Below are 57,671 nucleotides of genomic sequence, written 5' to 3' on the forward strand. Positions count from 1 at the left end.
TGTACGGGCAGCCGGAATACGCCCAGCGGACGCGGGAGCTGAAAGAACGGCTGCGCGGCCTGCGGACTCAATACCGGGATACGACGGGCCCTCCGGTTAATGTAAATAAAGGATCGTTGACAGAATAAGTCTGTGATTCTATAAAGGGCACCGAAAGTCCCTCGATTTCGATCTCACCGATTCTTGAACCGGATTTACTAGCAGGCGTTCGAGGAACCGGGATATCCTGTCGAAAAATCATTACGGCTAATCTTTTTGTTCTGTCATTATTGTTCAGCGGTGTGCTAATAGTCTGTGGAGGAACAACAGCGATGCCTGTATAGGCAATGACGCAGGTAACTGACCCAAGAATTTGGGAATCCTTTCTATCAACCTGTGACAGGGTAAAATAGTGACACCGGTAAAACAGATAGCTGAAAACCTTGATAGTGGGATCGCTTTATCCAGCTGTGGAGCTGGAAAAGAACCTTTTAAAGTATGAATTCAGATTTTATATTCCGTTGATTTTTCAAACCCAGGGTCTTTTTCATTTTATTGAGTGCCTGGACGGGTTGAACAATCAGAGTTGACCGGAACTGCAGCGCCGGGGAATCCAAACACGGCGTAAAATAACATCAATTCGAAAACTGGTAAAAGGTTTTCGAGGCTCTTGCTTACAGGGAAAGGGAAGTACGAACATGAAAAAAGATTCAGATAGATGAAATCTACAGTAGACAGGCGGGATCGGATCCTCCAAAAGATCCGAAGTGAAGGTTCGGTACGCGTTGACGAACTGAGTGAGGAGTTTGAAGTGTCCAGCGTCACGATCCGGAATGACCTGGATTTTTTTGAGGAAAAGGGGCTTATTCACCGGACGTATGGGGGAGCGTTGTTGCTGAATAACGTTTATAACGATCCATCGATAGAGGAGAAGGAGAAGCTGAATATTGAAGAGAAACGCCGGATCGGGGAATACGCGGCGGGACTGATACAAGACAATGAATCGATCATCCTCGACTCCGGTTCCACTACCCGGGAGATCGCCCTCCGGATCAAAGGCAAACAGAACCTTACCGTCATGAGCAACGCCATCAATATTGCGATGGAGCTGATCGGTTCGGAGGATATGCAGGTAATGCTGACGGGGGGCGTTCTGCGGAACAAATCCTACTCGCTGGTGGGACCCGAAGCCGAGCGAACCATGCAGAACTATTACTTTGACAAGCTGTTTCTGGGGGCAGACGGACTGGACCTGGAGCACGGGCTTACCACTTCGAATCCCCTTGAAGCTCAATTAAATCGTATTATGGTGGAGCGCTCGAATACGGTAATCGCGGTTATGGATTCCACGAAGTTTGGCCGACACAGCTTTTCGTACATCTGCAATTTAGATCCTGTTGATACGGTTATTACCGATGTTAATATTTCGGAGGAGTTTGAGGACAAACTCAAAAAACAGGATCTGCTGGTAGTTAAAGTATAGCAGTTGCTCCAGGCAATGAACTGCTCTTACAATCGATACCACCGCAGGGCGTTTGATCGATAAATTTTTTCAAGAACCGGTTGGGGCAGTGCCAATCCATTAAACGGTTCTTCAATTTGAGAAGAACGGAGCTGTTGGTCCGTTGCCAGGAATTTCCAGTGCATCTCCCATCGGTCTTTCAGCTCACGGAGAATGGCCTCAGCATCCTGATCGGGGTCATCAATAATATCGGTCCCGTAGATGATGCGGTCCTGGTATTCCCGGAAAAAGCGAACGACCTGTTCGTGGTCACGGGCAGCGTGGTAGTAGAGATGTGAAAACCGTTCGGCCAGATCCACAGCCAAATTTGGGAAAGTGTCGAGCCGCCGGGCAACCTCATCAAGACTCCATTCCAGGCTGGCCAGGTGCAGGCCTACAAACCGGAGCTCGGGGTGCCGTTCCAGCAGGTGATCCCGAGATTCAATATGATCCCGGTAATCCGGGTAGTCGGGCTGCTTGTACATGTGATAGCGAGGGTGCCGGGAAAAGTAGTCGCGATCGCTTTTTACCGTCATCTCCTCAACCGGCAGCCAGCAGTTTTTGGGTTCGCCCTGGTGACCCAGTACCGGTATGTGTTGCTCCTCCAGAAATTCAAAAACCGGTACCAGTTCGGCGTCATCAGGCATAAGGAACGAACCATCAGGGCGTTGAATAGACATACCGATATTTTTCCAGAATTTGATTCCGCAGGCTCCCTCGCTCATTTTTTTTGTAATGCTGGAAATGGCCTGGTCTGCCCATTTCTTTTCAAATACCTCTTCTGTAGAAACCGTCGCGGCGTGCCAGAGGGCGGTTACAGAAGATGGACCGTACTTCAGGGCCAGTTGCCGCTGCTGCTCTATGGGGGGGAACTCGGGCACTTCGGTGTTGATGGTCAGCACCGAAAAATCGTACTCCCCGGCAAGTGCGAGCAGGTCTCCGCGGTCGGCGTTAAAGTGAATATGGGCGTCAATTTTTGGAAATGAACGGATCGACAGCATGAGGTGAGGGTTTATGCCTGGTTTAACATCTCAATTTTATTTTTTAACAGCTGCTCTACGTGAGCGATTGCCGGGGGAAAAACCTTGCGGAGATCGATCTCATCCGACTTTGGAAGCTCTTCCCGGAGCGTGCTCATAAAGCCGTTTTTTACTTCGGTGGCAAGGTTGATCTTGCGAATACCATTTTGCACAGCCTCCTGGATCTGCTTATCCGGGATGCCGGACCCCCCGTGAAGAACAAGGGCGGCAGGCGTCGCTTTATGTATGTTAGCCAGGAGATCGATATCCAGCTCGGGCTCCCTGTCATAAAATCCGTGGGCGGAGCCGATCGCCACAGCCAGGGCATCGATGCCGGTCGCCTCGACAAAGGTTTTCGCTTCCCCGGGCTGGGTGAAGGCGACCTCCTCTTTCGACTGTCCCAGCTTGGCGATATATCCCAGTTCCGCCTCTACATTGGCCCCGTACGGCCGGGCCATCTCCACCACCTGCCGGCTGAGCTTCCTGTTTTCTTCGATCGGCTGCTCGCTGGCATCGATCATGACAGAATCGTAGCCGGCATCCAGGGCGCGCTTGATCAGATCGATATCCTGGGCGTGGTCGAGATGCAGCCAGGCCTCCACGCCATATTGCTGTGTTGCGGCCCGCGCCAGGCTGGTGGTGACCTCCAGGCCCAGGTACTCGATGGTGCGTTTGGTCGTCTGCAGGATAATGGGCTGCTGCAGGCTCGCTGCAGCTCGAAGTATGGCCGACAACGTCTCAAAATTGTAAAAATTGACAGCCAACAGCGCTCTGTTCTTCTTGTCCAGTTCCTTGAATTTATCTTGTAATTTCATCGAATTTGGTTGTTGAAAATTTTTGGTTGGCAATGTGAAGTACCTCATCGATACTGGTAATGGCGGCAGTGCCTCCGGCCTGGGTCGTGGATACCGCTCCCGCCAGGTTGGCGAACGCCACCGACTGCTCGATGGAGTCTCCTTTCAAAAAGCGGTAGATGAAACCGGCATTAAAACTGTCTCCCGCCCCGACGGCATCTACGGGATCTTCATTAATATAAGCCGGGACGGTTTCGATGGTTCCCTCCTTCAAAAATGTTGCGCCACGAGTGCCCCGTTTGACGATTACAGCTGCGTTGGTAGCCGGGCGTAATTTTTCCAGCCCATCTTCAACCGAGGATGCCTTGGTATACTGCAGGAATTCCGCCTCGTTGGGAAGAAAAAAGTCGATCTGTTTCAAAAGTTGGGAAAGGTTGAGGTCCCATTTTTCATCGGGATCCCATTGGGGATCTATGGATACGGTCATGCCGCTGGATTTAGCCCGCTGAACAATATTAATCAAATCTCGCTTGATCCCCGGCTGCAAAAAAATGGAGGAGATATGCAGGTGGCGGGCTTCGCGAAAAGCTTCATCCGGGATATCGGCACCCGAAAACTGGGACATGGCCCCCGGATAGGTAACCATCGCGCGGGAGTTGTTGAACCGGATGATCGCCGTGAGCCCGGTTTTATGGCGATCTGAAATACGTATTCGATCTGTCTCGACCCCGAAATCTTGTAGCTGGGAGATCACCTGGGTGCCAAAACTATCACTCCCGACCAGCCCGCAAAAGCGGGTGGAGATACCGAGCCGCGCGATGTTGGCGGCAAAGATGGCGGAGGAGCTGCCGAGAGTGAGGTTCATATCCCCGGCGATTTTTTCCTTCTCCAGCTCCGGAAACGATTCGAGATCATCCAGGATAAGGTCCATGTTCAGTTCACCTGCGACCAACAGCTCAATACTTTGTCTCTTTGAAGTCATAATTCAAGAATATCTATCGTTACATCCGGCAAAATTTGGTTGACGTCTTCGGCTTTAAGCAGTCCCAGTTCGGGATGTATGCAGTTGGCGCTTCCGCATGCCGTGGCGTACCGGGCCCAGTAGCAAGGATCTTCTGTAGTCACCCATGCCCTGCACAGCCCGGCAACAAGACAGTCTCCCGCCCCGACGGTACTGGTGACGGTTGATTGGTCGAGGTCGTGGCGGGCGTGGTAGAGGTGGTCTTCCACGCAAAGGTATAATCCCTCGCTTCCGGCCGTAACGGCTGCAATGGTGCAATTTGCGGCGAGCCAGCGGACTATTTCTGCTGGATCTTCCTTTCCACTGAGTTCATGCCCTTCATGCTGATTGATGTGAACAGCTCTGGGCTGCTTCTTTAAAGCGTGGTCCAGTAGCGGCCCGGAGGCATCGACAAATACGGGAATGTCTGCCCTGTCTGAAATAGATGCCAGTTCGAGGTAAAGAGTATCGTCAAAACCGCGGGCGGCCGATCCGCTCAATACCACCGCTTCGGGAGATCGTTCTTCGATACAGTTCCGGAAATCGGCGGTAAACTGCTCTGTCTGCCCGGATGTCAGCTCGGGTCCCGCCCCGAGCAGCTCGGTTTCATCCCACGAGGTGGATGAGCGGTTGGTGATACAGATACGGGTCCAGCCGGGAACGCTGGGTCCGAGGGTGGGAACCTGGTTATTTCGGCACGATTCCTGTAGCCATCGGCCCGTCTCGCCGCCCCACACTCCCAGTACGGTTACCTCTTCACCCAGCTCGCGCAGCGCAAAAGCCACGTGGATCCCCTTGCCTCCGGGAAAAAAAGATTCTCCGGACGAGCGATTCGTCGTTCCGCGGTCGATTTCATTGAATGACCAAAAGGAATCTACCGAGGGATTGGCACAGACGGCAAGGATCATAACAGATCGGGTCGTTAATGAACGGCAGGTTCGCTGTATATTTTGACACCCTCCACCACCCGGGAGATAGTACCCTCGGGAGAGGGATTATCGGGATTGAGCGAAAGCTGAATAGACTTGTAAAACCCGATTATCTGGGATGGCAGTGTGCAGAGGATGGCCCAGAAATGATTGTCGATCTGGTTTTCATCCCCGGGCTGAATCATGAAATCGATCGCATTCAGATCGCCGAATCGCCGATCTGCCACCGCCGCGGTGGTTACATCAATATCGTGCCGCGCAATTTGCTGTACCAGGTCGCGTTCATACCTGCGCGTTTGCTCGTCGTTGGAAAGCAGGTAAACCAGCAGCGTTTTATCGTTGATAATAGCTTTGGGACCGTGCCTGAACCCGAGAAAGGAATCAAACTTGCCAACGACACGGCCATTGGTTAATTCCTGTACTTTCAGGTGAGATTCCCGCGCTATTCCCAGCAGGGGACCACTGCCCAAAAATACGATACGCGAGAAATCGGTTTCCGCGATATTGAAAAGCCGTTCGGAGAAGTCCCCGATAATTCGGTTTCCGGTGCGGGCAAGTGCCTGTATCTGGCGAGTAATTTCTTCGTCGGCGGCTTCGAACAGGGAGGGAATCAGCAGCGCCGCCAGCGCCATGCTCGTGAAGCTGTTCGTCATCGCCAGGCTCTGATCTTCGGCCCCCTCCGGCAGCAGAAATACAAAGCTGTTGTCCCGGCTTTTCATCTGCGCCAGCTCACCCTCGGGATTGCAGGTGATAAGTAAATGAAAGACTTGATCACACTTGCGATTTGCAATATCCACAACCGCCCTGCTTTCGGGACTGTTGCCCGAGCGACCGAATGAAATGAGCAGCAGCGGCTGAGAGGTGAGAATAAGCTCGTCAAAATCAGTAACCAGGTCGGTGGTGGGAACGGCCCGGGCGTTCCTTGAAAAGACCCGTTGCCAGGTCGAAGCGACCGAATCGCCGATAAAAGCAGAGGATCCAGCCCCCGTCAGTACGATATTCAGATCTTCATGGGCCAGAATACCGTCAAGGAAAGAAGCGATCTCTTTTTTTTGGGCCCGGAGATCGGTCCAGGTTTTTTTCCAGGTCTCCGGCTGACGAGCGATCTCGGCGGAGGTAAACCTGCCTGTTTCATCATCAAGTGGTGCCCTTTCAGGCAAAAATAGGTTACTCATGAAAAAGCTAATTCAGTTAGTCTAAAGTCTACATTGTTTGTTAATCACAGTATAAACCAAGTTCAACTAAATAACAAAACGAAAGATAAAATGTCCCATATCAAGGCCATATAAATAATTTGTTGCATTTTATTCAATAGATGTTAGATTTATGGAAGAAATCGAAATGTGAAAATTGTCTTTCCCTTTCATGTTGAAATAACAATCACAAAACGTGTTTGCCGTTTTGTTTCCTGAACAGATGGCAGCCGGGACTGAGTAAGGCTGTCCCGCTGAGAGAACCCTTTGTTGGGATGTTGACAGATCGTTTGGAGGAGTGATTTCCTGATTTGCCTTTCATTGGAAGCCTGATGCTAATATTTCCTTTGAATATGGCATAAAAGAGACCTATGATATGATCAGATGGAGAGTCCGGCTACGGGGCTCGCAGGGTAGCCGATTCGGGATGATGTACATCCCACGGAATCGTGGCCTAATATAACATTCGTTATCAAAACTAAAGATTATGCAGAAGACCATAACCAGCGGGGCAGAACGCCCCTCTACTTTTTCCTGGACAGTGCCGTTAATATTACTTTTTGTTTTTGTGAGCTGTACCGGCGATTCTGAAGGGGACGGGGAACTGGATACCCGGAAACCAAATATAGTCTTTATTATGGCCGATGACCTTGGGTATGGCGATCTCGGCTCGTACGGACAGCAGCAGATCAAGACGCCGTACCTGGACCAGCTGGCAGCAGAGGGTATGCGTTTCACCCAGCATTATTCTGGCAGCACCGTATGTGCTCCCTCGCGCTCAGTATTGATGACAGGATTGCACACCGGTCATACACCCATTCGGGGAAACCGCGAGCATAATCCGATTGGCCAGTTTCCGATTCCCGACAGCGCGGTTACCGTGGCGGAGCTGTTACAAAAAGCGGGCTACAAAACCGGTGCATTCGGCAAATGGGGACTGGGCTATCCGGGATCGGAAGGATCGCCCGGCAAGCAGGGGTTCGACTATTTTTACGGTTACAATGGGCAGCGCCGGGCCCATTTCTTTTATCCCGAGTTCCTCTTTCGGGAAGAAGCGGGCAAGGAACCGGTGCGCGTGCCCCTGAAAGGCAATGAAGTCAGGGATACCTCCCGGCCCGGCTTTGAGCATCCCGGCTCCGGACCGCCCGTCAAGCGGGGTACCTACAGCCAGGATGCGATCATGGAAGAGGCGCTCTCTTTTGTGGAGCGGCAGGCCGTGGAAGACCAGCCTTTTTTTGCGTACCTGCCCCTCAATATTCCCCATGCCTCCCTGACGTTGCCCGAGTCGGCCCTTGAGCCGTATCTTGACGAAGAGGGAAACAGCATATTTAAAGAGGAACCATTTGAAGGCGGACATTATGCGGCTCAGCCGATGCCTCGCGCCACCTACGCCGCCATGATAACGCTCCTGGATGATTATGTGGGGCGCCTCATCCGGAAATTGCGGGAACAGGACATTGCGGAGCAAACCCTTGTGATTTTTACCAGTGACAATGGTCCCCATTCCGAAGGAGGCCACGACCCCGCTTTTTTTGACAGCAATGGGCCGCTTCGAGGTATAAAACGGGATCTCTATGAAGGTGGAATCCGGGTCCCGATGATAGCGTGGTGGCCCGGACAGATTCAGGAAGGGGCGACCAGCGATCATATCTCTGCGTTTGAGGATTTTATGCCGACCTTTGCCGAACTGGCGGGCACACAGCCACCTTCCAGGACAGATGGCGTTTCAATGGTACCCACGTTACTGGATCAGCCCGGCCAAAAAGAACGGGCCTATTTATATTGGGAGTTCCCGGCACGGGGAGGGAAACAGGCGGTCAGAATGGGAAAATGGAAGGCCGTACGTCTGAATGTCAGCCGGGATCCCGAAAGTCCGATTGAGCTCTACAACCTGGAACGGGATCTGTCGGAAAAACACAACGTAGCGGAGCAGCATCCTGAAGTGATTGAAGAGATAAAACAAATTTTTGAAGAGGCCCGGACACCTTCTGAATACTTTACGCTATTTTGATGAAACATGAGGACTGCAGAATATCTCTGTAGTTACCGCTCTTTTGTCCTGCAGGTGAAGAACAGTGGTCTGACCAAACATGAAAAATTGTGGATTGTTGAATGGGACAGAGTGTATGTACCCGGCATGAAGTTTTTGAAGGGATACCCAAGCCAGGAAATTAACAACAACAGTAAGATTAAATTTTGATTGTCATGGAAAACAGAATCAACAGGAAAGATTTCTTGAAAACGTCGGCGGTGACAGGTCTGGGGTTGTCGATGGCCCCCTTTTCAATACTCAGGGGACAGGATGACCGGACGATATCACTGGGATTTATGGGGGTGGGTTCCCGTGGCACCAGTCACCTGCGAGGCATGTTGCAGCGGGACGATGTACAGGTCAACGCCATCCTGGATCCGAACGAGGAGAATCTAAACCGGGCGCTCAAGATGGTAGAGGAGGCCGGACAGGAGCGTCCTGATGGATATTCGAATAAAGAGGAGTATAACGACCTTTGCCAGCGAGACGACCTCGACGGAGTCATTATCGCTTCCCCGTGGGTGTATCATACCCGGCAGGCGGTAGCGGCCATGAAAAATGGGAAATATGCCGGGGTAGAAGTCCCGGCCGCCCTGACAATCGAAGACTGCTGGGAGCTGGTTCACACTTCGGAGCGAACCGGCATGCCCTGCATGATGCTGGAAAATGTGTGTTACCGCCGCGATGTGATGGCCGTGCTGAATATGGTGCGGGAGGGACTATTCGGAGAGATGATTCACGCCCGGTGTGGGTACCAGCACGATTTGACCCCTTTCATCTTTAATGAAGATCTGGAATTTGGGCCGGGAACCGGCAGCGTATCCAGCTGGAGGACCAAGCATTACACAAAACGTAATGGCGACCACTATCCCACCCACGGGATCGGCCCGGTGGCCCACTGGCTCGATATCAACCGCGGAAACCGGTTCGTGAAGCTAACCTCGCATGCAACCAAGTCGCGCGGACTGGAAAGCCACATAAAATATTACGGGGGAGAGGATCATCCGAATGCCGATGTGGAGTGGAAAACCGGTGATATTATCACAACGACCATTACTACGGCAGAGGGAGAGACCATTATCGTGACGCTGGATACCACGCTTCCGCGCCCCTATTCCCTTGGATTCAGGGCACAGGGTACGAACGGCTTGTGGGAGCTCGAACGCGATGCAGTACATATCCGGGGGCGGAGCGAAGCCCACAGATGGGAGGAATTCGATAAATACCAGGATGAGTTTGATGCCGACCTCTGGAAACGGCTGGAGCAGGAGGCGGAGGGTTCCGGACACGGCGGGATGGATTACTTTGTAAGAAATGCCTTCGTAGAATCAATAAAACGGCAGGCCTCCACCCCGCAGGATGTTTATGATGCGGCGGCCTGGAGTGTAATACTTCCGCTCTCCGAAAATTCTATCGCCGCAGGCGGATCTCCCGTTGAGTTTCCCGACTTTACCAGTGGACAGTGGATTAACAACAAACGAATATTCGATCCCAACGGGGAATATTAATATCAGATCGGGCTATCTGTGAAGTAGTTCAGGGAAGGACTCCGATCCCCCTTGTTAGTAAAAATAAAAATGTCAATGCCAGTGCCACATGCAGTTCATGTGGCCAGAATCGTCCTATAGCTTTTCAAAATGGTTGGAAATTGCTACCATCAAGCGGTATCAATATATAGGTATGATTAGTAAATATTGCGGATGTAATTTTTCAATTGAGTAGCTATAGTTTGCCATATGCTACAAACGAAGCAGGCTTGTTACAACCTGTTGGGGGAGATCCCGATACAGACATGTTCCAGAAAATAATCTCAAACAACCAATTGTCTCTATGAAGCGTAAAAAAAACGTAGAATCATTGAATCCGAATGCCGATTTTTCTTTTTACGATGAGCGGGAGAAGGTGACGTATCACGAGCAGATTCCCACCCAGATCTTTGGTGATGCCGGGGAAGCATCTAAAATGGTGGCCATGGAAATTGCCGATTTGATTCGCACTCGCAACGAAAATGACGAAACTACCGTGCTGGGACTGGCAACCGGGTCAACCCCGACACAGGTGTATGACGAACTGGTACGACTGCACCGGGAGGAGGGGTTGAGTTTTGCCAATGTTGTTACATTCAACCTCGACGAATACTATCCCATGCAGCCCAATTCTCTGCAGAGCTACGTGCGTTTTATGAATGAGCACCTGTTTAATCATATCGATATTCCGGAAGACCAGGTGCACATACCGGACGGAACGATTCCCGAAGACCAGATCACTTCATATTGCCAGCAATACGAAGAGGAGATTGTGGAAGCCGGTGGAATCGATATTCAGCTGCTGGGGATCGGGCGTACCGGTCATATTGGCTTCAATGAGCCGGGATCGCGGCCCGACTCCCGCACCCGCCTGATTACGCTTGACAAGATCACCCGGCGCGATGCCGCCAGCGACTTCTTCGGGGAGGAATATGTACCCCGCCGCGCGATCACCATGGGAATCGGTACCATCCTGGATGCAGACAGAATTTTTCTGATGGCCTGGGGAGAAGGAAAAGCTCCCATTATCCGGGAAGCGGTGGAAGGACCCGTCAAGGAAAGTGTGCCGGCTACATACCTGCAGAACCATGACAATACAACGGTGGTCCTCGACCGCGCCTCCAGTGCCGAACTGACGCGTTCGAAAACTCCCTGGCTGCTCGGGGTATGCGACTGGGACGACAAGCTGATGCGCCGCGCCGTGGTATGGTTGTGCCAGCAGGTGGATAAACCGGTGTTGAAACTGACCGATGAGGATTACAACGAGCACGGCATGGGCGACCTGATAACCCAGTACGGTCCGGCCTACAATATCAATCTGAAGGTGTTCAACGAGCTTCAGCACACCATAACTGGCTGGCCGGGAGGCAAGCCCAACGCCGACGATACCAACCGCCCGGAGCGAAAATCTCCCTTCCCCAAACGGGCGCTTATTTTCAGTCCCCACCCCGATGATGATGTCATCTCCATGGGCGGTACGCTGATTCGTCTGGCCGAGCACGGCCACGAGGTGCATGTCGCCTACCAGGTGTCCGGAAATATTGCGGTATTCGACGACGATGTGATCCGTTTTGCCGATTTTGTCTCGGAATACCAGGAGCTGTTCGGGATGGATCAGGAGCCGGCCGAGTCGATGCTCTCGGAGATCAGGAACTTCCTGAACAACAAGGAGCCGGGGCAGGTAGACTCCGAAGAGGTCCAGCAAATAAAGGGACTGATACGTCGGGGAGAGGCCAAGGCGGCCGCCCGCTACTGCGGAGTGCCCGAAGATCATCTCCACTTTTTGGATATGCCGTTCTATGAGACGGGTCGTGTAAAGAAAAAGCCGCTCTCCCAGGATGATGTTGATATCGTTGTGGAGCTGCTGAGGGAGGTAAAACCGAACCAGATCTATGCTGCGGGCGACCTTTCCGATCCGCATGGAACCCACCGGGTATGCCTGAAGGCGATATTCCAGGCGCTTGAGGCGTGCCGGGGGGATGACTGGATCGACGACTGCTACGTATGGCTGTACCGCGGAGCCTGGCAGGAGTGGGATATCAACGATATTGAGATGGCCGTACCGCTGAGTCCGCAAGAGCTGGCCAAAAAGCGAAAGGCTATTTTCAAACACCAGTCGCAAAAAGATCGCCCGCTGTTTCCCGGGGCCGATGAACGGGAGTTTTGGCAGCGTTCGGAGTCGCGAAACCGAAATACCGCCAAACTTTATGACCAGCTGGGACTGGCCGAGTATGAGGCGATAGAGGCTTTTGTGCGGTATCAGCTGTAGGCCAATTCGGTGGCAGAAGCCGGATTTATCCCAACTTCCGGCAGCTATTATTTCCGGGGAGCTGGCCTGCATTGCTCCCCGAAAATATAAAAAGCCCCATTGTAGAACCACTATTTTTTGGGAGGTGGGGTACTGATCTTATTCCCCTTTTAAACGGAAGCACAACTCCCAAAAGAGGAATTGAGGGTTTGCAAAACCCTCATAAAATCATTCCTGTCAGTAAAATCTTTGCAAAACGTCGGGTTTTATCGCTTTTTGAACAAAACAAACAAATCACAGTGTAAAGTAAAACGATCGAGATGAAAAAAGTGTCCTACTTTTGGGCTTTACTGATTATAATCGCGGGATGCAGCGAATCAAGTGATAACAGGCAGCAGGAGGATCTGCCCCGTATCGCTATTGCGGGCCTAGCCATTGAATCAAGCACCTTTTCTCCCGCCGTTACCCATGAAGAGGCGTTCCACGCCCGGAGAGGAGATGACGTGTTCTCCTTTTATCCCTTTTTGGCCCCCGACTCGCTGAATCGAAAACGCGCCCACTGGATTCCGACCCTCAGGGGACATGCACTGCCGGGGGGCATAGTGACGAGGGAAGCGTACGAGTCGCTGGTAACAGAGACGCTTGACAGGCTCAGGGAGAACGGCCCTTATGACGGGCTGTTCTTCGATATTCACGGGGCGATGAGTGTGGTTGGTCTCGATGACCCGGAGGGAGATTTTATCACCAGGGTCCGGGAAGTTGTAGGGGAGGAAACCATTATTTCAACCTCGATGGATCTGCATGGGAATGTCTCCAAACGGCTGGCCAGGAATACCGACCTTATTACCTGCTACAGGATGGCTCCGCATGAAGATGCGCTGGAGTCGAAAAAACGGGCGGTGGAAAATCTGCTGGAGAGGATCGAGAGTGGAAAAGGCAAGCCCGAATATAAAGCGTGGATTCCGGTGCCGATACTGCTGCCGGGTGAAAAAACAAGTACGAGAGTGGATCCCGCAAAAAGTTTATATGCGAAAGTCGCCCCGGCAGCCAACCAGGAAGGAGTAATCGATGCAGCTATCTGGGTGGGATACGCCTGGGCGGACGAACCTCGTAATCATGCCGCGGTCATGGTTACCGGGGATGACAGGGAAAAAGTGACAAGTACCGCTGAAGAACTCGCCACCAGTTTTTGGGAGGTGCGGGATGAATTTGAATTTATCGCTCCCACGGCATCCCTCCAGAAAAGCCTGGACAAGGCTATTGCCAGTGATAAGAGCCCCTTCTTCATCAGTGATATGGGAGATAATCCAACTGCCGGGGGCGCCGGGGATGTAACGTGGACGTTGAGAAGAATTTTGGAACGACCTGAGTTCAAGTCGGCAGACGGCCCTTCCCTGATATATGCCTCCTTACCGGGACCGAAATTGGTGGAGCAAGCCGTGCAGGTGGGCGTGGGGGGCGAAGTCAGCGCATATGCCGGGGCTCAGGTAGATGACCGGTTTTCTCCCCCGATACAACTTACCGGGACCGTAACGGCGATTGAACACGGCGACCGGGATGCTGAAACGGAAGTGGTGGTAAAAATTGGCAGCGTAAATGTGATCGTAACCAAGAAGCGGAAGCCGTATCATCATGAGGATGATTTTACGCGCCTCGGACTCAATCCCCGGGAAACCGATGTTGTGGTCGTCAAGATCGGGTACCTGGTTCCGGAGTTATACGAGATGCAGGAGGGTTGGATCATGGCATTGACACCCGGCGGGGTGGATCAGGACCTGGAACGGCTGAATTATGAGAGAATTCAAAGGCCGATGTTCCCACTGGACGAAGACATGGAGGATCCCAACCTGGAAGCTCGGTTGATACCTGCTTCGGATGAATTATAGACAGAATCAGGTTCAATCCGGCTACCGGCGGCTGTTGGTGTCATTTTTATTGCGTGTGGAACTCAATCAGCCGCTGCATGGGGCGCTGTATGAATTTCCCGGGCGTCAGGTCGTACGAGGTGAGAAGCCTTGAGATCATACCGCGGTAGGCATGCCCCAGGGACCCGATGAAGTGTATCTGATAATCTTCGGGCGATTCATATTTCAGAATAATACGCTCAATAAATTCCCTGAAGCCGGACTCCAGCATCGATTGTACATATGGATGTCCGCGATTCTCACCGAGAAATGAGCTAAAAGAGGCCACGTAACGACTGGATTGCTCGTTGTGATATATCCCTTCTACAATCAATTCCAGGTCCATTTCGTACTCCTGTTCAAGCGTTGTTTTGAGATCAGCGGGCAGCTCATCCCTGTAGTAGCGATTCAGCAGTTGCTGCCCGAAGAAACCGGCACTCCCTTCATCTCCCAGGATATAGCCGAGGGAGGGGATCTGCTGCACAATGCGGGTTCCGTCGTAACGGCAGGAATTCGATCCGGTCCCCAAAATGCTGACAATACCCGGTTGGTCGAAACAGCAGGCGCGTGCGGCTCCCAGAAGATCTTCATGAACCTCGGCCCGCACGCCCGGGAAAACCTGATTCAGGGCCTTCTCCATACCGGTAATTTTTTCCGGGGAATCGCAGCCGGATCCATAAAAGAGGATGCACTCGACCGCATGCTCCCTGAGACTGGGTCTTAAGCCGCTCCGAAGTACCGACTTGATGCTTTCCGTTGAATGGAAATAGGGATTCAGTCCCTCTGTCTTGTATCGCTGAACGGTTCCTCCCGCCAGGAGGGCCCAGTCCGTTTTTGTAGAACCACTATCTGCAATTAATACACTCATTGATTATTATTCATTTTTAATTCAAACCTGCATTCAAACAGCACGATTATGAGACTCAAATATAGAGGTACGGTTTTCTGTGTCGTACTTTTCGCATTTTTAATGACCGACAGTCACGCTCAATCGACCGAAAAAAAGCCGGATTTCGGAGCATACTACTACCACAAAAAGACGCTTTTTGAGCATCTTCCCAATGCGGAGAACGAGATTATATTTCTGGGAGACAGTATCACCGACGGAAACGAGTGGGCTGAGCTGTTCGGCAGCCCTAGGCTGAAAAATCGGGGAATCTCCGGCGATGTGACGGATGGCATCCTGTATCGTCTTTCGGAGGTTACTGAATCCAGTCCCGCCCAGGTGTTTATCATGATAGGCGTAAATGATCTGGCTCGCGGAATTCCGGTTGAAACGGTTATTTCCAACTATGAGAAAATTCTTGACCGAATTCGGCGTGAAACGCCCCGCACGGAAATCTATGTCCAAAGTATTTTGCCGGTAAATGACGAGTTTTCCCAGTTTTCTTCTCATACTGATAAAACCCCGCAAATTAAAGAGGCCAATAGCCGCCTGGCGGCGCTGGCCCGGGAAAAGGAAGCCATTTTTATCAACCTTTTTGATGATTTCAGCACAGGCGAAGACAAACTTAATCCCGATTATACCGAAGATGGCCTCCATTTAAATGGTCAGGGATATGTGGTTTGGAAATCGGTTGTTGATTCGCATCTGGATCTGTGATTTCGGATTACTCAATATTGCTTGGTCAGCGCTTCGAATGTATGCCAGCACTCGTACATCGCCCGGGGTACATGAAAACACCCTTTCCACTTGCTGCCCTTTAGCGTGGTATAGCGTTCGCCCCGGCGGTTCAGGTATCCGAACCATTCGCCCTGCTCTGCGTCGGAAAAACGGGACCAGCTGTACTCGTGGACTTGGTCATACCATTCCAGGCATTCTTCCCGACCGGTCAAAAGGTATCCCCTGGAAAGGGAAATAAGGGTTTCAAGATGAACCCACCACAGCTTCTGGGTCCACTCCAGTTGCAGGGGAGGGTGCCCCTCGGCGTCGAGAAAATAATAGATCCCGCCATATTTGTCATCCCATCCAAAATCGAGCAGCTGCAGCGTTCGGTCTGTAGCCCGTTCAATCAGCGACTGGTCCTTGCGGCGCCGGCCGATCTCCATGATAAACCACATCGCCTCGATGCCGTGTCCCGGGTTGACCAGGCGACCCTCGTAGCTGTCGGACCAGCTGCCGTCTTGCAGCACATGCTCGCGGATAATTTTTTTGTCCGAATCCCAGAATACCTCCATCACCTCGTGAATGCACCGGTCGAGTGTTTTTTCCACTTCCCCGGTGTCCAATGCTTCTTCCATCTCAAGGGTGAGCACACTCAGTATCATCGGCAGGGCAAATCCTTTGAGGGGACGGGTACCCGGGACCGATTTCTCATACTGCCCCTTGGGATTATCCTGCCTGCGGAGAATATTCTGGTAGGTTTGAACCGCAATTTCCCTGGCTTCTGTATCGCCCGAGGCCTTTCCGTAGGCCTGAAATCCCATCGCCGCAAAACAGTCCGAAAAAATATTGTAGGGTTGGATCAGGGGTTCTCCCCGGCGGGTGAGCGAGAAATACCAGTTCCCTTCGGTATCACGCCCGTGTTTTTTTAGAAACTCGTACCCGGTTCTGGCTATCTCCAGCCATCTTGGTCGCGATTCCACGCGGTTGTAGAGCATCGAAAATGTCCAGACCTGTCGTGCCTGCAGCCAGATGAATTTGTCGGTGTCGTAGACGGTTCCGTCCCGGTCGAGACAGCTGTAGTAGCCGCCATATTCTTCATCGATGGAATGATTTTCCCAGAAAGGGATCACGCTGTTTAGCAAGGTATCTTTGTAAAGCTGAGCTAATTCGGTAAATGTCTGTTTTGGCATAGTATTGATATCCGGATTTCAAATTTATCAGAGGGTATATCCAGCGAACTGGCCCGCATTTCTCACCAGGAAATTGGTTTTTCAGCAAGGCGATTTGTCCTACAACGCAGCTGAAAGGCGAATTTCGCAGCCCATTACAGACTGTAATGATGATTTGGCAATAAAAAACGGTATAAGTTATTGTCATCCATAAAGTTACATGATTTTGTCCAAAATACTCGTGAGAAATCCGGGCTAGGGAGATTTTGCCACCAGCGTGCGGTAGGTCAGGTTTTCCAGCTTTTTGCCGTGGTCGGGCAGAAACAAGCTGACAAGGTATCCTGTAATCACGCACACCGGTATCCCGATCAAGGGATAGATATAAAAATGGATCGGCGTGTGGAATTTAACAAAATAGAGGGCGATCAGGCTGATTGCAGCCCCGGTCAGCGCTCCGGTGCCGTGGGTGCGCTGCGTAAAAATGCCGAGGATGAAGATGCCGGCAAGAGCACTGCTGAGCAGCCCGATGATCTCCTGGAAAAAGAAATAGAGAGACTGAATCGGGAAACTGGCCAGCAGGCAGGCGATGAGCGTTCCCAGTGCGCCGACGGCAACAGTGACCCAGCGTGCCAGTCGAAGCCGGGTCGACTCGCGAGAGGCCGGCACAAAACGCTGGTAAAAATCGACGGTGGCCACCGTGGCGATGCTGTGCATGCTGCTGTCGAGGCTCGACATCGAGGCGGAAAAGATGCCGGCGATCAGCAACCCTGCAAATCCAACCGGCAGCTGTTGGCCGATAAAGAGCGGAAATACCTGGTCGTTCTGCATCCCGACGGAGAGAAATTCGGGATTAAGCTTGTAAAAGACGTAAAAGCAGGTGCCGAGCGCAAAGAAAAGAAAGCCGGTGGGAATGGAGATGATGCCGTTTGTCCAGATGCTGTCGGCTGCTGATTTTTCGTCTTCGGTGGTCAGATAGCGCTGGATGACCGCCTGGTCGGTGGTATAGGGACCAAACTGCAGGGCAAAGGAGCCCAGGAAGATCGACCAGGTAGCGAGGGCGGTAAAGCTGAAATCCAACTCCAGGAATTGAAGCTTTTCGTTCGCCACGGCGGTCGTGTATACCACATCTAGTCCCCCTACATAGTCGGTAATGAAGTAGAGGCTGTAAAGTATGCCGCTGATAAGAATGACCACCTGCAGCACGTCACTCCAAATGACCGCCTCAATGCCGCCGAGGGTCGTGTAGACGATAGCCAGCAGTCCCATCAGGACGATGGCGGCATAAATATTCATATCCAGGATGGCTGTGAGCGTCAATGCGGGCAGGAAGACGACGACACTCATTCTGCCGAGCTGAAACAGTATAAACGAGATGCTCCCGAAAAGGCGAACGCCCAGGTGGAACCGCTTTTCCAGGTATTCATAGGCCGAGGTCACATTCAGCCGTCGGAAAAAGGGCAGGTAGAAATAGATGACCACAGGGGCCATCAGGAAAATTGTAAAATAGGCGATAAATACGATCCAGTTGTCGGCAAATGAGAGGACCGGCGTCGAAATAAAGGTGATGGCGCTCAGCTGCGTGGCATAAATGCTGATGCCCGCAGCCCACCAGGGAATACGGTTGCCCGCCAGAAAATAGTCGTCGGTGGCGTTTTCTCGACGAGAAAAATAGATTCCCATGCCGACGAGAATAAGTCCATATAGTCCCAGCGCTGCGTAGTTTACCCATCCAAACGTCGGGGTTCGGGCCTCGATCTGCCCCCTCCATATGTTGGCGCTGCGGACCCCGGGGCGTATTTCACCGCTGGCAATGAGGATATCTTCATCCCATTGAACGGCCCGGGTGGTCACCGGTGCCGGGGTTGGCAGTTCTCCAATTTTATCATAGGTATCGGTAATGGTGTGGTAGGAAAGAATATCCCTGGAAAAGGGCTGCTCTTGCTGCAGGTTGGACAGGAGCTGCCGGTTTAGCTGATCCACTTGCTCTTGAAGGGCCCCTTTTTGAGAAGGGCGGCTGACCGTGGCCATCCGGTTATTGAGGCTGTCGATCCGGGCACTTATTTGCAGCCGTTCCACCAGGGCGTCTCCCGGGTCGCCCCCGAAAATGAGGATGTGGGCATCTCCCGTCGCTATGGCGGTTCCCCCCATGACGGAACGCCCGTTTCCATGAAGGTTGTGAGCTATCGGTTCCAGTGACTCCCACTCACTGGATTTAATATTATAGCGATAGGCGTCGCTGAGTACCTCCATGGAGCCGTCTGGATTGACATTGCGGCCGCTGAACAGGAAAAAATAGGGCGTATCTCCCTTGTGCTGGCCTGCAGCCACCGGGAGCACACGGGCCGCACCGGGCCACGCGGGGAGAAATTCCCAGTTGAGATCTTCGCCCTGTTGCGAGAGATCGAGCTGCCAGAAACTTTTCGAGGCCCCCGGTGATGCCAGTGAATGTTGCCCTCCCGCAACGTAGACTCGGTCATTGAGGCGTGTGGCTCCCATAAATGCCAGCGGGCGGGGCAGGGGAGGGAGCTCCCGGATTCCGATCGACTCTTCCCCGGGATTCCACTTTAGCCGGTATACGTTCCGTTTGACTTCCGTTCCATCAGTGCCTCCGATGAGCAGCAGGCTCTCCCCGTCGCGAATTGTTGCGCCATACGCGAGCGGGTGGGGTAGTTTCAGGTCGGGATCGGACAGCCAGCGATATCCGGAAGTGTCTTTTTGCAGGATGTAGATCTGATCGTGATATACCTTTGACCCGTTTTCCCATGGCGGAGCCCCGGGAAAATTTGCTCCTCCCGCCACAATAAGCGCATCCCCCGCACGGCCAACAAAAGCGCCGGCAACGCCCGCCGGGTTGGGCAGGTCAGGCAGCCGGTTCCAGTTTACAATATCCTTGGAAAGTGGTTCCGCCGGCGGGGACTGCGCCTGCAACAGAAGAGGAGAAAGCCAGAGCAACAGTAAAATAGAGAGCGCCCGCCCGATACTCCCCGTAAAATGGGTCCGGGAAAACTGCATTGCGGGAGAACGTGATAACTGAATTGGATGCAGGATAAACATATAACCAAAGTCTTAAAATTCAGGCACTCAAAAGTACCAGGATGTAACAATCGTATAGAGAATTCTTCTGTAAAACTTTGGCTTGGAAGGCTGATAACAGGTTAATAAAAGAATTGAAAAGCTCAAAAAAATATTTGCGTCTCCCCGTTTTTGCTGTGACGCCTTCGCTTCTATCGTAGCCAACCTAGTTATTATACTGCAAGATTGCTCTCTTTAGGGTGGTTTTAGGGAAAAATATCAATATAGAGGTAATGAGTTTGAATTTTTGAGTAGATATCACTCCAAATCTTAATCATCATGGGGTATGAAACAGGCTTGGAAGCTTAAATAAATAGAAATCACAACCAAACAACCTAAAATAAAACACAACTTATTACAATCTGATTAAATAAATGAGAAGGGATTCCGGAAAATAATCTCTAAATCGAAAATAAAGGAAGTTATGAAAACCAGGATACGTTCAGCACTCATGTTTTTGATGTGCCTCGCTTTTTCCATGCAGGTACATGACGCAACAGCCCAGGCTCAGCAGCATACCGTTACGGGTACGGTAGTAGAACAGGAGTCTGGAGAAACACTACCCGGTGTGAATGTAATTATAAAAGGAACTACCCAGGGTACGGCAACTGATGTGGACGGGATGTATGAGATTGAGGTAGCCGAAGACGACACGCTGGTGTTTAGTTCCGTGGGTTTCCAGTCTCAGGAGATCCCTGTTATGGGGCGATCTGTCATTGATGTGGCTATGGTCGCAAGTACAGGTCAATTGGACGAGGTAGTCGTCATTGGCTACGGCGAGCAGTCGCGGGCCACCCTGACCACCTCGGTAGCCAAGATGGATACTTCGGTCTTAGAAAACGTGCCGTTTACCAATGTGGCATCAGCGCTGCAGGGCAGCGTGTCGGGACTGCGCGTGCAGAACACCACCGGCCAGCCGGGTGCTGCGCCACAGGTTGTACTGCGCGGCGGAACCTCTATCAGCAATCCGGATGGAGCCACGCCTCTTTATATTGTTGACGGGGTTAAAAGAAATAATCTCAACGATCTGAATTCCAACAATATTGAAAGTATCCAGGTACTCAAGGATGCCGCCTCTACAGCTATCTACGGTGCCAGGGCTTCCAACGGGGTTATTATCGTGGAGACAAAGTCCGGACAGCGCGGGAAGACCCAGGTGAACTACCAGACGAGCGTGCAGATGTCGAGACTGGGCGACTTTTATGACCTTGGCAGCGCGCGCGAGTATATACGGTTTGCGCGGCTGGGAATGGCGGCCACCGGAGAGAAGCACCCGCAGTATACCAGTCGGTTGGATCTGCCAATCGGGTTTGGAATAGGCAACGACCTGACCAAAAATACGGCGTTTACGCCGCAGTACCTCACCCCCGAAAATGAGCACAAGCTGGACGAAGGCTGGCAAAGCATGCCGGATCCGCTGGATCCCTCAAAGACGATCATCTTTAACGATACCGACTGGCAGGACAAGCTTTTCAGAACGGGGCTGACCACCAATCACTATCTCTCCGCATCCGGGGGATCGGAAAACGCTACTTATCGAGTTGGCGTAGGCTTCCTGGACAGCGAAGGGGCGGCGATCGAAACCGGCTACCAGCGCCTGAGCCTGGATGCCAGCGGCGATGTGCAGGTCCGTGACAACCTGAATGTGCGCGGAAATGTCAATTTTACAAACTCAAGCGATGACCAGGTGTTCAATGTAAATCATATTTTCCAGCGGGCACTGGGTCTTCCTCCCACGGCCAAGTTCCGGTATGAAGACGGGACGTTGGCTCCCGGTCAAAACCGCACGATCGGGAACCCGGTGTATCATCTCAACCAGAGTCTCGCCGAAAACAACCTGAACCGGATAACGCTCGGGTTGAACGCCACCTGGGAAATTATTGACAACCTGACATTTGAACCTTCAGCTTCGCTGTACGCTGTCCAGGGAATCGACAACTCATTCCAGAAAGCCTACTACTTTTCTGCAAATCAGCTGATCGACTCCCGAAATGCCTCGGCCTCTCACAGCATGTACTGGCAGAAGGAAGTTGATGGCGTGTTCACCTATACCGACACATTTGCGGGAGGTCACAACTTTTCTGCGAAGGCCGGCTTTTCTTACTACGACCGAAAGAACTACAGCCTGTTTGCTGCGGGGCGTGGAGCCGCCACCGATAATATTCCCACGCTTAATGCCGCTTCCGAGGAAACCGCTGTTTCCAGCAGCACTTCCCACCAGGTGATCGCCGGATATTTCAGCAGGGTGAGCTACGACTACAAGCAGAAATACCTGTTGTCGGCCTCTGCCCGGTATGACGGCGCGTCAAACCTCGGCGACAACAATAAATGGGGATTTTTCCCGGGCATCTCGGTGGGATGGAATGTGCATGAAGAAAATTTCTGGTCCGAAATGCCGGATCTGCTGTCCTCTCTCAAGCTGCGGGGAAGCTACGGGGTCAACGGAAATATCAGCGGCCTGTCAGATTTCCACGCGCAGGGACAGTACAGCGTAGGTTCAGAATACAACGGGCAGCCGATGGTAGCCAGCACCCGACTACCCAATCAAAATCTCAAGTGGGAACGCTCCCGCACCGTTGATTTCGGATTTGACCTGGGTCTTGTCAACGACCGTGTCAGCGTGCTGTTTGACTATTATCGCAGGGTGACGGACGACCTGCTCCAGGACCTGCAACTTCCCCATTATACCGGGTTTCAAAGCATCTTGACCAACCTTGGATCGCTCGAAAACACGGGAGTTGAATTTGAAGTGCAGGCCGATATCATCCAGGAGCGGGCGGGCTTTAACTGGTCATTTGGAGCCAACGCCTCCTATAACCAGAACAAGATTCTGAAGCTTCCGGAAAATGACAACGAAAACAACCGCATCGGCGGAATTCTTGTCTACGATCCCGAGGTGGATGACTACGTCTACAAGGGCGGACTGCAGGAGGGAGGCCGCCTGGGCGATATGTACGCCTACAAGCAACTGGGTATATACGCCACGGATGAGGAGGCTGCCCAAGGTCCTACCGACATGCTGGTTGCCGGAACCGACAAAACGAAGTTCGGCGGCGATGTGAAATGGCTGGACAAAGATGGAAACGGGATTATTGACACCCGTGACCAGGTTTACGCCGGCAATATCTATCCCAACTGGACCGGGGGATTCAGCAATACCTTTACCTACAATAATCTTTCACTTCTTGTGCGCACCGATTTTGCGCTCGGTCACACAATCTACCATGAAAGCCTGGCCCGGTTTAACGGCCAGTTCCAGGGCGATATCAATATCTCAAAAGAGGTTGTGGAGAAATCGTGGCTGCCAGATCGCAGGGATACGGACGTACCCCGGTATTACTGGGCCGACCAGTTGGCACAAAACAACCTTTTCAGGGGAAATACCCGGTACTATGAGAAGGGGGATTACCTCTCACTGCGGGAAATAACGCTAAGCTATACCATCCCCAATGACTGGATCAGGGGATTGGGCCTGAAGAGGGTGCGGGCGTACGCTACGGGCAACAACCTGCACTACTTTACCTCTTACAAGGGTTTGCTCCCGGAAGAGGGCGGCCAGGACAGTGGTCGCTATCCCAACCCGCAGAGCTTCATTTTCGGTATCGACCTGAGCTTGTAGACTGGAATAGTGAGAAGGGTTAATTCAATGAATTTTAAAGAAATCAGGATAACACAATGAAAAAGCTAACAACCATAGTGCTTTTGGGAGTCGGTCTTTTAACGGCCGTCTCATGTACGGAAGACCTGCAACTTTCGCCCACCAGTACCATAACGGCAAATTCGTTTTGGGAAAATGAGCAGGATGTACAGGGTGGATTAAACAGCATGTATCAATGGTTCCGTCCCCAGGCAGCTTCCAATCTGTATATCTGGGGTGGAGCACGGAGCGAAGAGATGTCGTACGGACTTCAGGCCTCGGAAGGGCTGGAGCGCTATTTTGAGAACACGATAGACGCCAACTTTGCCGGCCCGGACTGGCTGCGGCTGTATACCACCATCTACACCGCCAACCTGGCGCTCCATGAGATTCCGGATATCGCCTTCACCAGCGAGGATGACAAAAACAGGGCGCTGGCGCGGGCTCACACGATGCGGGCCTATGTGTACTTTATGCTGGCGCGTACCTGGGGCAATGTGCCTTTGGTGACCGAGCCGATCGAAGGAATCCAGGGTGAGGGAAGTACCGGCAAACCGCAGGCCGACGTCAGTGAAATCTTTCAGCTGATCAAGCAGGACCTGGACGCCGCACTCGACCTGTTCCCGGATGACAGCTTTCCAACCTGTCGCTGCACCTGGTCGCGACCGGCCGCAAACGCCCTGAAAGGAAACGTGTACCTCTGGACGGCCAAGCGCATGGGCGGGGGAGAATCGGATCTTCAGACCGCACTTACCGCCCTGCAGGAAGTTCAGTCTGCCAATGTAGGTCTGCTGGATAATTTTGATGACATCTTCCGCTATGACAACAAGGGCAACCAGGAGATATTGATGGCTGTACACTTCGAGGACCTGGAGTCAGGCAGCATGTATAACAACCTCATGTATGTTCGAAATGACCAGATCCCGCAAAATGTGACCCAGGAATCCGACAGCCTGCTGGGACTGGGTGGCGGACTCAACCGCTGGGGACCTTCGGAGACACTCAGAAACCAGTTTACGGATGATGACAGTCGAAAAGATGCTTCGTTCGTGGAGGTGGAGGAAGTGGCCGGAAACGATACGACCCTCTATGCTACCGCTGTGCGAAAGTTCAGGGGATTTGTCAACGAAAGCGGTCGCAACTTCATGGATGATGTGATCTTGTACCGTTATGCCGACGTCCTGCTGATGATTGCAGAGGCCAAGAACGCCCTTGGGCAGGATCCTTCAACCGAAATCAACCAGGTACGCCAGCGTGCTTACGGCGACGATTATACTGACCACGTATTCACAAACGGGTCGCAGGAGGCCAACGACGAAGCCATTTTACAAGAGCGGCTGCGTGAACTCGCGTTTGAAGGCAAGCGCTGGTGGGATCTGGTGCGGTTTGGCAAAGCATTTGAACTGGTGCCTTCTCTGCAAAACAGGCAGGGACAGGATTACCTGCTGCTGTGGCCCATACCGCAAAGTACGCTCAGCCTGAATGGCGAACTCGAACAAAATCCCGGCTACACGCAAGAATAGTTTTGTTCCCTGAAAGGGATACTATCCCATATCCCCTTTCCCTGACCCGAAATCTGAGCCTTTCTCTCCCGCCAGCCTCTGGCAGGGGAGGGGCCGGATTCGGGAATTAACTAAAACCTGTTACCGGCAAAAAAGGATACCGATTCTTTTAAGCAAAGGGACAACCTCCCAAGCTCCCTCTTCCAGTGGAGATTTTTTGGGTAGGTTTATCAGCCAAAGTGGTAATGAACTATTGATGAACGTAAAAAAGTACTTCCCTGGAAGAAGGAGAAAAGGAGAAATGATCCGCTTATAATTTGGGACCGGTCCTTAACCGGTAAACGCATTAACGGTGATTTTTCGCTAATTTTGATGTTTGAAAGCTCATGTTGAATCAGGCGGGTTCTATAGGTTTATTAAGAAAGGTTTCGAAAAACCGCTGTCTTCAAAGATCTCCAAGACTGACAAGTCATCAAAAATTACTGTCTTTTTAAAAATAAATTTAACTGGACCGAAAAATGAGAATATCTGTATTTGGAAAGTACAAACGGTCGTGAAATGATGTGTCATATGAAACAAGGAATTACTTTTACCCTTTTACTACTCGTATTATTTGCAGGTTGTAGAAGCAACCAGGAGACAACAAGGCAGGATGAGATTCCTGCAATACAAATATCGACCAGCCAAACCGTTCGGCCGGTGCTGATCGGCAAGGAAGCCAACCCTGTGCTCAGGATAGCAGTGGATGTTCGTTCGGAAGGTCAGGTAGAGCAGTTTGAGATCTCCACCGGTGGCACTACGGATCTGGATGATATTGATGAAATTGCACTCTTTTACACGGGTGGGGACTCGGTTTTTAATACAAAAAATTCGCTGGATGTGGCCGAATCGGCCGGAAAAAATATTGCACTCAGGGCCGAGCAACAGCTGCCTCGTGGAGTCCACTACTTCTGGGTTTCCTATAAAGTCAATCCCGAAGCAGACCTGCTGCACAGGGTAGATGCCGGGTTGGACAGTGCGCTGCTGGCCGGAGGGCAGACTGTCAATCCCGTGAGCAGATCGGGGGAAGGAGCGTTAAGACTGGGATTTGCACTGCGAAAGCGCGGTCAAAACGGGGTGCATACCTACCGTATCCCCGGGCTGGTAACAACCAACAGTGGTACGCTCATTGCGGCCTATGATATCCGGTACGATAACTCCAGCGATCTGCAGGGCGATATCGATGTGGGCATAAGCAGGAGTTTTGACAAGGGACAAACCTGGCAGCCGATGCAGATTATTATGGATCGGGGAGAGTGGGGCGGTCGTCCGGAAGAGGAAAACGGCGTCGGCGACCCCTCGATTCTGGTTGACAGGGAAACCGGTACCATATGGGTAGCCGGGCTCTGGACACACGGAATGCCGGGACAGCGTGCCTGGGATGCTTCCGGCCCCGGGTTGAGCCCGGAAGCGACCGGTCAGTTCCTGCTGGTCAAAAGTGAAGATGACGGGGAGACCTGGTCGGAGCCGATCAATATTACGAGGCAGATAAAGAAGCCGGAATGGCAGCTGCTGCTCCAGGGTCCCGGCCGCGGTATCACGATGAGCGATGGAACGCTGGTATTTCCCGCCCAGTTCAGGGATGCGGACGGCATGCCCTACTCCACGATCATCTACAGTAAAGATCACGGGAAGACCTGGAATATCGGTACAGGAGCGAAATCCAATACCACCGAAGCACAGGTCGCTGAGCTGAGTGACGGCTCGCTGATGCTGAACATGCGCGATAATCGCGGGGGATCGCGGTCCGTATATACGACGGAGGATCTCGGCCGAACGTGGACCAGGCATCCCACGACCCGTTCTGCGCTGAAAGAGCCGGTCTGTATGGCCAGTCTTATCCATTTTCCGCACCTGGAGGGGGAATCCGGCAAGCACTGCCTCCTTTTTTCCAATCCCGACAGCAGGGAAGCCCGTGAAAATATGACTATTAAAATGAGCCGGGATGGTGGAATGAGCTGGCCTGAAAACAGACAGGTGTTGCTGAATGAAAACAGGGGCTTTGGGTACTCCTGCCTGACGGCCGTCGACGAACAGACCGTGGGAATATTGTACGAAGGGGTTCGCGAGCTCTATTTTCAAAAAGTCAGAATTTCAGAACTTTCAGATGGATGACAACGGGTGTGTCGCACACAGGTTCGAAGGCACGTTCGTAAAACGAAATTTTCAGAAACAGGGATTGTACAATGAAACGATTCGATTTTTTACAGTTAACCACGCTCCTCGCGGGAGCAGGTTACCTGCCGTTCCTCGGAAATGAGGTAAATAAGCGTCCTGGTATTGAGCAGCCAAGAGGATATAACATACCGCTTATTGACCTGGCCGGCGAAACCGACCGGCAGGTTATCGTTGACCGGGAGGAGGGGCAATATTTGGGCCACCCGACAACCGTATTGCTGGACGACCGGAAAACCATACTGGCGGTCTACCCGAAAGGTCACGGCAACGGGCCGATAGTGATGAAAAAAAGTATTGACGGCGGATTATCCTGGAGCGATCGCCTTTCCGTGCCGAAAAACTGGTCGACATCCAGGGAAGTGCCCACTATCTACCCGGTAGTTGATTCGGAGGGAAATAAGCGCCTGATTATGTTTTCAGGACTCTACCCCATAAGGATGGCAGTTTCTGGGGATGAGGGCGACATCTGGTCGCCACTCGAACCGATCGGTGATTTTGGCGGTATTGTTGCGATGTCAGATCTTATCCGGTTAAAAGATGGGTCACACATGGCTTTTTTCCATGATGACGGCCGTTTTATTGACGGGGAAGGCGAGCCGGGGCAGTTTTACGTATACAAGACACGTTCAATGGATGGAGGCCTGAGCTGGACGGACCCGGTAGTCGTCGCTACCCATCCGGAGGCTGATTTGTGCGAGCCGGGCCTGCTCCGCTCTCCAGACGGCAACCAGATTGCCATGCTCCTGCGGGAGAACAGCCGCCGGTTTAATTCATTTGTCATCTTTTCTGACGACGAGGGAACAACATGGAGCGATCCGGTGGAGCTTCCCGGCGCGTTGACCGGCGACCGTCACCAGGCGGTATATACCCATGACGGCCGTTTGTTCATCTCATTTCGGGATATGACGCACGTTTCGCCAACCAGAGGCGACTGGGTGGGATGGGTCGGCCGGTATGAGGACATCCTCAATCCCCGTCGCGAGGGACAGTACCGGGTGCGGCTTATGGATAATAAGCATGACTGGGACTGCGCATATCCTGCACTGGAACTTTTGCCGGACGGAACCATTGTGGCTACGACATATGGTCACTGGGAAAAGGAGAAAGAACCCTATATCGTGAGCGTACGCTTTAAAATGCACGAACTGGACAGTAAATTTCAACAGTTGGATTAAACTGGCTGTCTCACCAATACTTTTTATATCTGCTGGATCTTGATAGTACCGGTAAAGTAAACACAGGTACTGGTATTAAATTGACGGAACCTTTGCAAAACCTGCTATTTTATTGGAAGGTTAGTTGTACCGCCGACCGTATTGACTTTTTAAACGGGGTACAACTCCCTCAGAACGAGGCAAGGAGTTGAGGATTTTGCAAAGTCTTCTTGAAAACAGAATCTTAATCAAATAGACAAGAAATCATTTAAATGAAAACCGAGAAAATTAAAGGTTTGGTAGCAGCCCCCTTTACTCCCATGAATAGCAACGGGAGTATCAATGTGGACGTGATACCGGAACTGTTTGAGTTATATAAACACAATAATATAACAGGGGTATTTATCAACGGCTCTACGGGTGAAGGCCTTGAATTGACCGTTGATGAGAGAAAAGCACTTGCAGAGGCATGGGATAAAGTCGTCTCAAAAGATTTTAAGCTGTTGGTGCATGTAGGGCATTCGTCGCTTGAAGAGGCAAAGACACTGGCAAGACACGCCGCAAATTGCAGTTCAGTGGCTGGAATCTCCACAGTGGGTCCCTTTTATAGAAAACCGGATTCGGTAGAACGGCTGGTGGACTTTTGCAGGGAGGTGGCGGCAGCTGCGCCCCAAACGCCGTTTTATTACTATCACATCCCATCGCTGACCGGCGTGGACCTGCCGATGTATGAGTTCCTGGAGCGGGCAGCTGAAGAAATTCCCACCCTGGCGGGAATCAAATACAGCCACAACGATTTTGTTGACTACAGCCGTTGTCTTCAATACCAGGATGGCCGTTTTGACCTGATATTTGGCAGTGATGAACTGCTCAGTTGTGGCCTGATGTTGGGGGCCGAGGGATTTATTGGCAGTACCTATAATCTATTCCCGCTGCTGTACCACCAGATCTTTAAGGCTTTTAGTGCAGGTGATATTACAGAGGTGCGAAAGCTGCAGAACAGGTCGATGAATTATGTACGCATAATAGACCGATATGGATATGCCGCGGCAGCCAAGCGGCTGATGAAGCGTCTGGGTGTAAACTGCGGACCGGCGCGACTGCCTCTGCATACGCCTACCGAGCAGCAAATGGAGGAGCTTGAACAGGTGCTGCGGCGGCAGGATTTCTTTTCCTATGCCCTGCAAAAGGTAAACGCGTAATCTTCCCTATTTTAGATATTACCCGGTTTGTTTATGGTAAGGTATCTCAGCCTGTTTCTTTTATTCTTCCTCTTGCTCCCGGTATTCTCATCAGGACAATCCACAAACGGGGAGGATCCGCCCTTGATTCCCACCCCTCAAAGAATGGAGTGCAAAGCGAATGATAGCCGAATTACGGATTTTTGGGTCGATCCCGCAGCGGATTTTGCACCCCAGACAACGCATCTGAAAAAGTTGTTGGCAGCCAGGGGGCTGAGTGAAGTAGGCAACAGCTCAGGTGCAGATCTTTCGATATCTGTTCAACAGGGTGTTGTTGAGAATTCCCACGGCTTCAGGGGAGCATACAGCGTCGAGATAAGAGGCGAAAATCATATGCGGATTGTCGCCCCCGACCCGTCCGGGGCATTCTATGCATTTCAAACGGTTCGCCAGCTTATCCGCAACAAAGGTGATCGTTCGTTTCTGAGTCGCTGTGATATCCACGACTGGCCCGCGTTCAAAAAACGGGGCTATATGGTTGATGTGGGACGCAATTTTCAATCCGTGGAACAGCTCAAACAGCAAATCGATGTAATGGCAAATTACAAGATGAACATTCTGCACCTCCATCTCACCGACAATCCCGGCTGGAGGCTGGAGAGCAAGATATACCCGGAGCTGCAGTCGGCAAGAGCTACCAGCCGAAAACCCGGCAAATACTATTCGCAGCAGGATTTTATAGAGCTGGTGGAGTACAGCGCTGAACGGAACATTACGGTAGTACCCGAGCTGGATATTCCCGGACTACGGCTGAAATAAAACTCAACAAGGGGTGGAATAAAATTTCACTTAAAGTTCCCCACGGTGGAAACTCATGGGAATGGATGTTCACGTTTGTTCCCGTGAGTATTAAGAACGGAAGCATACGTGAAGTAAAAGAGCTTCGTTTTTCAGTACAGCCGGGGAAATAACCGTACCCTGTATTTCGAGTTTTTTAACTTTCCGCAATGCTGAAAGACTGCTGGTCTTCATTTCTCACGAAATAAAAATACGGGTTACGATGGAGGCAGGGAGGGGATGGAATCGATCACGCCGAAGTTTTCCAGCCCCATCCACACGAGAAACAGGACGTAAAGGATAATGAGCCAGAAGGATTCATGTCGGCTGAGGATCATGTCGGTTCTCAAAAAGCTGAACAGCACCAGGGTGGCAATAGTGAGAGCCCCCATCAGCGGGGCGGCTATGGAAAAGTTGAGCGTGGCAGCCCCTGCGATTAGAATCCCCATCGGGATGCAGACCAACAGGTCGAAAATATTGCTGCCCAGCATATTGGCCATCGATGTTATCGCGTCCCCTTTCCGCGCCTTGCGAACGCTCACAAACAGGTCGGGAATACTGGTACCGGCCGCCACCACCGATATCCCCCACAGGAAAGAGGGCGTTCCCAAAATTTCACCAAAACGGATCGCCGCCCGTACCAGCAGTTCAACTCCGCCCAAAATTACAAGCAGGCTGAGAAAAAGCCACCCCCACTGTTTGAGTGGATTGATCTCTTCAACTTCCCACGCTCGTTCATAATCCATCGTATCCTGGTACTGGATAAAGATGTAAAATCCGTACAGGATAACCGGAAAGAGGGCCAGGGTACGATTCATTTCCCCGAGAATGACGGAATCGCCGGTGGGAATGGGGAAATATATGGCCGCAAATGAAAAAGTGATCATCAGTACCGCCACTGATATGATGTAAAACTGCGCTTCTTTGTAGACCAGATCCCTGTTGGATTCAAGTGGATTTTGGGCGGCGAAACCGGAAAATGCGGGAATAATCAGGATGTTGAAGATCGCGGAACCGACGATCGCCGAGACCCCCAGCTCAAACTCCCCGTGGATCAGGGAGGAGAGAACAACCGTGGAGAGCTCGGGAAAGCTGGAACCGATCGCCACCACAACGGCTCCCTGTACAATGGCGGGAAGCTCATAATATTCCGACAATTTTTCCGCCGACTGCTCCAGCCAGTCACTTCCCTTCCATAAAATTGTCGTGGCAATAATCGATATAACGACCCAGAACAACAGGGAGAGGATCATGATGGTTGTACTGTTTGGGATTGGATTTAATTCAGCGTGTGGCGTACCGGGAATCCGCAATTTGGCCTGCTTCCGATATCTGTTTCTGAGCAGATGGCAATCTACGGCTAGTCGGGATTAAAGTACGTCACTTCAAAAAAATCATACACCATGCAAGAGCGTCATTATTATTTTGCCAAGGTATCAGTTCTTTTCGTTTTTTACCAAGATGTTTATACGTCGATGGATTTTACAACCGGTACCTGCGTATCTGCAGCCCCGAATTTATGCAAGAATTAAGTTAACGTCAGCCCGGTTTTCAGTGTTATGCTGTGCCTTTCAAGTCTTCGGTATTGGTGTTGCGCTAGTGACCGGGAGGAAGCGAAAAGAAAGATGATGAAGAAGCCCGGCCAAAAAAGTGACTATTCTTCAAATCGAGGTGTCCCTTTTGGCTTGACCCAAAAGGAACTAAAAAAGGCGATGAATGGGCCAAACGCTGCAGCCTGTGCAGGCGTGGATGTTGATGGTCCGTTGCGCCGGTTGCCCGCTATCAAAGCCATCACCGGCAGGGCATCCACAAACGCCTGCTTCGGCTTCCGCGCCCCAGTCAAGGCCGGGGAAAGCCGATCTATATTTTCTGTCCTGTCTCCTTGTCAGACAGAAATTCTTCCGCCCGGGGCATGATGCTACAAGTATGAAATAATATCAAAGATTTAATCTTCTTTTATGCTGTTCCAGGTATAATCCGGGTTAACAAGATTTTTCATAAAATAGTTGTGTAGGTCAACTATTGACCTTTATATTGGCCGATCTTGTAATTCTCACTAGTCCCGACTCTCATGGCACCAGACCAGATTTTATATTGTAACACAACCGGCTGCAGAACCGCTTACCTGGTAAAAGAGATACTGCGAACCCTGATCAGGCGGTTTGAAGAGGAAGAGATTGAATTGACAGTAGAGCAGTATTTCATATTAAATATTTTGGACAAGGAGGACGGGCTGATTCTTCAGGAAGTCGCAGAAATCGTTGACAGGGACAAATCAGCGGTACTCCGGCATATCGATGGACTTGAGTCAAACCACTTTATTACCCGTGTTACCGACTCCGGGGACAAGCGAAGGAAGTTGCTGCTCGTAACCAAACCCGGCCTGCAGGTCCTTGAACGGGCCCGCGCCATTGACCAGAAGTTGGACAAGGAGATGGCCGGCCAAATTAAAAATATGGAGATCGAAGCATTTGAAGAGGCTCTGTCAAGCATGTACCAATACCTGGTATCCAAAAATGATTGACAAGGTCAACGTTCAAACTATTTATCCAATAATAATCACTTCCACTTCACAAAAAATGAACTACAGATATAAAAAATTAATCAGGTCGATTTTTGCTCTTTTTGTAATCCCGATATTGGTTTCCTGTGGAAATTCCGGGCAGCCGGGACCGCAACAGGGCGGGGCGGTCGAGGGATACCCGGTGCTGGAGTTGGAGCCCCGATCCATTGAGCTCACCAGCAGCTATCCGGCCACGCTGGAGGGAAGGCAAACCGTTGAAATACGTCCCCGGGTGGCCGGGTATATAACTGAGATGCATGTGGATGAAGGGGACTGGGTAAACCAGGGTGAATTACTTTTCTCACTGAACAGCGAAGAGTATGAGCAGGAGGTCCGCTCGGCCACGGCAAACGTACAGGCGGCAGAAGCAAGCGTGCGAACCGCCGAAGACGAGGTTGAACGTCTCCGGAACCTGGTTGAAAAGGATATTGTCAGCAAGTACCAGCTGCAGTCTGCCCGGAACCAGCTCACCTCCAACCAGGCCGCGCTGGCGCAGGCGGAGGCCCGCTTGACAAACGCCCGTGTCAACCTGGAATATACCAGGGTAAAAAGTCCTGTCGACGGCATTATCGGAACCATCCCATACAGGATCGGGAGTCTGGTGAGCAGCAATATCAGTCGCCCGCTCACGGTCGTGTCGGATATTTCTGAAGTCTATGCCTATTTCTCCATGAGTGAGCGGGAACTGCTGGAGATGGCCCGTGAGGTCTCTGGCGATGAAGAGGGACGAACCATCCAGCAACAGGTACGGGAGATGCCGGATGTGAACCTGATATTGGCTGACAACTCCACATACGGGCACCAGGGCACCCTGAAGCTGGCCAGCGGGCTGATCGACAAGGAGACGGGCTCCGCTTCTTTCCGGGCTGCGTTTCCCAATCCGAGGGAAGTTCTCAGGAGCGGCGGATCAGCCAGCGTGCAGATCCCGTTCCTGCATGAGTCGGCGATTGTTATTCCCAAGAGGGCTACCTATGAAATTCAGAACAAACGTTTTGTCTTTGCGGTAACCGACAGCAATACGGTTGAAAGCACCCCGGTGTCGGTGCTCCCGATCTCTACCCCGCAGCTTTTTGTCGTGGATGAAGGGCTCTCCGCAGGGGATAAAATCGTATCCTCCGGAACCGGTCAACTAAGCGATGAAGCAGCCATTCAGCCCCGGCCCGTTAATGCTGACAGCCTGTATCAGTCACTTACAATTCGGGATCAGCAGTAAATCGGGGACGTTCCGGGAATTAGAATATTTTTAAGACGACAAGCCTATAACAATGATAAAACGCTTTATTGAACGACCGGTACTTTCTACGGTCATTTCCATTATTATCGTGATCCTCGGGTTTTTGGGATACAATGCGCTGCCGGTATCTCTTTATCCTGAAATCGCTCCGCCCACCATCCAGGTGACGGCTACCTATCCCGGTGCCAATGCGGAAACGGTACTCAACAGTGTGGTGGCTCCGCTTGAAGAACAGATAAACGGGGTTGAGGGGATGACCTACATGAGTTCAACCGCCAGCAACAACGGCCGGGCCCAGATACAGGTATTTTTTGATCTGGGGACCGACCCCGATATTGCGGCGGTAAACGTGCAGAACCGGGTGGCACAGGCTTCGAACATGCTACCTCAGGAGGTGACGCAGACCGGCGTTACTACCCAGAAACAGCAGACCAGCCGACTCCTCATATTCACCTTGTACAGCCCAGACGGAACCCACGACGGGACCTTCATCGAAAACTATGCACGCATCAACCTGATACCGAGGCTGCAGCGGGTCAATGGCGTTGGGACGGCGGATGCCTTCGGGGCCAACACCTATTCGATGCGCATCTGGATGAAGCCCGACGTAATGGCCTCGTACGACCTGGTACCCAATGATGTGATCAGGGCCCTCAATGAGCAGAGTTTTGTAGCCGCTCCCGGAGCTATTGGGGAAAACAGTGGCCAGGCGTTCCAGTATACCATGAAATACAAAGGCCGGTTTTCCACGGCAGAAGAGTATGAAGATATCATCATACGGGAGGGGGGGCAGAATGCCGAGATGCTCAGGCTGGGAGAGGTAGCTGACGTCGAGCTTGGGGCACAGACCTACAGCGTGCACAGTACCGCCAACGGAGGGCCCAGCGTGGGCATGTTTGTTTCCAAGACGGCAGGAGCCAATGCGCAGGAGGTTGTCGAAAATGTCAAGGCTGAAATTGAACAGGCCTCTGAATCTTTCCCGGAAGGGATGGAGTATACCACCGTTTTTGATGCAAACAGTTTCCTGACAGCCTCAATCAACAAGGTGTTTGTCACTTTTTTAGAGGCGTTCCTGCTCGTTTTTATCGTGGTATTTGTCTTCCTGCAGGACTGGCGATCAACGCTCATTCCGGCCATTGCCGTACCGGTTTCCATCATCGGTACCTTCTTTTTCCTGAACCTGTTTGGGTACAGCGTAAACCTGTTGACCCTGTTTGCGCTGGTGCTGGCCATCGGTATCGTGGTGGATGACGCCATAATTGTGGTTGAAATCATTCACGCAAAACTCGAGGAGGGAGCCGAATCGGGGATGAAGGCGGCCGTCGACGGAATGGATGAAATTGCCGGGGCTATCGTATCCATTACGCTGGTGATGTCGGCCATATTTGTGCCGGTTACATTTATCACCGGCTCTACCGGTGTGTTTTTCCAGCAGTTTGGAATCACGCTCGCCACGGCGATTATCATTTCCGCCGTCAACGCGCTGACACTGAGTCCGGCCTTGTGCGCGCTGGTACTCAAGCCGGAACACAAACATATCGGGGAGAACAAGACTTTTGTCGATCGTTTTGCCATCGCTTTTAACGCCGCTTTTGAGGCCGGGAAATACCGGTATAAGCAGGTTCTGGGCTTTTTTACGCGCAACTCATGGGCGGCGGTGGCCACCGTTGGAGGGGCGATCGCCCTTTTTGCCGTCCTGTTTCAGACTACGCCTACCGGGTTCGTGCCGGATGAAGACCAGGGAACGTTTTTTGCCAATGTCAGTCTGCCTCCGTCTTCTTCCCTGGAGCGCACACGGGAGGTCTTGGCAAGGGTCGACGATATCCTCGCTGATATGGAAGTGGTGGATTCGCGCCTGGCAATATCCGGATTCGGAATTATCAGCGGCTCCGGAAGCCAGTATGGATTTATTGTGGGGAAACTGAAGCACTGGGAGGAACGCGACCAGAGTGTGAATGACGTCATCACCGAACTCCAGCAGAGAACCTCGCATATCAATGAAGCGGATATCGCATTCTTTTCGCCCCCGGTTATCTCCGGGTTTGGGAATACGAGCGGCTTTACGGTTAATGTGCAGGATATGACAAGCGGTGAACTGGCAGAACTGGAACAGGCCACTCAAAAAGTGCAGGAGGCCCTGTTTCAACGCCCTGAAATACAGTATGCCAACTCCTATTTTCAAACAGATTATCCGCAATATATGGTCAATGTGGATGTCGCGAAGGCCCAGCGCGCGGGATTTACTGTACAATCAATTATGGATGTCATGCAGGCCTATTACGGGGGGCTGTATGTGTCCAACTTCACCCGTTTCGGAAAGCTCTACCGGGTATACGTGCAAGCGGAGCCCGAAGCCCGCGGATCCAGGGAAAGTCTTCAAAATATATCGGTTCGCAACGCGCAGGGCGCAATGGCCCCAATCAGCTCATTTGTAGACCTGGAGCGGGTTTATGGTCCCCAAAACGTGTCGCGGTTTAACCTTTTTACATCGGTAGAACTTACCGGGGCCACCAACCCGGGGTACAGTTCCGGGGATGCCATCAATGCCATTGAAGAGGTATTCGACGAGCAGATTTCCGGGGAGTACGGGTACGAGTTCTCCGGCCTGACGCGGGAAGAAAATCAGTCCAGCGGACAAGAACTGATTATTTTTGCACTCTGCCTCATATTCGTCTATTTCCTGCTCAGCGCCCAGTATGAAAGTTACCTTGTGCCCTGGGCGGTTATCCTGCCGCTACCGATCGGACTGGCGGGCTCATTTATCTTTGCCAATATTTTTGGGATCGCCAACAATATTTACCTGCAGATTTCCGCCATCATGTTGATGGGACTGCTGGCCAAAAATGCGATCCTTGTGGTTGAGTTTGCACTTCAGCGCCGCCGGAACCAGGGGATGAGCATCGTAAAAGCTGCCATTGACGGGGCCGAGGCGCGGCTGCGTCCCATTTTGATGACCTCTTTTGCCTTTATTGCAGGACTTTTACCACTGGCGCTGGCTACCGGCATCAATGCCAACGCCAACCAGTCGATCGGGATAGGTACGGCCGGCGGCATGTTCATCGGTACCTTCATCGGTCTGCTCGTTGTTCCGGTACTTTTTATCATATTTCAAAAGCTCCAGGAGAGAATTTCAGGTCCACCGGAGATCGTGCGTAAACGCCGAGAACAAATTATGAGCCCCTGATCATCATCAAAAACAGAGATTCAGCAATCACCATTATGTCTTTTAAGTCATTATTGAAATCTGTAGCGATCGTCAGTTTTGCTCTTTCACTGTCGTCCTGTATCGCAACAAAATCGTACGAAAAGCCCGAGCTGAAAACCCAGGCGCTGTATCCCTTTGAACAGGTGGAATTGGATAGTACTACGCTGGCCGATATGCCGTGGCAAGAGGTGTTTGAGGATCCACAGCTTCAAAACCTGATCGAGGAGGCTCTCCAAAATAACCTGCAGCTTCAGGAGGCCATCCAGCAGATACGGGTGGCTGAGGCTGACTTTTACCAAGGCCGAATGAATATGCTGCCAAGTCTCAGCGCCGGGGGAAGCGTATCCTACAATGAGCAATCCGACAACAGCTTGAACTTCGGGGGAAATGCGGGCAATGCCGCCATCCCCGCCAGCGAAATGTATTCTCTTTCGCTGAGTTCGAGCTGGGAGCTCGACGTGTGGGGCAAGTTGACCAGCGCAAAAAAAGCAAGTTTGTCGGCACTTCTGCAGACGGAAGCCACGCGCCGGGCGATACAAACGAGGCTTATCGCACAGGTTGCGAACGCTTATTACCGGCTCCTGGCACTGGATAAACAGCTTGAAATTACCCGTCAGACAATCAAATACCGCCGTCAGGATGTGCAAACCGTACGAAGCCTTAAGGAGGGCGGGGTCGTGACCGGCGTGTCCCTGCAGCAGAGTATCGCCAACCAGTATGCCGCAGAGGTGACAGTACCGGAGCTACAGCAGCTGATAACTGAACAGGAGCATACCCTGAGTATTTTACTGGGGCGCCCCCCGGGAAAGATTGAACGCAGCAACCTGGCCGCTCAGTCGCCGCTTGATTCGCTGGATGCGGGGTTTCCCGGCCAGCTACTCCGCAATCGCCCGGATATCATTGCGGCGGAGCACGCTTTTAGAAGTGCATTTGAATTGACCAACAGGGCACGCGCGCAGTTCTATCCCTCATTTCGGCTGACGGCCGAAGGCGGGTACCAAAGTCTGCAGACAGAAGATCTTTTTCAGCCGGGCTCAATGTTCTATAATCTTGCAGCCGGACTTACGCAGCCGCTGTTTAACAACGGGCGCAACAAAGCCGATCTTCAGCGTTCAAAGGCCCGCCAGGAGCAGGCCCTGCTTCAGTTGCGTAGTACCATACTAAATGCCGGAAGTGAAGTGTCGAGCACGATGAGCCAGTTCAGAAATGCGGAACGGAAACTTGCGTTGAACCGGCAACAACTGGAGGCTCTTGAAAATGCCGTGGACTACTCCCGGGAACTGTTACAGTATGGTGACGCCAACTATACGGAGGTACTCACGGCGCAGCAAAATTACCTGTCGGCCCAGCTTAGTCATGTCAATAACAAGCTTGAGCAGCTTACAGCCGGAGTCAGTCTATATCGCGCGCTGGGAGGGGGCTGGAATGCGGAGGATACGCTCCACCAGGAACAACCACACAACCCAAATAGGTAACAGCCCGGAGCATGCTGCCGGGTCAGGGTCAGCAAACAGGTAAGGTGAACATTTTTTTCTGTTTCGTCTGCCGGTCGTTATGGTTGATCCATGACGGGACTCAACTGGTCATAACCGCGGGATTTGTGAATTGTGAGCAATGCGGTAGGTTAACCACCTATCGTTCCCCATAGAAAAGCCGCACTTTGAACGGTGCGGCTTTTATTGCCTGGGACTTCTACAGAACCTGCTATATTGTTGGGAGGTAGTTGTACTACCGACCTCGGTGATCTTTTAACGGGAGTACAACTCCCTCAGAACGAGGAATTGAGGGGTTTGCAAAGCCCTCTGCCTGATGAGGACCCATACCGGTGACCGCGTGCCAATTTAACCCGGATTATTCACAGCCCGTTGCTACGGCATCCAAATTTGAGCTATAGATGATTTTCTATATGTCAAACAATATCAATGACTTACCTATATATTTTTAATATAATCGTGAATAATTCGGGTTAAGTTTGTCTTTCGGGCTGAGCTGCTGCCGGAGTAAGAACTATCTCCTTATCGCGATTTCAGGAATCAATTTCGCCATATTTTGAACGACGTGACCGGGATTTTTTTATTAGATAGTAGTATTGACTATTTTGGGAACCGCTAAATCACCGCTTGAATTCAGCAATCAATATATGGAAGATTGATACATAGATAATTTTATTGGCCCGCATGGGGAATGAAACATGGGTTCTCCTTTTTTCTGCGAGTAAATTTTCCATCTCAGGGTCATAACGGCTATATATTGATTCCACTGGTTACAGGAAGAAAAATTTGAGGCGGTTTCGTGCAGCTCAATTCCTTGTTTACAATTTTCGTGTCAGGTATCTGTTGCCTGGTTTTCTGGGGCTCCACTTCTGTTACAGCACACGCGCAGGTCCGCGCTGACAGCACGGTCATCCCGGTTGATACACTTCGGCAGGATACACTGGGCGTGCTGTATCCGCCGCCGGCCGTATCCTACCCCTATCCCGACAGAATTCCCAACCTGTTTTATATACAACTGCCCGAAGAGCAGATCACTGTCGAGCGGGATTCAGCCGGTAACTATGTAAGTCAGCGCAGGCTCTTCGATATCGAGACCGGCCTGCCTTATGTGATGGACCAGCAGGAGTACGCAGGCCGCAACAGGGCGTACAGCAAAACGCAAAACTGGCAGTCGCTGGTGCAGGAGTTTGAGTCGCAGCAGACATCCGAACGGGGACTCCTGGATTTCAGTGTGGATATCCCGGGGGGAGATGAATCGGCCTTCACTACTATTTTTGGGAAGCCGGAGGTGAACCTGAAAGTGAACGGTACTGCCAATATGAACCTTGGGGCTTCTATACAGCAGACGGAAAATCCCCATATCCCTGAAGATCAACAGACCCAGATCGACCCGACGTTTGATCAAAGCCTGAAGCTAAACATCCAGGGCACTATCGGGGACAAACTCTCCATCCAAACCGACTGGGACACCGAACGGGAGTTTGATTTTATGAACCGGCTGAACATCGTGTACCAGGGGTATGAAGATGAAATTATCCAGCGCCTGGAGATGGGGAATGTATCCATGGAGACCGGGAATACGCTGATCCGGGGCGGCAGCTCGCTTTTCGGGGTCAAGTCGGTAGCCCAGCTTGGAGCGCTGGAAGTCACGTCGGTACTTTCTCAGCAGGAGGGCCAGGGTAATACCCAGACGATCACCGGAGGGGCGCAGGAGCAGGAGATATCGATACGACCGGCCAATTACGAAGACGACACCCACTTTTTCCTCGATTTTTACACCCGCCAGCAATTTGAACAGAATATGTCGAATCCCCAGCAACTGGGGCAGGCGCTGCAGCTTTCGGAGGTGAAAGTATGGATGTTACGGGAATCCTCGCAGTCGTCGGAGGGAGAGCGCCAGGCGATAGCGATGGTGGACCTCGGGGTGGTGCAGAATGCGGATGGAACCTACGCGCCCCCCGACGACGAATCAGACCGCTTTGCGCAGGACTCGCTGGACCAGTACCGCGATCCGGCGGCAGGCGTATCGGCGGCAGATTTCGGGGTAGAGCCCACTGAATTTGTGGAGGGCTATTTTATCCCGTTGCAGGAGGGGTCCGACTATGAACTGAACCGCCCACTGGGGTTTATCTCTTTAAAACGCAATTTGGGATCACGACAGGCCCTGGCCATTTCGTTTAAATATCTCGATCCTGAGACGGGGCAGACCGTGTCGGTTGGGGATATCAGCCAGGGGGGAGGAAACCGTATTTTCCTGAAGCTGATTCGTCCCCAGAATGCGACAACAACAAATGCGGCGTGGGACCTGATGATGAAGAATATCTATTCGCTCGGGGTCAGCAATGTAACCCAGGACGGCTTGGAGGTAGACATCAGCTATACGGAGCAAAATCTACCGCAAAACACACTGCCCGAGCGGAACACTATTATGTTGCGCGACCTGGGACTCGATCGCGTGGATGCCCAGGGAGCGGTCAATCCCGATAACCAGATCGACTTCAGTACGGGTACGCTGGACCCGGTTTCCGGGAGTATTATTTTCCCCTACCTGGAGCCGTTCGGCTCCCGCATTGAAACGGTGCTCTCCCAAACATCGCTGGCTGAAAGTGAGATCGACCGGCTGGCATTTAGCGAGTTGTACACCGAGAAGAGGGTAAATGCCAGTCAAAATTCAAAAAATAACTTTTACAGGATCAGCGGGACCTCCAAAGGAAGCGTTTCCGACAGCTACTCCCTGGGATTTTCCCTGGTCGAGGGATCCGTCAATGTGTACGCCAACGGCCAGGAACTGCAGGAGGGAACCGACTACACCGTTGATTATTCGATCGGTAACATCACCATCCTGAATGAACGCTACCTGGCCAGGGGGCAGGAGATAAGAATTGAATATGAAAATAACCAGTTTACACAAATCGAGCGTAAGACGTTCACAGGCGTGCGTGCCGAATATGACATAAACAGCGACATTACGCTTGGAAGCACCTATTTCAGGCTGAAAGAACGGCCGCTGCAGGATAAAATTCGTATCGGGGATGCCCCTATCAACAACTCGGTGATCGGTTTTGACGCCAACGCCCGCTTCGACATGCCGTGGATGACCCGGGCCATCGACCGGGTGCCCCTGCTGCAGACCAGAACGGCCTCCAGCTTTTCACTGAGTGGAGAGTTTGCCCAGCTTCGGCCGGATGTGGTACAGACCAACGCGGTCAGTGACGCCATTGATGACAATGAGCTGTTCCAGGATGAAGAAAACGGGCTGGTGTTCGTGGATGATTTTGAAGGCACGGATATCAGCCTCAGCTTCATGCGTCCCTCGCGCTGGAACCTGGCGGCCGCACCTGCTGCGATACCGGGATACGCCCCCGATGACCCCTACTTTGGAGAGAATCCACCGGTGTCACCCAATGTGACGCTCAACGAAAAAATTGCCCGTTCGGACCTGCGTGCCCAGTTCGGATGGTATACGATTCCCCAAAATATTGAGGATATCCTGGGATCGGTGGAGCGCACCCCGGAATCGCAGCAGGTGCAGGTGACGGATGTTTTTCCCAACCGCGATGTCCTGAGCGAAGAAAACTTCATCAGTACGCTGGATGTGTACTACGACCCGACTGAGCGGGGGCCCTATAATTACAACAGCGATATAAAGAATGTGACCGAAAACGAACCGGAGCGAATGTGGGGGGGCATGACCACCACGCTACCCTCCGGCCAGGAAGATCTTACGCAAAACAATATCGAATTCCTGGAGTTCTGGGTACAGTCTCTGTTGCCCGGCGGGCGGGATCCAAACGCGCCCGATCTCGACGACTACGAAGGCACGATCTATATTGATATCGGCGTGGTCTCGGAAGATGTGGTTCCCAACTTCAAATCCAACAGCGAGGATGGACTGGCCAAACGGCCGGATGACCTGCAGGAGGATATTCTGGGAGGCCAGGCCCGTTCCTATATCCCGATACCGCAACCCGCCCCGGAAGGGCAGTTTTCCAATGAAAACAGGGAGCTGGAGGATGTTGGGCTGGACGGGGCTCCCAACACGCAGGGCATTCAACGAAAAAACGAGCAACAGCTGTTCAGCGGCTACCTGGAGGAGATGAGAGCCCTGTACGGGGCTAATTCCCCTGAATTCCAGCAGATTCGCCAGGATCCCTCAAACGACGATTACGTCTACTACGGGCAGGATGAGGTGGCAGACGAGCCGCTGCACGCCCGCTTTCACCGGATGTATGGTTATCATGAAGGCAATACCCCGCTCAACAGCGAGGATGACAAGCGTGCGGTCACCAATCGCCCGGATGCAGAGGGACTGATTACCCCCTCCATCGTGGAGCAGAATAACGCCTATTTTCAATATGAGATTCAGTGGAATCCGGCCGATTTTGACGAGCTGGAGGTCGGAAATCCGGAAAACTATATCGTGGACAAGGTGCCCGGCTCCAACCAGCAAAACCGTTGGTATCAGGTACGAATTCCCCTGAAAGATTATATCCGAAAAGTGGGAGATATAGAAAACTTTCAGAATATATCCTATATCCGAGTCTGGTTTTCAGGTTATGAGAAGCCGTTTACAGTGCGGTTTGCCACTTTTGAGCTGGTTGGTAGCCAGTGGAGGCCCGCCGACAACGTGGACCAGGAGGAAAATACACAGGGCGAGCTGCGAATTTCATCGGTCAATATCGAGGAAAACAGCCGTCGCCGTCCGGTCCCCTACCGGATCCCCAATGGGGCGATCCGGTCAAAAAACAGGAGTCAGCAGCGGCAGACGGTAGCCAACGAGCAGTCCATTGTGTTGCAAGCCGAGAATCTGGGACCCGAAGAGGTGAAGATGGTCAAACGGGTGTATCCCGGGGGACTCAACATGATAAACTATTCAAATCTTAGGATGTTTGTGCATGGGGAAGGGTATGAAAACCGGGAAGATGCCGAGCTTGTCATGCGTTTTGGAACGGACCTGGTGAACAACTATTACGAGTATCGACAGCCGATTACACCCACCGACGACTCATTTCCATTCTCGGAAAAGCCGCTCTCGGAACTGACCGACGCCGAGCGGGAACAGGAGGCGGAGGCGGTTTGGCTGAGTGATCAGAATAGCGTAAATATTGTGCTGCGCGCATTCAACGAGCTGAAGCAGATCCGGGATCAACAGGGAATAGACCCGACTACCGTTTTCGAACGCCCGGACTTGCTCCGGGATGCGCCGCCCGGGGCCGAGGTAGCTATCAAGGGGAATCCCTCGCTAGACAGGGTCGGGGAGATCGGGATGGGTATCCGCAACCCGTTCGATCCGGAAAATCCAGACAGGGGCACCCCCTCGCTGGATGCGGAAGTATGGCTGAATGAGCTGCGTGTATCCGGCTTCGACAACCGCAGGGGGTGGGCCGCCAACGCCAAGGCGGAGCTGCAGCTGGCAGATCTCGCCACCGTAAACGCCAACGTCAACCGGGAGACCGACGGTTTTGGATCGCTCAACTCCAGGCTCGGGCAGCGGCGCGTTTCTGATGTACTGGCGTACGATCTCAATTCCACCTTCAATCTACATAAATTTATTCCCGAGCGCTTTGGGTGGAGCATCCCGCTCACGCTTTCTACCCGCCGGTCCACAAGTACGCCCCGGTTTTTGCCCAACCAGGGTGATATTCGCCTGTCGGAGTTTGAGCAGGCGGTTGAAAACAGGAATGACATTGGTGACGAGCAAAAACAGTCGATTATCGACCAGAAAATTCGCGAGAGCCAGAGCGTGATGGAAAGCTATTCGTTTAATCTTTCAAATGTGACCAAGCGTGAATCAGCATCTAAGCTGGCCCAATATACGCTTGACAAGACCAATCTCAACTTTGTGTATAATACGACCGACCGGCGCAACCCAGAGTATCGCTTTCAGAACAACTGGAACTACAACGGTTCGATCCGGTATAACCTGAATTTCAGCCAGACAAAACTGGTTCAGCCGTTCGGTTTTCTTCAGGAGGTACCGCTGTTCCAGGCCCTTTCCGGGTTACGCCTGGGATACACGCCCTCTTCCATCAATGCTTCCGCGGGCATAGATCGCACTTATGATGAACGTAAACGCCGGGTGCTCGAGGGGCAACAGGAGATTCCGCTGCAGCAGAGTCACAATTTTTCCTATAACACCAATTTTGGATTGGGATATAACCTGACCCCTTCAATACGAACCTCGTTTCAGTCTCGAACCGTGTTTGACTTGTCATCCGCGGGAACGACCCCGCGCATCAGTAGCAATCCTGCTGACAGCAGTGTTTTTGACGTGAGACCTACCTTTGATGTTTTTGAGGACTTGGTTTTTGATACGCTAAAATCTCGCCGCAGCAACTATGAAGAGGCCTATACAGCGGCCTGGCAGCCGAGGCTGAATGCGATAAAGGCGTTGAGCTGGGTCAACTATTCGGCAAACTACAACGGGGGATACCAGTGGAGAAACAGCCCTCAGGGTTCGAACCTTGGATCGACACTGACCAACAACCTGAGCGTAACGCAAAACCTGGACCTGGATCTTCGCAGCCTGCTGGGTCGGATGGGATGGTTCCAGGCGCTACAGCAGCAGAATGGGCCTCCAAGGCAGCAGCAGCCGGATGCTGAAGACGGAGAGAATGAACTGCCGCTCGGGGTAATTCTTAAGAAAGGTGCACGGGCACTCCTGAGCTTCCAGTCCCTTGACATTTCGTTCAACAACACCAAGCGGTCTCAACAGGCCGGGTACAGCGGGGAGTCGCAAATTTACTACATGCTTAACAGCGACGGCGAGCGTTTTTCACCTCCCTTTTCATACAGGACCGGCTGGACCGACCGTATCGGGTCCGACCAGCTGGTAAGCAATCCCGGTGGCGGCCAGTCTATCCAGATTCCTTCAAACAAAAACTACACCGATGATATCACCGTAGGCACCCGTCTGACACCGTTCGAAAACTTTACCATCGATCTGACCTGGAGTACCAAGTGGGATGTGACCAGCACCCGAACGTTGACGTTGCAGCCCAACGAATCTTCCACCTCGGTTCGCAGCAGAAATGGAAATATCAATTCCAGCGTATGGGCGTTTGGAGAAGGGTACGGTGCATTGTTCCGGGAGCAGCTGGAGCGCGCCTTCGAGGATATCAACAACCAAAATAACATTATTGCCGACAGCACCGGGAACTCGGACGGCAGTACCGTATTGGGCAAGATTTCGCTGCAGGAGGATTTTCGGCGAGCTTACCTTGGCATGGGAACCGGCGCCGTTGGGGATCGCGGTTTTACCCCGTTTCCCAAGCCGGGCTGGCGCGTAGTGTGGTCCGGGTTTGAAAATATTATTCCGGTCGTGGGTGAGGCGATGTCAAGAGCCACGCTGAACCACAGCTACAGCGGGCAGTACCGGCTTGGATGGGCCCTCAATTCAGATGAAGGGGCGCTGCAGCCGCTCTCACTCGGAGCCTACTCTATCCGGGGATACCTTCCGGAATTTGAGCCGACCTCCATCACGGTGGAGAAGACGTTCAGTCCCCTGGTTGGATTCAATATCACATGGAATTCAAACCTTAGAACCAACCTGCAGTACGACTGGAGCAAAATTACCAGCCTGGCCCTCTCCAACACCACTGTTATCGAACGGTTCTCGAGAGGGTTTCAATTTTCATTCAGCTATACGGTGCGCAACTTTAAAATTCCGTTTCTCTCCCGGCTGGAAAATGCCGTTGACTTTACCCTGAACACCAGTTACCTGGAGGATACCGAGCAAAAGCTGGTACTGAACTCCGACCTGGACAATGCGCTGCAGGCCGACTATAACAATATTGTCAAAGACACCGACAGTTACGATTTCCAGCCGGGCCCCGTTACCGGGCAGTCCCGGATAAATGGTTCGGCGATTATCGGCTACCAATTTTCACAGACTATCCAGGCGAATTTCGAATACACATACAGCCGCCTGATTCCAAAATCAACCGGTGTTTATGCACGTACCGACCACGACATCCGGTTTAATGTTGTTGTGTCAATCCGGTCAAACTAAGAGCGATTTTGCCGCAAAGATTTATTTTTGCAGCGACTCTGTGAACTGCATCTTTAATGATTGGCAAGCAGAAACTGAACTTAACCCGATAAAGCGATAATGGAGGCTCGCCATTGAAATGATTGGCGGTGCTAATCGGTTATCACCATAGACAATGGAAAACATAAATTTCAGATCGTATTCAATGGACGAATTACAGCGAGAAGTATCGACACTTGGTGAGCTTAAAGAAAGTGGGTGGGAATCGGTTTCCGTAAAGGAGGAGATCCGGAGGAATCTCATTGCGAAGATAAAAGAGGGGGAGACGTTGTTTCCCGGCATCATCGGGTATGAGAAGTCGGTGATTCCCCAGATTCAGCACGCCCTCATGGCCAAGCACGATCTCATTTTGCTGGGACTTCGTGGGCAGGCAAAAACCAGGATTTTGCGGATGCTTGTCAACTTCCTGGATGAGTATATGCCGATCGTCAAGGGTTCAGAGATTAATGACGATCCGTTCAACCCGGTCTCCAAATATGCCCGTGAGCGTATTGAGGTGGAGGGTGATGCCACGCCGATCGCGTGGGTCCACCGCAGCAACCGGTACGGGGAGAAGCTGGCCACGCCCGACACTACGGTCGCTGACCTGATCGGGGATATCGACCCGATCAAAGCCGCGACCAAAAAGCTGACGCTGGCCGATGAGAATGTGATCAACTTCGGACTGATACCGAGAACCAACCGCGGTATTTTTGCCATTAACGAGCTTTCCGACCTGCAGCCGCGCATACAGGTGGCGCTGCTGAATATTATGCAGGAGCGGGATATCCAGATTCGGGGTTTTAACGTGCGCATTCCGCTGGATGTGGGGATGGTATTTTCCGCCAATCCGGAAGATTATACCAGCCGGGGCAACATCATTACCCCGTTGAAAGACCGTATTGATTCACAGGTTTTGACCCACTACCCGCGCGAACTGGAAACCGGCATGAAAATCACCGAGCAGGAAGCGTGGCGATCGCGCAACGGCAATGTAGCGGTACAAATTCCCGAAATTATCAAGGAGATACTCGAACAGGTCGCCTTCGAAGCGCGTGAATCCGAATATATCGACCAGAAAAGCGGTGTTTCCACGCGGATGACGATTACGGCGATGGAGCAGTTGGTTTCATCGGCCGAGCGGAGAGCCCTCATAAACGGGGAGACTCAGACTCAGGCCCGCATCACCGACCTGTACCATATTGTACCGGCACTGACCGGCAAGATGGAGCTTGTCTACGAGGGAGAACAGGAGGGGGCGATCAACGTTGCCAAGCATATTATCGGCAAGGCGATCAAGAAGACGTTTGCCCGTCATTTCCCCGACCCGCAGCAACAGAAGAAAAAGGATGAGGATGAAAAGAATGTGTATAAGCAGATCCTGGACTGGTTTGCTTCCGGCAACGAGCTGGAGCTGGCGGACGACCTGAGAGCGGAAAAATATGAGGAAGCATTGAAAGGGGTCGACGGGCTGCCGGAATTTATCAGTAAATATGGCGGAAAGGCGCCGGGCAACGACTCATTTGTGCTGATGGATTTGACGATAGAGGCTCTGCATCAAAATTCCATGCTGGGCAAAGAGGATCTCGATGATCACCGTTCCTATTCCGATATGCTGGGCAGTATGCTGGGATCGATGGGGGACTTTGATGATTTCGAGGATTTCGACAGCTAGCCTGCATTTCTCACGATAATGTAGGCAAAAATTATGTACCCTGATAGCATGCAGTATCTAATATTATATGTGTTACCGAACTTTTTATTTGACAGGGTGTAAAGCGCCGGGAGATTTGCCCTTCAGCTGCGTCAAAGGGAAAATTACGTGCTTAAGGTACAACGGTACGTCTGTACGGCCATTACCCCTTTGACTTGCTGAAGAACAAATTTCCTGGTAAGGTAAATTCAGGCTAGAACTTCGTTTCGAAAGCAAGCGTAACGCGTTTACCGGTTTAAAAGTAACTCTGCTTCCATAAACAGGAGTTTGCATGGATTGCCAAGGAAGCCGTGAAGGCCCATTTACAGCTAAACTAAAAGAATTCCTCCCTGGAGAAGGAGGAATTCCCCGTTTTAATAAATTAGGAGGATGCCTTGGAACAAGGCGCTAACCGGTAAATGCGTTACGTGTAACTGTGGATAGTGACTTATCCATCTCCTTTTTTCCGTAGCCGGTGAAACTGGTGATCGATGGTCTACTGATTGGCTACCGATTCATCAATGCGAAAGGTTTTTGACGCCAGAACAGTCCCCGAAGAGTCCAGGATATCGACACTCCACTGGCCGGTCCAGTTCTCCAGAATGAATTTTGAGCTCCACGTTCGCCATTGGGATCCGTTGACCGGAAGCTCAACGCGGGCTTTTTCCTGGTCTTCGTAGTACCAGACATGCGTGATGGTAGTTGAATTTTCAGCGCCGTTAACCTGGGTGAAGCAGTAAACCCGCTCCACGGTATTTGAAAAAACCGAATCCGCATCCACAATATTTCTGTTCTCCACTCCAGTCCCGAACTGGATGCTCTCTACCGATAAATTTTGTCCCTCAACCAACAGTGCAGTACAAAAGACGACAAGAAATGTTAAGACAGTTTTTTTCATAGTTTGACCCCGATAAAACGTTTTTTATGATTTGAATTTTACAAGAAACTGCTGGAACCCCTTACTCCATTGAATCCCCTTGCTGTTGAAGAATGTAGCCAGGGAACGTTCGATTTTTGAAATCGTAACAGGTTATCAGCACTCTCTTGTTTATGTAAAATGATTTTTCAGCGATTTTGTTTCCAAAACCACCTTGATGATCAACAGTCAGCGCAAACTTAACCTTTAGAAAGCATTCCTAAAACCGAATTCCTGGTAAAAATTCATTAATTTTAATGCTGGGGCCAATATTTTGGATGCTTTTTATTATAAACTGCGGTTTTAAATTCGTTCAGGCTTTAATCCTGCACAAAAACCCTTGATGAGGAATTCGAAGGTTCCTGGCAGCCGTGAATGGCAGGATTATTCCCGGTATGTCTCAATAACGGCTTATCCATATAAAAATGAGAATGAGCAAATTAGCCAGGGTACCCGCCTTGGCATCCTGCCAGTACATGAAAATAAGTACTTGTGAGATGGCAACAGCCAGTAGCGTAATGATCCACCACCACTCTGTTTTCAGCAGATATGCCACTCCCGAGGAAAGCATAAGGATACAGGTGAACAACCAGAGTAGTCCTGAGGATTGGGATATGGGCAGGGTCAGCTGTTCGATCTCCGCAAGCTGAAACGCCTTGACAAATCCCATCAGGTGAATGAGTCCGTGCAGAAAAAGTATTACCAAAAATATGATTCGCATGATGGAAAAAGTTAGTTCCGGGATTGTGTTTGACCCTCCATGCTTTCGAGCAGGGAAAATCCCAAAGAGCTGATGCGTCCTGCGTGTTTGTGTCCTGATGAAATATTGGATAAGACCACTGCTCCTTTTTTGCCATCCGGATGGAGAACCAGCATTGATCGATAACCGCCGGTACCGCCACTGTGCCAGTACAACTGCTTTGTATCCTGGTTGCGGATGAACCAGCCCAGCGCCATATCCCGATCTTTATCTACAGTGAAGGTTTTTTGTTGCTGCAGCTGTAGGGACTCGTTACTGGAATTAATGTTGGCCTGGATAAACCTAGCCAGATCCTCAGCTGTAGAGACGATAGCCCCGGCGCCCGGGATGGCGCCCAGGTCCCAGTTGGAGGTCGGGTTCCCTCTTTTGTTGAGTCCGGTTACCAGCCTGTCTTTAATCAATTCTCGTCGTGTTGTGGAGTGCTGCATTCCCAGCGGATTGAACACTCTTTGCTGAAGCATTTCTTCATAGGACTGATCCTCAATTTGCGTCAGCGTGTAGCCCAGGATACCCGCCCCGATATTGGAGTACTGCCACAAGGTTCCCGGTTCGCCGGCAAGCTCCATTTCATTGCCCATATATTTGCGCAATTTGTCTTCATCATACTCTTTATAGGGATTATCCATGTGCCAAAGCGATTCCCAGACAAAGCCGGAGGGGATGCGCGGCAGCCCAGAGGTATGATTGGCCAACTGTTTGAAGGTAATCTGCAGGCTGTCGTGGAGGGGAAAATCCAGGTGCGCCTGGATGGGCTGGTCGAGCTGTAGCTTGTTTTCGGTTGCCAGGTCGGCGAGCAGGGCAGCGGTAAACACTTTGGATAGCGAACCTATCTCAAACACGCTGCTTTTATTGTCGATGGTTTTCAGCGTGTCATTGGTTCTCACGGCCCCGTAAAAAGTGGCGGTACTGTCATGAATAAAAGCGATTGAACATTGGGTTTGATTGGGGAAATAGCGAAGGGTTTGAAAGATGCTGTCGATCTGCGTACTGGATACGCCGGGACGTGGTTCAAGGTGGTTAACAGCTGTTTCCGGATTACTTACGCTGCCACAGGCGGTACATATGGCTAAGAATATGATCAGGTGTAATCGTTTCATTGGCTTGAAATTCAATGCTTGTCTACCGTTGGCAGGTATGCACTTCTGCAAAATTTGTGCTGTTGGTTCGTTGCAAGACTGCAATAGCGAGATAAAATATAGTGTTTCAGAGGAGTTTTGAAAAACCGGGTATTCTGGCGGATTCAACCCTTGAGGGCATTCAAAACCGCAGATTGTATCTTATGGATGAAGGTTTTGATATATAAAAATACCGATTTTGGATAAACCAGTGGTTATGCAAAGTCCTGTTTCCTAATAATAAAGGCGGGGATACGCATATTGGCATAAAATTTTCGGTATCAATAAGTACATTTTGAAAGAATTAATAATCGATTCGCCATGAAATACCGGAAATCCATAACCATTCTGTCCTCGATAATAATTATTCTGGCAGTTGTCGCGGCATCGATGGGCATTTTTTCGACCGGCGGTCCCGGTCCCTATGATCTTGAAACGGTAAGAGGGGAAACGGTGACTGTTTACGGGAAAGGACTTTATAAACACATGTCGCAGGATGTTGCCCCACAGGGTATCGCCCAGGATTATGTGACTCTGTTTGCTGGAGTGCCATTGCTGTTGCTATCGCTTTTTTGGGCCCGCAGTGGGTCTCTCAAAGGCCGGTTTCTCCTGGCGGGTACGCTGGGTTATTTTCTGGTCACGTACCTGTTCTACCTTGTGATGGGGATGTACAACGTGTTGTTTTTGGTTTACGCCACACTGCTTGGTACCACCTTTTTTGCCTTCGCCCAGACGCTGCTTTCTTTCGACCTCTCCAATATTTCTGAACACTTTGGGGAAAGCACACCGGTAAAATTTATGGGCGGATTTCTGATATTCAACAGCATCGCCATTGGACTCATGTGGCTGCAGGTGGTTGTGCCGCCCCTGCTGGACGGATCGATCATCCCCGGGCAAGTGGAGCATTACACAACATTGATTGTACAAGGGCTGGACCTCGGGTTGCTGTTGCCGCTCGCGTTTGTTTCCGGGGTGTTGTTCATTCGAAAAAAGCCATTTGGGTATTTGCTTGGCCCCGTTTATTTCGTCTTTCTGTCTATATTGATGACCGCCCTGACGGCAAAAGTTGTTGCGATGGGGATGCTTGGACAAAACATTATGCCGGCAATCGTGATTATTCCATTATTCGGGATGGTCTCGATTATCTGCTCGGTTTTGATTTTTAAAAATATCAGGGAGCCAGCTCATGAATACGCCTGACAAAAGACCTGTCAGTCTTTATGGGAATAAATTTTTTTGCACGAACTGGAGCTGTTAAAGGCATTGAAATCTTATCAAAATTATCGTATTAAAGGGCAGAAGAGACAATCGTTCAATTTTTAAAAGAGATATTGGAAGTATTGCAAGCCTCGTTAAACATTGAAAAGAAATAGTTTGACCATGAGTATCATGAAAGACAAAGTTTTGACGGTGTTAAGTTATTTTATGGCCATCGTATTTGTATTTGCGGCCTTTGCCCAGTACAACGACCCGGATATGTTCGCGTGGATGGGAATATACCTTGCGGCTGCCGTGGCGAGCCTCCTGCATGCCACCGGGCACTACAGGAAAGCGGTTCCTGTTGTTGTACTGGTCGTTGCCCTGGGCTGGGCGGCATTCATATTCCCGGAATTTTTTGAAGGTGAAAGCTTCAGTTTCAGGACGTTCAGCTCCGTAAAAATGACAAATATGGAGTTTGAAACAGCCCGGGAATTTGGGGGACTCATAATTATTTCACTATGGATGGGCGTGATTACAGCGTTTCCGCCCGGAAAAGAGAAGTAAAAGCGTATTAACCCGAAGGCATGGCTGCAGGTGTATTAAAATGCCACTGTTCCCGGTTAGGTATCCTTCCTTATATCCCTATGTCCGAAAGACTCCTGGGCTGAGATTTTCGAGTTGGGGAGCCCGGTTTAGCTACACGGATTTTCTGGACTGGGGAGCTGTACAGAAATTGTATCATATCCTTCGGAATGTGGAATTATGAAGCTGGCCTGGCATACGCAGCTAGCCCGGATTTCTCACGAGTATTTCGGATAAGATCATGTCACATTATGGATGACCATACCTTATCCCATTTTTTACTGCCAAATTATCATAACAGTCTGTAAAAGGCTGCGAAATGGGCCTTTCAGCTGCGTTGAAGGGCAAATAACCTGCTCAACGTACCAACGTGCATCTGCGCGGCGATTTGCCCTTCGCCTTGCTAAAAAATAAATTTCTTGGTGAGCCGAGCCAGGCGAATAGATCTTCAGGTGAAAAATTTTTGAGGTTCGTTTTGTTTTTAAATGAGCATCTCTGCCACGGCAGTCGGCAACAAGACTTTTTGAGGAGGAAACCCTAATCAAAGTGGGGCAACCCCGTGACAGGTTCATTTTTTCCCGGAAAGTTGGAGGGGACAGGTAGGGTGACCGCACCCGTGGCTGCCCATTCGATTCCGCGGGCCAGCAGGGTGATGAAACCGACGGATGAAGCACCAGGCGCATGATGACCGGGTGTCAGACAAAAAATTCGACCTTCCCCGTGGTGGCGTACCCAGGCTTGGGGGGCGAAGGAGCCATCCGGGGCCCGGGCGGTCGCCAGCACCTGCAGGTTGGTATTTGGGCCCCGAAGATTGTAGTAGAGCTCATCAGGCGACTGCATCCACGATGCCGGCAAGTCTTTCATGATCGGATGTTCAGGAAGCCGGGTATGAATCCTGAATGTGTCAATAGGGGCGTGGGCAGAACCGCCGCCTTCGCCGGGTGGTTGTATGACTCGGTGTTGCTGCTCGTTGAAGGAAAGCGCATGGCCGTAGTCGGCATCTCGTTCCCGGTAAGCGATGCCGGTCCACTGGTCAAAGAGCGCCTGCTCCCAAAATCCGGCAAGGGAGGAGTGCACGATAACCAGGGATCCGCCTGACCGCACATATCGATCCAGCTTTTCGAGCTCCTCCCGGGGAGCCTGCGACCAGTAATAAATGATGACGATTGCGTCGTAATTGGAGTAATCTCCATCCCATTTTCGCCAATCTTCGAGTCCGCGGGCAATGTGGTATTCTGTATCAGCGACATCAAACGCCTCAAGCCGAGGTTTGATCAGTTCAATATTCTCTTCCCACGGATGATAACCATATGGAGCCGCTCCGGTAATGATAAGGGTCTGAACCGGCAAATCATCTTGAGCTGATACCTCCAGCGTTAATGAGCAACTCAATGCCAGTATTATAAACGCAAGTCTGTACACCTTCAAGATTGCACTTCTCCTTCTATTTGTCGTGGACTGTATGTTGAACGACTATCCATTGACCAATTAAATTATTACTGAGATAAGTAACAAGCTTGTATTGCCCTCTTACAATGGCTCCTGGCAGGCCTTTGTGATCCGGCCCGGTGTCGATACTTTTTCCCATCTTGTAATTATCTTGTCAGGTTCATTGTTCCTGACGTTTTGAAAATCACGGTGGAAAAGTCGCTGAATAATCCTGTTATTGGAAGTTTTCCATAAGGATTTGTCCCAAATTTGATGGACTCCGAGACGATAAGAATAAAACAAGATCAGGAACCAGACAGAATCATATAATGAAAAAAATGCAGACTATTTTATTGCTGGCCGTAGCAGCAATCATCATCTCCTGCGGCTCCAAAGATCAAAACTCTCAGAGTGGGGAGTGGAGGACACTCTTCAACGGCAAAAACCTTGATGACTGGATCGTCAAAATACACCATCACGAGGTAGGTGATAACTACGCCGGCACCTTTCGGGTAAAAGATGGGATAATACAGGTGAACTATGATGACTATGACGAGTTTAACGAGCGGTATGGGCATCTTTTCTACAAAGAGCCATTTTCATCCTTTCACCTGAAGTTTGAGTACCGGTTCACCGACCAGTGGCTTGATGACGCCCCCGGATATACCTATCGAAACAGTGGAGTCATGTTTCATTCGCAGGATCCCAACACTATTTTGAAAGAACAGGACTGGCCCATTTCTGTTGAGTACCAGATGCTTGCCGCCGCAGAAGATGGCGAGCCCAGGCCTACCGGCAATATGTGTTCGCCCGGCACCGAGGTATTTTACCAGGGGGAGATGGATCCGCGGCACTGCATCAACTCATCCTCTGAAACCTATCCGTGGGACCAGTGGGTGCAGGCCGAGCTCATAGTGCACGAAGACTCCCTGGCCATTCACAAAGTCAATGGAAACACGGTGTTGGAATATACCAAACCTCAGATAGGTGGAGGCGTGGTCAACGGGTATGATCCGGAGATTAAAGTGGATGGCAAACCCCTTACCGTGGGCTATATCGGGCTGCAGGCCGAAGGGCAGGGCGTTGAGTTTAAAAATATAAGAATCAGGAGACTGGAGTAGTGCCATGTCAACTATGACCATCAAGTTTGCCGGAACGCAGATGACATCGATGCTGCAGATCATCAGGTATACGGTTGAACAGCATTCTTTGCTATCATGCCTGCATGGATCGGCGTGACCGGTGTTTAACCGCATCCCGTCAGGTAAAAACGGAAGCAGGGATTTGACGTCACAGCAGTATGAGGGCTTTTGCAAAACCCTCAATTCCTCGTTCTGGTGGAGTTTTCCTTCCGTTTAAAAGGTCAACAAGGTCGGTGGTACAACTACCTTCCAACAAAAAGGAAGTTGGAGCAGGGTTAATCAGATTGTTGGGATTCGAATTTGATGCCGTCTACTCTGCCGCTTCGATGCTTTCGGGGAGGTGCTCCTCCCGGGCGTCTTTGAACGCTTTTCTTGGGGTTATCCCCAGGATGTCGAACATCTGTTGATCTTCAGAGAGGTCGTTGTTGTCGGTAGTCAGCAGTTTTTCACCGGTAAAGATGGAGTTGGCGCCGGCCATAAAGCAGAACGCCTGTTCCTGCATGCTCATGTTTACCCGGCCGGCGGAAAGACGCACCATGGAGTCAGGCATCGTGATTCGGGCTGTGGCAATCATCCGGGCCATTTCGTGCCAGGGCACCTGTTCCTGGGTCTCCAGCGGGGTGCCGTCAACAGGAAGCAGGGCGTTTATCGGTACAGACTCCGGGTGTTGCGGCATGGTTGAGAGATTGTGTATCAGCTCAATTCGATCTTCATCGGTTTCCCCCATACCGATAATTCCGCCACAGCATACGCTGATATCATTATTTCGGACTTTTTGGAGTGTATCCAGCCGATCTTGGTATGAACGGGTTGAGATGATTCGATTGTAAAAATCTTCACTGCTGTCCAGGTTGTGGTTATAGGCATAGAGCCCGGCATCTTTCAGCTTCCGGGCCTGCTCGTCCGTCAGCATACCGAGCGTGCAGCAGACCTCCATGTCCATGTCGGTAATCTGTTGCACCATATCGAGTACTTTTTCAAAATCCTTGTTGTCGCGAGCACAACGCCATGCAGCTCCCATGCAGAACCGGGTACTCCCGGATTCTTTGGCTTTGCGAGCGGCCCCCAGAATTTCTTCGCGGTCCAGCATCGGCTCGGCTTCAACATCGGTGCTGTGGTGAGCGCTTTGGGGACAGTAGGCGCAGTCTTCGGGGCATCCGCCGGTCTTGATGGAGAGAAGGGTACATACCTGCACCTCTCCGGTTGCGTGATGTTCGCGATGCACTGTTGCCGCCTGGTACACCAGCTCCATAAGTGGCGTGTTGTAAATTTCAGTGATCTGTTCTTTGGTCCAGTCGTTTCGGATGTCAGCCATGGAATACAGAGTTTGTCAATACCTGATTTTAATTTCGTTCGGAAACAAGCAACCCTTGGTAAAGCTATTGCCTGTTCCGTGTTTCGGTTCCAAAAGTAACAGGCGCGGAGCGCAAATACCAGTGTAAAATAGGAATCCGGGTTTGCTTCACCTTGTAAAAATCTGCTTGATGTCCAAAAGGACTGAGAGGCTGTTTGCAAAAGAGAATTCCTGTAAAGTTCTACGGCGGAGATGATCAGCGTGTGAATGCGACCATTTCCGAAACGGTGCGGATGATGCAAAAAGCGGGAATCCCATATAACTATGAAATCTACGAAGGGGCGGGACACGCTTTTATGCGCAGCGGCGGTGACCCCGGCGGGGAAAAGGCGAATGTGGGAGCCCGCAACAGAGCGTGGCAAAGGCCGTTAAACTGCTCAATGATTTATAGAGTATTCTATCAACTGGCAGTCCCTGAGCGCATTCGAAATCGCAGTTTATCCTTCATAGATGAAGA

General features: G+C 51.4%; 36 protein-coding genes (1 of these 36 running past the window's edge). 22 read left to right on the plus strand and 14 right to left on the minus strand.

All coding sequences use genetic code 11. The annotated features are described in order from the left end of the window. Positions 1-697: 697 nt before the first annotated feature. A complete protein-coding gene (gene agaR, locus ACG2F4_RS11500; RefSeq protein ID WP_395260853.1) occupies positions 698-1,462 on the plus strand; it encodes a transcriptional repressor AgaR in 765 nt (254 codons plus the stop codon). Between the two features lie 26 nt (positions 1,463-1,488). On the opposite strand, the gene ACG2F4_RS11505 is transcribed toward agaR, so the two are convergent. Genes ACG2F4_RS11505 through ACG2F4_RS11525 form a run of 5 tightly spaced genes read right to left on the minus strand, consistent with a single transcriptional unit; the run spans position 1,489 to position 6,397 of the window. Further along, positions 1,489-2,481 (minus strand): amidohydrolase family protein, encoded by a 993-nt coding sequence (locus ACG2F4_RS11505; protein WP_395260855.1) that lies wholly within the window; start codon positions 2,479-2,481, stop codon positions 1,489-1,491. Positions 2,482-2,492: 11 nt separating this feature from the next. Continuing rightward, the gene (locus tag ACG2F4_RS11510) at positions 2,493-3,314 is read right to left on the minus strand and encodes a ketose-bisphosphate aldolase (RefSeq protein WP_395260857.1); all 822 of its coding nucleotides are present in this window, start codon (positions 3,312-3,314) and stop codon (positions 2,493-2,495) included. Beyond that, the gene (locus ACG2F4_RS11515; protein WP_395260858.1) at positions 3,298-4,275 is read right to left on the minus strand and encodes a carbohydrate kinase family protein; all 978 of its coding nucleotides are present in this window, start codon (positions 4,273-4,275) and stop codon (positions 3,298-3,300) included. Before ACG2F4_RS11515 ends, ACG2F4_RS11510 begins: the two co-directional genes overlap by 17 nt. Beyond that, the gene (locus ACG2F4_RS11520; RefSeq protein ID WP_395260859.1) at positions 4,272-5,201 is read right to left on the minus strand and encodes a 1-phosphofructokinase family hexose kinase; all 930 of its coding nucleotides are present in this window, start codon (positions 5,199-5,201) and stop codon (positions 4,272-4,274) included. The genes ACG2F4_RS11515 and ACG2F4_RS11520 overlap by 4 nt, the downstream gene beginning before the upstream one ends. A gap of 14 nt (positions 5,202-5,215) precedes the next feature. Continuing rightward, positions 5,216-6,397, minus strand: a complete 1,182-nt coding sequence (locus ACG2F4_RS11525; protein ID WP_395260860.1) for an SIS domain-containing protein — start codon at positions 6,395-6,397, stop codon at positions 5,216-5,218. 505 nt (positions 6,398-6,902) lie between these two features. Here ACG2F4_RS11525 and ACG2F4_RS11530 point away from each other — a divergent pair. From ACG2F4_RS11530 to ACG2F4_RS11545, 4 genes are all read left to right on the plus strand, one after another. Then, positions 6,903-8,426, plus strand: a complete 1,524-nt coding sequence (locus ACG2F4_RS11530) for an arylsulfatase (RefSeq protein WP_395260862.1) — start codon at positions 6,903-6,905, stop codon at positions 8,424-8,426. A gap of 194 nt (positions 8,427-8,620) precedes the next feature. Continuing rightward, a complete protein-coding gene (locus tag ACG2F4_RS11535) occupies positions 8,621-9,955 on the plus strand; it encodes a Gfo/Idh/MocA family protein (RefSeq protein ID WP_395260863.1) in 1,335 nt (444 codons plus the stop codon). 322 nt (positions 9,956-10,277) lie between these two features. After that, entirely contained in the window at positions 10,278-12,242 is a 1,965-nt protein-coding gene (nagB, locus tag ACG2F4_RS11540; protein WP_395260865.1) for a glucosamine-6-phosphate deaminase, read from the plus strand. Positions 12,243-12,541: 299 nt separating this feature from the next. Further along, complete coding sequence (locus tag ACG2F4_RS11545) at positions 12,542-14,107, plus strand: M81 family metallopeptidase (protein WP_395260867.1); 1,566 nt, start codon at positions 12,542-12,544, stop codon at positions 14,105-14,107. A 46-nt stretch (positions 14,108-14,153) separates the two neighbouring features. Here ACG2F4_RS11545 and ACG2F4_RS11550 read toward each other — a convergent pair whose 3' ends face one another. After that, positions 14,154-14,993 (minus strand): hypothetical protein, encoded by an 840-nt coding sequence (locus ACG2F4_RS11550; RefSeq protein WP_395260869.1) that lies wholly within the window; start codon positions 14,991-14,993, stop codon positions 14,154-14,156. 48 nt (positions 14,994-15,041) lie between these two features. Between ACG2F4_RS11550 and ACG2F4_RS11555 the strand changes: the two genes are divergently transcribed. Beyond that, positions 15,042-15,728, plus strand: a complete 687-nt coding sequence (locus tag ACG2F4_RS11555) for a GDSL-type esterase/lipase family protein (protein ID WP_395260871.1) — start codon at positions 15,042-15,044, stop codon at positions 15,726-15,728. Between the two features lie 11 nt (positions 15,729-15,739). Here ACG2F4_RS11555 and ACG2F4_RS11560 read toward each other — a convergent pair whose 3' ends face one another. Continuing rightward, positions 15,740-16,921, minus strand: coding sequence for an AGE family epimerase/isomerase (locus ACG2F4_RS11560; RefSeq protein ID WP_395260873.1), 1,182 nt, complete (start codon positions 16,919-16,921; stop codon positions 15,740-15,742). A 234-nt stretch (positions 16,922-17,155) separates the two neighbouring features. Next, a complete protein-coding gene (locus tag ACG2F4_RS11565) occupies positions 17,156-19,912 on the minus strand; it encodes a sodium/solute symporter (protein ID WP_395260874.1) in 2,757 nt (918 codons plus the stop codon). 484 nt (positions 19,913-20,396) lie between these two features. On the opposite strand from ACG2F4_RS11565, the gene ACG2F4_RS11570 reads away from it, so the two are divergent. The 6 genes from ACG2F4_RS11570 to ACG2F4_RS11595 all read left to right on the plus strand — a co-directional run bounded on the left by ACG2F4_RS11570 (position 20,397) and on the right by ACG2F4_RS11595 (position 30,482). Then, positions 20,397-23,591 (plus strand): SusC/RagA family TonB-linked outer membrane protein, encoded by a 3,195-nt coding sequence (locus ACG2F4_RS11570; protein ID WP_395260875.1) that lies wholly within the window; start codon positions 20,397-20,399, stop codon positions 23,589-23,591. Positions 23,592-23,647: 56 nt separating this feature from the next. Continuing rightward, entirely contained in the window at positions 23,648-25,132 is a 1,485-nt protein-coding gene (locus ACG2F4_RS11575; protein ID WP_395260876.1) for a RagB/SusD family nutrient uptake outer membrane protein, read from the plus strand. A gap of 549 nt (positions 25,133-25,681) precedes the next feature. Next, positions 25,682-27,265 carry an exo-alpha-sialidase gene (locus tag ACG2F4_RS11580; RefSeq protein WP_395260878.1) on the plus strand — a complete coding sequence of 528 codons (1,584 nt, stop codon included), beginning with the start codon at positions 25,682-25,684 and terminating at the stop codon, positions 27,263-27,265. 71 nt (positions 27,266-27,336) lie between these two features. Then, complete coding sequence (locus ACG2F4_RS11585; protein ID WP_395260879.1) at positions 27,337-28,503, plus strand: sialidase family protein; 1,167 nt, start codon at positions 27,337-27,339, stop codon at positions 28,501-28,503. 251 nt (positions 28,504-28,754) lie between these two features. Beyond that, positions 28,755-29,684: a dihydrodipicolinate synthase family protein gene (locus ACG2F4_RS11590; RefSeq protein WP_395260881.1), complete on the plus strand. Its 930-nt coding sequence runs from the start codon at positions 28,755-28,757 to the stop codon at positions 29,682-29,684. A gap of 33 nt (positions 29,685-29,717) precedes the next feature. Further along, entirely contained in the window at positions 29,718-30,482 is a 765-nt protein-coding gene (locus ACG2F4_RS11595) for a family 20 glycosylhydrolase (RefSeq protein ID WP_395260883.1), read from the plus strand. 236 nt (positions 30,483-30,718) lie between these two features. Here the strand turns inward: ACG2F4_RS11595 and ACG2F4_RS11600 are convergent, their stop codons facing one another. After that, positions 30,719-31,753, minus strand: coding sequence for a sodium:calcium antiporter (locus tag ACG2F4_RS11600; protein ID WP_395260885.1), 1,035 nt, complete (start codon positions 31,751-31,753; stop codon positions 30,719-30,721). A gap of 818 nt (positions 31,754-32,571) precedes the next feature. Here ACG2F4_RS11600 and ACG2F4_RS11605 point away from each other — a divergent pair. The 6 genes from ACG2F4_RS11605 (at position 32,572) to ACG2F4_RS11630 (ending at position 48,699) form a co-directional block, all read left to right on the plus strand. After that, the gene (locus ACG2F4_RS11605) at positions 32,572-33,024 is read left to right on the plus strand and encodes a MarR family winged helix-turn-helix transcriptional regulator (RefSeq protein WP_395260887.1); all 453 of its coding nucleotides are present in this window, start codon (positions 32,572-32,574) and stop codon (positions 33,022-33,024) included. Positions 33,025-33,079: 55 nt separating this feature from the next. Continuing rightward, on the plus strand, positions 33,080-34,276 hold the full coding sequence (locus tag ACG2F4_RS11610; protein ID WP_395260888.1) for an efflux RND transporter periplasmic adaptor subunit: 1,197 nt from the start codon (positions 33,080-33,082) through the stop codon (positions 34,274-34,276). Positions 34,277-34,328: 52 nt separating this feature from the next. Next, the gene (locus ACG2F4_RS11615) at positions 34,329-37,481 is read left to right on the plus strand and encodes an efflux RND transporter permease subunit (RefSeq protein ID WP_395260889.1); all 3,153 of its coding nucleotides are present in this window, start codon (positions 34,329-34,331) and stop codon (positions 37,479-37,481) included. Positions 37,482-37,516: 35 nt separating this feature from the next. After that, the gene (locus ACG2F4_RS11620) at positions 37,517-38,977 is read left to right on the plus strand and encodes an efflux transporter outer membrane subunit (protein ID WP_395260891.1); all 1,461 of its coding nucleotides are present in this window, start codon (positions 37,517-37,519) and stop codon (positions 38,975-38,977) included. 847 nt (positions 38,978-39,824) lie between these two features. Further along, complete coding sequence (gene sprA / locus ACG2F4_RS11625; RefSeq protein ID WP_395260892.1) at positions 39,825-47,006, plus strand: cell surface protein SprA; 7,182 nt, start codon at positions 39,825-39,827, stop codon at positions 47,004-47,006. A gap of 184 nt (positions 47,007-47,190) precedes the next feature. Further along, positions 47,191-48,699, plus strand: coding sequence for a sigma 54-interacting transcriptional regulator (locus ACG2F4_RS11630; RefSeq protein WP_395260894.1), 1,509 nt, complete (start codon positions 47,191-47,193; stop codon positions 48,697-48,699). 514 nt (positions 48,700-49,213) lie between these two features. Here the strand turns inward: ACG2F4_RS11630 and ACG2F4_RS11635 are convergent. The 3 genes from ACG2F4_RS11635 to ACG2F4_RS11645 all read right to left on the minus strand — a co-directional run bounded on the left by ACG2F4_RS11635 (position 49,214) and on the right by ACG2F4_RS11645 (position 51,490). Continuing rightward, positions 49,214-49,615 carry a DUF2914 domain-containing protein gene (locus ACG2F4_RS11635; RefSeq protein ID WP_395260896.1) on the minus strand — a complete coding sequence of 134 codons (402 nt, stop codon included), beginning with the start codon at positions 49,613-49,615 and terminating at the stop codon, positions 49,214-49,216. A gap of 418 nt (positions 49,616-50,033) precedes the next feature. Next, positions 50,034-50,354 (minus strand): hypothetical protein, encoded by a 321-nt coding sequence (locus ACG2F4_RS11640; RefSeq protein ID WP_395260898.1) that lies wholly within the window; start codon positions 50,352-50,354, stop codon positions 50,034-50,036. A gap of 11 nt (positions 50,355-50,365) precedes the next feature. Then, complete coding sequence (locus ACG2F4_RS11645) at positions 50,366-51,490, minus strand: serine hydrolase domain-containing protein (protein ID WP_395260900.1); 1,125 nt, start codon at positions 51,488-51,490, stop codon at positions 50,366-50,368. A 339-nt stretch (positions 51,491-51,829) separates the two neighbouring features. Here ACG2F4_RS11645 and ACG2F4_RS11650 point away from each other — a divergent pair, with 339 nt between their 5' ends. Continuing rightward, positions 51,830-52,708, plus strand: a complete 879-nt coding sequence (locus tag ACG2F4_RS11650; RefSeq protein ID WP_395260902.1) for a hypothetical protein — start codon at positions 51,830-51,832, stop codon at positions 52,706-52,708. A 180-nt stretch (positions 52,709-52,888) separates the two neighbouring features. Next, positions 52,889-53,272: a transmembrane 220 family protein gene (locus tag ACG2F4_RS11655; protein ID WP_395260904.1), complete on the plus strand. Its 384-nt coding sequence runs from the start codon at positions 52,889-52,891 to the stop codon at positions 53,270-53,272. 555 nt (positions 53,273-53,827) lie between these two features. Here the strand turns inward: ACG2F4_RS11655 and ACG2F4_RS11660 are convergent. Next, positions 53,828-54,682 carry a ThuA domain-containing protein gene (locus ACG2F4_RS11660; protein ID WP_395260906.1) on the minus strand — a complete coding sequence of 285 codons (855 nt, stop codon included), beginning with the start codon at positions 54,680-54,682 and terminating at the stop codon, positions 53,828-53,830. A gap of 365 nt (positions 54,683-55,047) precedes the next feature. Between ACG2F4_RS11660 and ACG2F4_RS11665 the strand changes: the two genes are divergently transcribed. Next, positions 55,048-55,839, plus strand: coding sequence for a DUF1080 domain-containing protein (locus ACG2F4_RS11665; RefSeq protein WP_395260908.1), 792 nt, complete (start codon positions 55,048-55,050; stop codon positions 55,837-55,839). 331 nt (positions 55,840-56,170) lie between these two features. Here the strand turns inward: ACG2F4_RS11665 and bioB are convergent, their stop codons facing one another. After that, positions 56,171-57,175, minus strand: a complete 1,005-nt coding sequence (bioB, locus tag ACG2F4_RS11670) for a biotin synthase BioB (RefSeq protein ID WP_395260909.1) — start codon at positions 57,173-57,175, stop codon at positions 56,171-56,173. 194 nt (positions 57,176-57,369) lie between these two features. Here bioB and ACG2F4_RS11675 point away from each other — a divergent pair, with 194 nt between their 5' ends. Beyond that, positions 57,370-57,671, plus strand: the 5' portion of a protein-coding gene (locus ACG2F4_RS11675) for a dienelactone hydrolase family protein (protein WP_395260911.1). 43 nt of this gene lie beyond the right edge of the window; only the first 302 of its 345 coding nucleotides appear in the window; the start codon lies at positions 57,370-57,372; the stop codon falls past the right edge of the window.

Source organism: Halalkalibaculum sp. DA3122 (assembly GCF_043951865.1).
Lineage (GTDB): Bacteria > Bacteroidota > Rhodothermia > Balneolales > Balneolaceae > JAMQKA01.

Bases quoted from the DNA above. Each gene is read 5' to 3' on its own strand.
- agaR (WP_395260853.1), top strand. From the start codon at position 698: ATGAAATCTACAGTAGACAGGCGGGATCGGATCCTCCAAAAGATCCGA.
- ACG2F4_RS11505 (WP_395260855.1), bottom strand. From the start codon at position 2,481: ATGCTGTCGATCCGTTCATTTCCAAAAATTGACGCCCATATTCACTTT.
- ACG2F4_RS11510 (WP_395260857.1), bottom strand. From the start codon at position 3,314: ATGAAATTACAAGATAAATTCAAGGAACTGGACAAGAAGAACAGAGCG.
- ACG2F4_RS11515 (WP_395260858.1), bottom strand. From the start codon at position 4,275: ATGACTTCAAAGAGACAAAGTATTGAGCTGTTGGTCGCAGGTGAACTG.
- ACG2F4_RS11520 (WP_395260859.1), bottom strand. From the start codon at position 5,201: ATGATCCTTGCCGTCTGTGCCAATCCCTCGGTAGATTCCTTTTGGTCA.
- ACG2F4_RS11525 (WP_395260860.1), bottom strand. From the start codon at position 6,397: ATGAGTAACCTATTTTTGCCTGAAAGGGCACCACTTGATGATGAAACA.
- ACG2F4_RS11530 (WP_395260862.1), top strand. From the start codon at position 6,903: ATGCAGAAGACCATAACCAGCGGGGCAGAACGCCCCTCTACTTTTTCC.
- ACG2F4_RS11535 (WP_395260863.1), top strand. From the start codon at position 8,621: ATGGAAAACAGAATCAACAGGAAAGATTTCTTGAAAACGTCGGCGGTG.
- nagB (WP_395260865.1), top strand. From the start codon at position 10,278: ATGAAGCGTAAAAAAAACGTAGAATCATTGAATCCGAATGCCGATTTT.
- ACG2F4_RS11545 (WP_395260867.1), top strand. From the start codon at position 12,542: ATGAAAAAAGTGTCCTACTTTTGGGCTTTACTGATTATAATCGCGGGA.
- ACG2F4_RS11550 (WP_395260869.1), bottom strand. From the start codon at position 14,993: ATGAGTGTATTAATTGCAGATAGTGGTTCTACAAAAACGGACTGGGCC.
- ACG2F4_RS11555 (WP_395260871.1), top strand. From the start codon at position 15,042: ATGAGACTCAAATATAGAGGTACGGTTTTCTGTGTCGTACTTTTCGCA.
- ACG2F4_RS11560 (WP_395260873.1), bottom strand. From the start codon at position 16,921: ATGCCAAAACAGACATTTACCGAATTAGCTCAGCTTTACAAAGATACC.
- ACG2F4_RS11565 (WP_395260874.1), bottom strand. From the start codon at position 19,912: ATGCAGTTTTCCCGGACCCATTTTACGGGGAGTATCGGGCGGGCGCTC.
- ACG2F4_RS11570 (WP_395260875.1), top strand. From the start codon at position 20,397: ATGAAAACCAGGATACGTTCAGCACTCATGTTTTTGATGTGCCTCGCT.
- ACG2F4_RS11575 (WP_395260876.1), top strand. From the start codon at position 23,648: ATGAAAAAGCTAACAACCATAGTGCTTTTGGGAGTCGGTCTTTTAACG.
- ACG2F4_RS11580 (WP_395260878.1), top strand. From the start codon at position 25,682: ATGAAACAAGGAATTACTTTTACCCTTTTACTACTCGTATTATTTGCA.
- ACG2F4_RS11585 (WP_395260879.1), top strand. From the start codon at position 27,337: ATGAAACGATTCGATTTTTTACAGTTAACCACGCTCCTCGCGGGAGCA.
- ACG2F4_RS11590 (WP_395260881.1), top strand. From the start codon at position 28,755: ATGAAAACCGAGAAAATTAAAGGTTTGGTAGCAGCCCCCTTTACTCCC.
- ACG2F4_RS11595 (WP_395260883.1), top strand. From the start codon at position 29,718: ATGGTAAGGTATCTCAGCCTGTTTCTTTTATTCTTCCTCTTGCTCCCG.
- ACG2F4_RS11600 (WP_395260885.1), bottom strand. From the start codon at position 31,753: ATGATCCTCTCCCTGTTGTTCTGGGTCGTTATATCGATTATTGCCACG.
- ACG2F4_RS11605 (WP_395260887.1), top strand. From the start codon at position 32,572: ATGGCACCAGACCAGATTTTATATTGTAACACAACCGGCTGCAGAACC.
- ACG2F4_RS11610 (WP_395260888.1), top strand. From the start codon at position 33,080: ATGAACTACAGATATAAAAAATTAATCAGGTCGATTTTTGCTCTTTTT.
- ACG2F4_RS11615 (WP_395260889.1), top strand. From the start codon at position 34,329: ATGATAAAACGCTTTATTGAACGACCGGTACTTTCTACGGTCATTTCC.
- ACG2F4_RS11620 (WP_395260891.1), top strand. From the start codon at position 37,517: ATGTCTTTTAAGTCATTATTGAAATCTGTAGCGATCGTCAGTTTTGCT.
- ACG2F4_RS11630 (WP_395260894.1), top strand. From the start codon at position 47,191: ATGGACGAATTACAGCGAGAAGTATCGACACTTGGTGAGCTTAAAGAA.
- ACG2F4_RS11635 (WP_395260896.1), bottom strand. From the start codon at position 49,615: ATGAAAAAAACTGTCTTAACATTTCTTGTCGTCTTTTGTACTGCACTG.
- ACG2F4_RS11640 (WP_395260898.1), bottom strand. From the start codon at position 50,354: ATGCGAATCATATTTTTGGTAATACTTTTTCTGCACGGACTCATTCAC.
- ACG2F4_RS11645 (WP_395260900.1), bottom strand. From the start codon at position 51,490: ATGAAACGATTACACCTGATCATATTCTTAGCCATATGTACCGCCTGT.
- ACG2F4_RS11650 (WP_395260902.1), top strand. From the start codon at position 51,830: ATGAAATACCGGAAATCCATAACCATTCTGTCCTCGATAATAATTATT.
- ACG2F4_RS11655 (WP_395260904.1), top strand. From the start codon at position 52,889: ATGAGTATCATGAAAGACAAAGTTTTGACGGTGTTAAGTTATTTTATG.
- ACG2F4_RS11665 (WP_395260908.1), top strand. From the start codon at position 55,048: ATGAAAAAAATGCAGACTATTTTATTGCTGGCCGTAGCAGCAATCATC.
- bioB (WP_395260909.1), bottom strand. From the start codon at position 57,175: ATGGCTGACATCCGAAACGACTGGACCAAAGAACAGATCACTGAAATT.